This is a genomic window from Nostoc sp. CmiVER01 (assembly GCF_034531135.2).
Lineage (GTDB): Bacteria > Cyanobacteriota > Cyanobacteriia > Cyanobacteriales > Nostocaceae > Nostoc.
In genome coordinates this window covers 1-57,671 of record NZ_JAVRBU020000015.1, presented here as the reverse complement: position 1 = coordinate 57,671, position 57,671 = coordinate 1, and the positions used below count along the sequence as shown (strand labels likewise).

The following is a 57,671-nucleotide window of genomic DNA, read 5'->3' as shown; positions in this document are numbered from 1 at the left end:
TTAGCTTTGGAAGGTTCGCAGTTGGTGTTAGATCCATCAATTGATGTCAATGAAACGGCTGCGATCGCATATAATGCCCGTGAATCTGGAGGTAAAAGTGCAGCTGTAATTCTTGGTGGCGGTAGTCCCAAAAACTTTTTGCTCCAAACCCAACCGCAACTTCACGAGGTATTGGGGCTAGAAGAACGAGGACACGATTACTTTGTGCAGTTTACCGATGCGCGTCCCGATACAGGCGGTTTGTCTGGAGCAACTCCATCGGAAGCTGTCAGTTGGGGTAAGATTGACCCGGAAGAGTTACCTAACACAATTGTTTGTTATACCGATAGCACGATCGCTCTACCATTGGTGACAGCATACGTCTTGAACAAGTGCGAACCTCGTCCACTGAAGCGTGTATACGACAAGCGAGAAGCCATTTTGGATAAACTGCAAAAAGACTATCTAGCAGCCAAAACCCAATCATCGGATCAAATTCCAACAGCAGTGGCTGAAAGTGCCCAAAAGCAAACAGCAACTTATCCTTGTGGGCGGTTGATTCCGAATACGTAGGGAGTGGGGAGTAGGGGAGGCAGGGGGCAAGGGGGAGAATAAAAAATTACCTCTTTCAAATGCCCCTCATCCCTTGTGTGCAATCAACAAATAAGTGGTTATTTTCCCTTTGCCTTGAACTTCGATTTCGCCCCGCTTTTCAAATACAAATTCATTACGCAAAAATTTATAAGTATCTTCTGTAACTTGTATTTTACCAGCAATACCTTGGTATTCCATGTATTGGGCGATGTTTACTGTATCTCCCCAGAGATTATACGTAATTTCTTTGGATTCAATTACTCTTGTAGCTACGGAACCAGTATGGATGCCGATACGGATGTTAAAGTTTTGGTTATTCTCAGTATTAAATAGAGCGATCGCAGCTTGCATCTGGAGTGCCATTTGAGCGATCGCTTGAGCATGATCCTGGCGGCGTGTGGGCAAACCACCAACTACCATATAAGCATCACCAATGGTTTTAATTCTCTCTAAACCATATTGTTCGGTGAGGCGATCAAAAGTTGAGAAAATCGAGTTGAGTAAGTTTAGCAGTTGAATTGCACTCATAGAAGCAGCAATATCGCTAAAGCTGACAATATCTGCAAATAAAACTGTGACATCAGCAACGTCTTCGAGTATGTTAGTTACTTCTTTCGAGGGTTTGGAGATTGCTGCTGGCAAAATATTCCTCAACAAACGCTCGGTTTCTTCCTGCTGATGGCGTAGCGCTTCTTCTGTTGCTAATCGCTGGGTGATATTACGAAAAATGCCGCGAGTCGCAACTGGATAACCTTCAACAAATTTACAGTTAATATTACCTTCTATAAAGATTGTTTGACCGTCTTTAGTAACGAATGCAGCTTTAACTTGCCCGATCTTTTCTCCTGACAGCACCCGATAAAACTTTTGCAAACAGTCTTGTTTAAACTCTGGATGTATAATATCAAAAATATTCATATTCACAATTTCAGCTTCGCTATATCCCAAAGCTTCTTGCCATGCACGATTGACATACAAAAAACGACCATAGGCATTAACGCATTGAATCAAATCATTAGCATTTTCAAATAAATCTCGATATCGTTCTTCACTTTCTACAAGAGCATCTTCTGCTTGTTTGCGTTTGATAAACTGGGCGATTTGACTACCAATAGAACCCACCATTTGCAATAACTCTTTATCCTTTGGTTGTACATCCCGGCTAAAGAAAACCATCACTCCTAAGATTTCACTATCGTCTAAGATGGGGAAGCCAAAAGCTGCATGTAATCCAGCCTCAGCAGCAGGTTGCGATCGCCTTTGGTCTCCATCTTCTGTAATATCTTGAATCCACAAAGGCAAACGTCTGATCCAAATTCGGCCAGGTAAGCCAACACCGGGTGTATATGTAGTTTGCCAGGTGATTGCTTTAAACTCTCGCGCAGAAATTACTCGACTTGACCAAATTTCTACACACCTTAATACTGCATTAAGGCTATCTCCTTGTATAGAAGTACCAATATATTGACTTGGTGCCCAAAGTTCACCTAAATCCCATCCTAAGTTTTGACAAATCGACTGCAAAATTTTCGGAATTACCTGTTTTACAGTTTGTGATTCTGATAATACACGAGTGATAGCATACTGGGCACTTGTCCGTTGTTCCCGTTGCTGACGAGCGGTAATATCCCGACCAATGTAGACAATCTCCTCTAATCCTTTTATTTTTTTCGGAATTACTGAACAAGAAAAAGCAATCAACCGCTTTTCTCTAGTCTTGGTTCGGCAAACTACCTCTAAATTCTGAAGATTTTTCTGAAAAGAAGAATGCTGGTGAATGGCTTCTATTAAAACTTGCTCTTCATCAATTATTAATGATATTGGTTTATTAATTAATTCTTCTTCACTAAAACCAAATAATTGTTGAGCAGCACGATTTACTTTTTTTATTTTCCCTATATTATTAGTTATAAACAAAGCATCTGCCATTGCAGTAATTACTTGATCCATGTAGTTTTTGTATTAAATTCAAAAAGATAACTTTTAAATAATAGTAATATCAAAGTTAAATTTTTCGCCGATGAGGCAATCATCATATCGAAATTAATAACTTAGAAATTAGAAATAATAATTAATAATTTAGTATCATTGATGATTATTTTAGTTATTCTTTCAAATGTTTGAGCAATATACAAGCTTGTTTGGGTAAATTTTTTAGAAGTTACTAATACTCAATTGTCTTACTGAAATTGATATTAATTGATTAATTATGCTGTTTTTTCACATAACCCAGTGTAGTTGAGCGAAAATGACCATGAGCAACCTTTTAATTTGGTCGATCAAAATTAACCAAGTAAGCGTAAATAACATGTATTCTATCTTTTGGAGGATTGACAATTAAGTATAATTCTGAGTTAAGTTAGTAAATTATACTTAACAGTGCGGTTTATAAGCGATCGCTAGTTTAACAAAATCACTCTTGTGCAATCCAGTGCTGGGTAAAGCTGAAAGTTATATTTTTATGCGATTTGTTAAAGTATAATATACTACAAAGACTTGATAAATTAAAAAGTAAACTTTTATTAAATGTAAAGTCACACTGCGATCGCCTAAAATTTAATCTGGAGAAAGTCGCCTCTATAAAGTTAGTCAGAACCCAATGAATCAACAGCGTGCTAATACTCTCAAAGCTGCATTTCAAGTTTGTAATGTTGAACCGCTAGAGGGTGCAGATATGGAGCGGTACTATGTTGATTTATCAGCAGTCCGCAAAACTTCAGCAATAGACAGCGTTAGTACAATTTTAGACTTTCAAGAACCCGCAGATTTTAGCACTATTTTGTTTACCGGACATCGTGGCTGTGGCAAAAGTACAGAATTAAAACGTATTCAGAAGCAATGGGAAGAACAATACCACGTAATTTATTTAGAAGTTAACGAAGAAACAGATATTAATGATGCTAATTATACAGATTTATATTTAATCGTCATAAAACAAGTAGAATTTGAGTTGCGTAAATTAGATTTAAAATTTGATTCTCAACTTTTGCAAAACTTTGAATCTTGGTTTAAGGATATTACCAAAGAAACCGAAGAAAGTGTAGAAAAATCTGTCAGTATTCAGGGAGAAGCGACTCTGAAACCAGAAGCTCCATTTATTGCTAAATTGATGGTCAAATTACTGGCACAAATTAAAGGTTCTGATAAGCAAAAAACTACTATTCGCCAAACTTTAGAAAAAGACCTATCCCGTCTCAAAGCAGATATTAATCTTTTATTAGGAGATGCCTACGTTAAACTCCGAAAAAAATTCCCTGAATGTAAGGGTTTATTGATTATTTTTGACAATATGGATCGTGTACCACCGACGATCGCAGAACATTTATTTTTTGACTACGCGGCTCAGTTACAAGAATTATACTGCACGATAATTTATACAGTTCCAATTTCTGTGCTTTGTTCGCCTAAAAACCCACTCAATCAGTTTGATGGGAATCCTCATATTGTCCCAATGGTGAATATTTATGAATTTGAACGCGATCGCTACCATTTAAACTACAATCAAACGGGACTAGAAGCAGTTGCCAGCGTCATTGAAAAGCGGGTAGATATTGATGCTGTATTTGAATCTCGCCAAGAATTGCTAGATTTAGCTAAAGCCAGTGGAGGACATGTCCGCCAATTAATGCAGATGATGCGGACTGCTTGCTATACTGCTAGTACTCGCAAACATGCCAAAATTATTGCTGAAGATATTATCTATGCTGTGAAACAACAGCAATTTAGTTTTGAAAGGTTTATTCCTGAAGAACATTATGCGTTTTTAGCCCAAGTGTGTATAACCAAGAATGTCAGCAAAGATGATATTGGTCAGTTAATGCTGTTTAACACTTCAGTTTTGGAATACAACGGCGATAAACGATGGAATTACCCGAATCCAGTGGTGAAGCAAAATGAATTCTTCCAGAAAGCCATCGAATCTGCACTTGCAGCGCAACCTTAGTTCAGAAATAGGGCCGTTTATCGCGCTTAATCAACAGGTATTTGGTGAATTACTCACCTTTGTAGATTTTGCAGAAAAGTTTACCATTGGTTTTGTAGAAATTAATTTTACCCCAGATGCAGAAATATTAGTTGAGGCGCTAAAGACAAATCCTGATTGTCAGGAGATTCAGTTTGTGACTATGAATTTTTCTGATGCAAATTTGCGATTTATTAAAGATGAAATTCTTAAGATATTACCAACTATTGAGATAGAATCTAATAAAAAATTAGTCTTGATTGTACAAGGTTTAGAAAAGTCTATTGGCGTTTATGGAGACTATCCGCCAGTTTTACAAGACCTCAACTTTGTCCGAGATGCTTATAAGAGAACTGTTCCTCATCCGATTCTGTTTATTTTGCCAGATTATGCCCTGACTCGGTTAGCTAAATTTGCTCCTGATTTTTGGGCTTGGCAATCGGGGATGTTTCGGTTTCAAACACCTCAAGTTACTAAAGATTATGCGATTAATGAGACTCAAAACACTGAGAGAATCGTAAACAGATTAGAACCTCCAGAAAAGCAAGAGCGGATCGATTTATTACACCGCCTGCTAATGGAATATAAACCTACTGGACATCATCCGACAGGAGAAAACCTCCGCAACTGTAGTAATATTTTGCATCAGCTAGGAGTCGCTTATTTAAGTAAGAATGAACCTATCAAAGCTAGAGAATATTTAGAAGAAGCTAAAAAAATAGCTAATGAGTTTCAATATTCTACCTTCCATGCTGAAGTCCTTAACACATTAGGAGATTCTTATAGGCAGGAAAGGCAATTTGATACGGCAATTACTTATTATCAAAAATCTTTAAGTATTTCACAGCAACTTCAGAATCCTCGCGGCGAAATTGCTGCTTTGTTTAAACTGGGGAATGCTTACCGAGACTTGAGACAATTTACACAGGCGACAACTTTTTATCAACAGCGTCTAGAAATTGAACAACAAATAGGCGATCGCTATTCTTCTGCTAGCACTTATCACCAGTTGGGAACAGTTGCCCAAAATTTGCGAGAGTTTGAGGAGGCGCGGCACTGTTACCAACAAGCTTTGACTATCAGAATCGAATTTGGCGATCACTATTCTTCTGGTGGCACCTACTACCAGTTGGGAAGAGTTGCCCAAAATTTGCGTGAATTTGAGGAGGCGCGGCGCAATTACCAACAAGCTTTGGCTATCGATATCGAATTTGGTGATCGCCATTCTTCTGCTAGTACTTACCATTGGCTAGGAAATGTTGCCTTTGAATACCGAGAGTTTGAGGAAGCACGGCGTAACTATCAACAGGCTCTGGAAATATGGATTGAATACCAAGATAGATACAATCAGAATTATTCATACCACCAGTTGGGAATGGTTGCTGAAGAATTGAGGGAATTCGAGGAGGCGCGGCGCAACTATCAACAAGCTTTGGCTATCAAAATCGAATTTGGCGATCGCTATTCCCAAGCTAGTACCTACCACAACTTAGGAATAGTTGATCAAAAATTGGGGGAATTTGAACAGGCGCGGCGCAATTATCAACAAGCTTTGGTAATTAAAATCGAATTTGGCGATCGCTATTCTCAAGCACGCACTTACCACAATTTGGGATCTGTTGCCCAAGATTTGGGGGAATTTGAGGAGGCGCGACGCAATTACCAACAAGCTTTGGCTATCTACATCGAATTTAGCGATCGCTATTCCCAAGCAATCACTTACCACGCTTTAGGAACGCTTGCAGAAGCAGAAGAAAACTACGCAGAGGCGAGGGTTAATTTGCAGACAGCGTTGGAGATATATGTTGAGTATAAGGATGAATATTGGGGGGCGATCACACGGGAGGCGTTAGAGAGATTACCGGAGTGATGGCGAGGCGATCGCACCTTTAAAGCGCTTCCCATTCATCTCTACTAACTTGAGCCTGTTTTAAAATTTTTGCCAGTAAGCTTTTGCTGATATCTCCTTCGTGGGGGTTAGGAATGATTAATCTCAGTTCATCTTTAACCATAAATTGATGTTTTGTACCTGAGTAAGGGCCTTCAAAAGCAAGTTTTTTCAGGTAATAAATTAAATCCCTGCGATTAATCGGCCCAAAGTTTGGCATTAAGCCGCATCCTTTTTCAAAGCAAGAGAGATTCCGTCTAATTCAGGTAAATTATGCCCTAACTGTAGTCCTAAAACAATCCACTCTTCTAAAGATTGTTTTAACTCTTCTCTGCAAGCTTCTAGTGTAGACGCATTCGCATATAACCCTTGCAATTCAGGTACTTCTGCATAAAAAGTACCATCTTCTAAAATTTCATAGTTTGCTCTGTGCAAAGCTGCTTGAATATACTCTGTCAGCATTTAGAGATTTTGTACAAAACTGGCTATATTACTAAATTGTAAGCTAAAAATTAAAGTTTAGATTGGCGATCGCTATTCTCAAGCACTCACCTACCACGCTTTAGGAACGCTTGCAAAAGCACAAGAAAACTATGCAGAGGCGAGAGTTAATTTACAAACAGCGTTGGAGATATATGTTGAGTATAAGGATGAATATTGGGAGGCGATCGCACGAGAGGCGTTAGAGAGATTACCAAACTGATGGAGTGATGGCATTTAACAGGGGCGCGACCAGATCATACTCATTAGGCAGGCGTAGCAAGTTGATACAATCAAATTGCAAGAGGTTGCATTGACATAACACGGCAATGCAAATACTCAACGGCAAGACAGCACTTATTGGTAAGCAGCGCGATCGCATCAATATAATAGCGCTTCTGTGTTGAGTTATATACAGACCTAACAAGAACAGCCCCTTCCCTACTAGCGTTAGGCTAGGGAGTTAGATTCAAAGCCTCTCTCGTTTTAGGAGACAGGTCAAAGTATATGCCAAAACTACGTCAAAATTTAAATAAACGCGATCGCACTTACCGACAATGCAGATTACCCAAAGTCTCCATACAGCAATTCTCGTGACTGACTTAGAACGCTCTGAACACTTTTATGGCAAAGTATTAGGATTATCCAAAATAGATCGTTCCCTAAAATACGCTGGTGCATGGTATCAAGTCGGCAACTATCAAATTCACTTAATAGTTGCACCTACTGTACCCACCGAAAACCCAAACGAAAAATGGGGACGCAACCCTCACGTAGCTTTCTCAGTCGCTAACTTGGACGCTGCTAAACAAGAGTTGCTCAATCATAATTATCTCATTCAACCCAGTGCTTCTGGTCGCCCTGCTTTATTCATTCAAGATCCTGATGGAAATATTATCGAGTTGAGTCAGCAATAAAGGGGAGTAGGGAGTGGGGAGTAGGGGAGGCAGGGGGAGCAGAAGAGAATAATAATTACTGATAAGTGACTCATGACTAATGACTAATGAAAATAATTGCTTACTCTTACACCAATCCGCTACTAGAATCTGCTCCCGATCAGGGTGATTGGGGATGGGAAGTGGATCGGGTTTATGAAGATTTGGGTAAGCCAGAGTCTTCTGCACAGGCTACGCGAACGCAATTACAACAATTATTTACTGATTGCGAAACTGAACCAGCAGATTATCTGTTAATTCGTCGGTTGGAAGAATTAGGGGATACTGTAGAGGAAATTAGCGATCGCTTACATAAACTCGAAGTAATGGGAGTAGCAATAATTGCCACAGAACAACCCTACACTTCCGAAAATTACCCTCTGGGCGCTGACTTGCTGAATTTGCTACACGCAATCCAACGTCAGCAACGTAGCCGTCGCATCCGTCAAGGACATGCCCGTAATCGTCTTGAGGTTGCACCGCCACCGGGCAAAGTTCCCTACGGCTATCGCAGAGGTAAAGGAAAATATACTATTGATCGTAGTACTTCACCAGTAGTCAAAGATTTTTTTGAACACTTTTTACTCTATGGTTCCCTACGGGGTTCAGTTCGTTACTTGGCGAAAAAATACGGCAAAAAAATCTCTGTCACTACAGGAAGGCGCTGGCTAACTAATCCAGTTTATCGCGGCAATACAGCTTACCAAAATGGTGAAATTATCTCTAATACCCATATTCCGATAATTTCTAAGGAAGAAGCTGCCCAAGTTGACCGACTTTTACGCCGTAACAGCCGTTTACCACCCCGAACTGCTAGTGCTAGGCGTTCTTTAGCTGGGTTGGTTGTCTGTGCTGAGTGTCAGTCACATCTAACAGTTACTCGTGTTACCCAACGGAACCAAGATAAGGAGTATCTTTATTTACGTTCTCCTAGCTGTCCTCAACGCCCCAAGTGTAAGGCTATTCCCTACCAAGAGGTTTTAGAACATACAATTGAAACCGTTTGCTGTGACTTACCCTTAGCCGTCGCGGGGATGAATTTTCCTCAGTTGGATGCAGTCAAGAATAGTTTAGGACAAGCGATCGCTCGTCAGCAAGAAATACTTGCTCAGTTACCCGCTTTAATTGAAACTGGAATTTTAGATGTTGAAACAGCAAAGTTAAGGGCTTACAAACTCCGCACAGAAATTTCTGCACTTGAAGCAAAGTTAGCGACTCTCCCCCCAGTTAACTTGCGTTCTGTTGCTCAAGCTGTTTCTATACCACAATTTTGGTTAGATTTATCGGAAACAGAACGACGATTTTACTTTCGAGAGTTTATCAGGCAAATTAACATTACTGTTGAGAATAAAGAATTAAAACTCCAAGTTATTTTTATTTTTTAATTGAAATGTTATTTCTGAGATGGTCGATCCTTAGTATACGCAACAGGTTTTGGTCCTGCATTTCGCACATTGACAAGTTTATTCAGGATATCAAACCAAAAAGGCGCACCCATCGCAATAGCTAAACCACTCACAATCCAACCGCAAATTAATTTCCAACCCTGCCAAATTCTAATTAAGACAACCTTTTTGCTATTCGAGTCTTCAACATCTAATAACTCAAACTGCTTATTGATATTTTGCCATCCAATGGGAACAGAAGCATCTCCTAAAAGTTTCTCAATTTGCCTTCTGGCTTCTGGATCATTGATAAAATCGGCTCGTTGACTTGCACTTTGAGTAATAGCAGAGCGAATAGCCGAATCCTGCGACAATCTACTAACTAGGTGAAATGTATCAGTATTGGTGAATATGGCAACTGATATCCCAATTAAAATTGCAACTCCTTTTGCATTGCGCTTATAAACGCCACTAGCTCGATCCATAGAGCGATCAAACCATGTTTCCACTTCATTTTGAAACTGATTCATCTCTTCGGTGAGGTCGTTAATCTTTATTCTACTCCGTTGAGCAAGCACGCTAAGACTCTTAATTAAATTATCAGGTACATCATCCGGCAAATCTTTATTAACAAAATCTATAAACTTTTGATCAATATCTCCATAAATTGCTTTAATTTTTTTGTATTCTTCACTATCTTGATTATTAACACCTATTTTAAGTTCTTTGTATAATGCTAATATTATAGATAAATTAGTTTTATCATCTTCACTAGGATGTTTAACATGATTAAGTAGCTGGGGAATTTTTAAGGCATCTAATAAAGTAATTGCAAATGTTTCCGAAGGAAGATATGAAGGGCCGCTTTGTTTTTCTTCTAGTCCGTTTGTATCGATACTTTTGCTAATTACCCGAAGCTGCGTTTCTATTTTCCCCTTGGCTTGTTGATTCAAGGTATTAATTAAAGGATCATTATAAAGCTTATTTACCAAGTTTTCTGCTTTAGTAATATCTGAGTCTTCAGTTTCGCTACCACCTGCTAAAAGTAATTCAATTGATTTTTTTAAATGTTTAGCTCTCCATTGTAAACATGTAGAAATTAGCTCTTGAATTTCAGAAGCTATCAGGCTCAAAATCAAGTAAATCACAACTAAACCAATAGCAATATCCACAACTACAGGTAAATTCATTCACAGACTCCCATAATTTTATTGAAGTTTATTCTTTTAAAAAATATTTTGATAAGATTTTATAACATAGATAATTTAATTACATCATTACTTAACTAAATTTAAAATTATGAAAATTGTTTAATTAAAAACGCTTGTAGTTTTAACGTTAACTAAACTGAATTAAAATTTAATTAGATAAAATTTAGGTATATAAAAATTAAATCAAGTGTTACATTCAAATAAATACAAGTTAATTTACGGACTGTTAAAAAGGTAACAAATAATTTATTGGTTGTATTATTTTTATCATTTGTCAGCTAAAATGTTATTTAAGTAACCAATATAAATTTTTCAAAAAATAGGGCTAATTAGAGAAACTTGAGTTAATCTTGGAAACTAGCAATTGTTAATAAATACGTTGTTACTGGGTGACAACATTGGAGATTCGCTAGATGTCTCTATGTAATCAAACCAGAAAGTAAAATGATTAACATAGAATATGCAAGAAGGAAGCTTTATTTGGAGTCCTCTAGAAAAACAGCATCGCACGGTTGGCAAATGGATTGATTGGGTATGGCTAATAATATTGCTATTGGCAGCAGTGTTATTGTTTAGCATCAATCTGGGAGGATTGCCGTTGCGAGATTGGGATGAAGGGACTGTGGCACAGGTTGCTCGTGAAATTTGGCACGCTCCAGCAGGATCAATGCGTTGGCTTTACCCAACGTTAGGAGGTGAACCATATCATAACAAGCCGCCTTTGATGCATTTGCTAATTGCTTGGGCTTATTCTTTAGGAGGCGAAAATGAGTTGACAACGCGCCTGCCTGGAGCAATTTTAACAGCGACATCTGTACCTCTACTGTATTGCATTGCTCGTGAGATATTTCGCCAACGTTGGGCTGCTATTTATAGCGCGTTGATTTATTTAACAATGCTACCGGTGGTGCGTCATGGGCGGTTGGCAATGTTGGATGGGGCGATGGTAAGTTTTTTGATGGTGATGATGTTGTGCGTGTTACGATCGCGCCGAGATTTACGCTATTGCCTTGGTGTTGGGATTAGTTTTGGGCTAATTTGCCTTACTCAAGGATTATTAGGCGTATTACTAGGTGCGATCGCGATCGTATTTTTGTTTTGGGATACGCCACGACTGCTCACTTGTTACTATCTGTGGATAGCAATCGTAATTGGTATTCTGCCTGTAGCTACTTGGTATAGTGCCCAATTAATTCACTATGGTTACACTTTCGCCCAAGTTGGCCTTGTAAACCCATCACTAGGCCGAATTGGCTCATTTGTAGAAACTAATCCTGAACCACCTTGGTACTACGTTATTGAACTTCTCAAATACACATGGCCGTGGCTATTATTCTTACCGCAAACTATCCGCTTAACTTGGGAAAATCGCAACCTTAGTTGGGCAAAACTAGTAATGGCGTGGAGTGGTGTTTATCTGTTGGTAATTTCTTTCATGATTACCAAAGTTCCCTGGTATTTATTCCCAATTTATCCTAGTTTAGCTTTAGCTTTTGGTATCCAATTATCAGATACAGAAAATTCGCCTTTACTCTCATCTTATCCCCGTGCTTGGGTTGCTGGTTTGGCGATACTTGCTGTAGCCGCTTCTGCTGGTAGTATTTATTTCAGTTGGGGTACAACACCGAAAACAGACTTACAACTGATTTTTGCCGCAGTAGCTTTAACTATGACTTTAGCAGCTATTTTGGCCGAACGAGGTGATGGGCAATTTCTGAAGATTTTGTTTTGGGGAAGTTATATTTCGTTGCTACTGTTAATGAAATCTAACTATTGGGTTTGGGAATTATCTGAAGCTTATCCAGTTAAACCAGTCGCCGCGATGATCGTGCGGGCAAATCCAGCTACGAGGAAAATTTACACATCTTTTCCTTATCATCGTCCCTCGTTGGATTTTTATAGCGATCGCACCATCATTCCCGCTTCTGTTGGCGAACTTGAATATTATTGGCACTACAACGGGCAACCTTACTTTCTCCTTCATGCATCTGCTTTCAACAATCTCGAACTAGAGTCAATGAAGCTAGTTGACGAAGCTGAAGGCTGGAAGTTAGTTACAAAAGATACTAATCGTCTTTAAATTTTGGGCATTGGGAAGAGGCAGAGGGGCAAGGGGAAGGGTTCAGAGGAGAGGAATTTCCCCCTGCTTCACCACTCCCTAATTCCACATCTGGCGATCGCCTTTATTGTCCACATTTTGTACATTGTTTACCTAAACCCAAAGCATCTGCTGTACCATCCTAAAAACTAAGGAATCATTGCTACCTTAATTGCCTGACGCGCCTTCATCTTACAAAATACCTGTTCTAAATCTTTTAATGGCCGTTGCTCACTAATAAGTAACTCAAAGGGAATTTTGCGACTAGCGATCAGCGCCAGCGCCTCCTGCACATACTTTGGTGTATTATGAAACACGCCTTTAATAGTTAGTTCGCTGTAGTGTAGCTGTTCTGTGTTGACAGTAATGCTGGTATCCCGTGGACATCCACCGAATAAGTTGACTGTTGCACCAGGACGGGCACAGGCGATCGCAGTTTCCCAAACACTTGGTACACCTGTTGCTTCAATCACTACATCTGCGCCCCATCCTTGGGTAAGTTCTTTCACCACACTGGGAATTTCTGGAATTTGATGATAGTTAAAAGTCTGGGCTGCACCCAATTTTTGACCAATTTCTAGCCTGTGGTGATTACCTCCCCACAGCAACACCTCAGCTTTCTCACTCAACGCTGCCACAAACATCAACCCGATCGCTCCATCCCCTAAGACGACCACTTTATCTTTGGCTTTGACGTTAGAACGGGCGATACCATGCAATACACAAGCTAGGGGTTCCGTCATGGCTGCCAATTCCCACGGCAACTCATCGGGAATTTGCAATAAATTATGCTGCACTATCGGTGCAGGAATTTTCAAGTATTCCGCAAAAGTCCCATTATTCCATGTCAAATTCGGACATAATGAATACTCTTGACGTTGACAAAAAAAGCATTTCATGCATGGGGCTGAATTATTAGCGACGATGCGATCGCCTACTTGCCAATTTGTAACCCCTGCACCCAAGGCAACAATTTGCCCAGCCCCTTCATGACCAAACAGCGTTGGTGGTATCAGCATTTTGGCATGACCACCACGCCGCCAGACTTTTAAATCTGTACCACAAGTTGTTGCTGCCCCCACTTGAATTACAACTTCGCCAGCCGCCGGAGTGGGGTCAGGAACTTGCTCTAAGCGGAAATTTTCTTGCCCATAAAGTAATGCTGCTAACAAAGCTTTAAACCTATTAATTAGCTCCATCCGATTTTATCAGTTGAAGCTAATGGTCTGTCTCATTAATCTTAATGAGTTTATAGTAAGCACTTCAGTGCTTAAAAATCCAGGACTAAAGTCTTTACTACGAACTTGTTTACTCCTTGTAACTAATGAGAAAAACCACTAGTTGATAGGTTTAAAGTAAATTAGTTTTGATTTCTAGTAGGCTTTTATTAATCTAAAATGCCGTCAAACTAAGAATTTACCGCAGGCTGTGGAACTACTCCGGTATTCCGGGTTTCCACCACATTAGGCAAACGAGTAGCAGTTAATAGCGGTACTTCTTGTCGGCACGACAGGCAAAACCAATATAGTTCACCATGTCGTACATGGCGCAGGAGGGAACCACCGCAGCATGGGCAGGTGTTGGCTCTCGTACTCATACCAATGTCCTCCTAAAAAAAAATTATTGTTTAAGTTGGATAAAAAAAACAGTTGATTAAAACTGAATGTTACCTGCACAAATGCAGCCATTCGATTCTATGCGGTCTTTAATAATTTGTCTGTAAACAGCTTCATATCCGTTAACCATTTGGCTAACGCTAAAGTTGTTTTCTACGTGTTTTCTACAGGTTTGACGATTGAGTTCCAAAGCTAATGGAATCATTGCCGCCATTTCTGCATAGCTTTTGCAGATAAAACCTGTTTTACCCTGAACAATCACTTCAGGTACAGAGCCGAAATTCATGGCAATTACTGGTGTACCAGTTGCCATTGATTCAATCATTACTAACCCAAAAGGTTCTTGCCAACTAATGGGGAAAAGAGTTATGGCAGCATTGCCCAGAAGTTCAGTCTTTTCGACGTGGTTGATTTCGCCTAAATATTCAATTTGCTGACTATCTATGAGGGGGGCAATCTCTTGTTCAAAAAACTTAGAGTCTTGAACATCAACCTTTCCTGCCATCTTCAAGCGTAAACCACTCTGTTTAGCAATAGCGATCGCATGTTGTGGCCCTTTCTCTGGCGAAAAACGACCTAAAAATGCCAAATACGGCGGTTCTGAAGGTTGGGCTACAAATGGATAATCTGCTAGCTCAATTCCGTTATAAATCGTGTCAATATAATTGAGATCGATTTGACGCTGCGAGTTACTAATGCTGACATAAGGTTGCTTTTTATGGTGGTTGAATAGGTGGCGGTTATCCCTTGTAAAATGATTGTGCAGGGTATGCACTGTAGAAGTTGCTGTTATCAAACTCGCTAAAGGTAATGCCGAAATCCCTACATGGGAATGGATAATATCGAATTGGGCAGCACTCTGGTAAACTTGGCTTAGTTCTAGCATTTCGTACACTGCATACTCTTTGATATTTGGATCTAAGCGCAATGCCTGTGGATAAACTGCTTCTAAATAAGCCAAAGTTTGAGAATCGCCAGAGGCAAATAAGGTTACCTCATGACCGCGACGAACAAGTTCATCAGTCAAGCGACTCACTACCAGTTCTATTCCTCCATAATTAGGAGGGGGAACCCTTTCCCATAAGGGGGCAACTTGAGCGATTTTCATAAGTTTTTTTGGTTCAGTCTATCAAATTCTCCTCAATATAATGAGTTGCATCATTATTGTATGAGGAGAGAGTATTTGTACTTACTCTTTTGACATTTAAATTAACCTAACAAGCTACGAAAAGCGCAGTAATGGTTAATCGTACTGGAAATTTTTTACCGACAAATCTAATGGACTATCGGCTAAACTCAACTCTGAGCTATCTTTCTAACTTAGAGTAAATCAATCACTTGTTGCATCTGCCTTGGGGATCATAACGAGGTAGAATATTTTGTAGTAGAACTTACAAAAAGGAATATTTTGTAGCTAAAACTACTAAAATATCCAATGGGATCAAGCCATTAAAGCTTGGTTTAAATGTAATTGGTAAATGGAACAGAAATTATAAATATTAAGTAACTGTACAATAATTACATAATTTGTAATTATTAATTTACAAAAAATTCTGATAACTAATGAAAATCGCTACTTGGAATGTCAACTCAATTCGCACTCGTCTAGAACAGGTTATCGATTGGTTAACTGCCAATCCTGTTGATGTTCTCTGCTTACAAGAAACCAAAGTTGTGGATGCCGAGTTTCCGCGATCGCCTTTTGAGCAGTTAGGCTATAACCTTTATGTATCAGGACAAAAATCTTATAACGGCGTAGCCATAATTAGTCGCCAGCCACTCGTAGACGTAAGTAGAGGGTTTAGGGCGATTTTGCCAGATTTACACCACGAATGGGATGAGCAAAAGCGAGTGATTACAGGTGTAATTGATGGTATTCGGATTGTTAACTTATATGTTCCCAATGGTGCAGCAGTCGGAACTGAAAAATATGAATACAAAATGCGCTGGTTAACAGCACTACACGAGTATTTGCGATTGTTGGTGTTGTCAGAACCTGCAATTTGTGTGTGCGGTGATTTTAACATCGCCCTAGAAGATAAGGATATTCACGAGCAAGTGAGTACAGAAAATCACATTATGGCAACAGAAGCGGAGCGCCAAGCCTTACGGGATATCCTAAAATTGGGATTTGCTGATGCTTTTCGCAAATTCACTACAGAAGGCGGAAATTATAGCTGGTGGGATTATCGCGCCGCCGCCTTCCGTCGCAACTTAGGTTGGCGGATTGACCATCACTATCTCACACCTATTCTGTATGAGCGTGCTACAAGTTGCATTATCGATGTCGCGCCCAGGAAATTAGAGCAACCTAGCGACCATACGCCGGTAATTGTGGAATTTTGAATGGGGGTATTAGGTATTGGGCAATGGCATTGCCCATAAGTGTCAACTTAAGCTAAAAGTAGCTTAACTGTTAGCTGATTCACCCGCCTGGAACTAAAGTTCAAGGCTAATAGCTAAAGTCTACTGAAGTAGACTAAAGATTTTTGGGTACATGACAATATGGTTTTAATCCCTAATAGGGATTTTGATGAATTGCAATGTCAGCGCTCGGATACTTCCCAGATCCAAGAGATTATTTCAATCCCTAATAGGGATTTTGATGAATTGCAATTCATTGTGATTCTTTAGCTGTATATGATAAGAGTTTCAATCCCTAATAGGGATTTTGATGAATTGCAATCTTTAGTTTATCTGGTAGGGCCTTCGCACGTTATGTTTCAATCCCTAATAGGGATTTTGATGAATTGCAATAAATACAGTGGCAGGGTTAACAACGCTACCATTCGTTTCAATCCCTAATAGGGATTTTGATGAATTGCAATCGCTAGCCCTGCGATGAGGCACATAACGAATGCGGTTTCAATCCCTAATAGGGATTTTGATGAATTGCAATCAAAATCCAAAGTCAGCTAAACCCATTAGGGATTAACGTTTCAATCCCTAATAGGGATTTTGATGAATTGCAATGTGGTTGCTTAATACCTTCAGAAGCCCCATTAATGTTTCAATCCCTAATAGGGATTTTGATGAATTGCAATAACAATTTACTCGATTGGCTCGACGAACAATTCTAGTTTCAATCCCTAATAGGGATTTTGATGAATTGCAATGCATCTTTGATATTTGGTAAAATGGGAGCTAATAAGTTTCAATCCCTAATAGGGATTTTGATGAATTGCAATTCTTTATGCTACTAGCTTTGGTAAGCCAATTCTTGTTTCAATCCCTAATAGGGATTTTGATGAATTGCAATGAAATTTCCTTATGTCAAAGAAGTGATTGTTAAAAGTTTCAATCCCTAATAGGGATTTTGATGAATTGCAATTGATTGCTATAGCTTTAGGAATTGTTAATTTGATGTTTCAATCCCTAATAGGGATTTTGATGAATTGCAATAATTTCCTAGCCATGTCGTCATTTGGTCTGATTTGTTTCAATCCCTAATAGGGATTTTGATGAATTGCAATTCACTTAGATTGCCCCTGCTACTCTCTACACTTGTGTTTCAATCCCTAATAGGGATTTTGATGAATTGCAATTGAATCAGATTTTGATTTTGATAATTGGGCAGAAGGTTTCAATCCCTAATAGGGATTTTGATGAATTGCAATATTGCAAGCTATCGAATTGCTAGCATCAGACCTCCTTTGTTTCAATCCCTAATAGGGATTTTGATGAATTGCAATGAATTAAGCAACTCTACCCTTGTAAACCGCTTAAAGTTTCAATCCCTAATAGGGATTTTGATGAATTGCAATTGAAAGTCTTGGTATTGCATTTGCATCTGCTACTAAAGTTTCAATCCCTAATAGGGATTTTGATGAATTGCAATCAATTCAAGTCCGATGTCAATCAAAAGTATTTCCCAGTTTCAATCCCTAATAGGGATTTTGATGAATTGCAATCTATCTGCTCATTTTTTAATACTGCAAAAGGAAAAGTTTCAATCCCTAATAGGGATTTTGATGAATTGCAATCTCCGCCAACGCCAATAGGAGCGTTAGGATTTGTGTTTCAATCCCTAATAGGGATTTTGATGAATTGCAATCATGTTTATATAGACTTAATTCCTCGTACAAAAATGTTTCAATCCCTAATAGGGATTTTGATGAATTGCAATCTTTAGACCGGGGAGAAGTCAAAGTATACTCAATAGTTTCAATCCCTAATAGGGATTTTGATGAATTGCAATCATAAATTTCATCGTCCTCAAAATCATCATCAATGTTTCAATCCCTAATAGGGATTTTGATGAATTGCAATGTATAAATAAAAATTATCAAATATAGCTAAATTATGTTTCAATCCCTAATAGGGATTTTGATGAATTGCAATGCGAGTTTTTAGATCGGCTTAATGGTAAAAAGTATGAGTTTCAATCCCTAATAGGGATTTTGATGAATTGCAATATATATTTCTATTTCTCGTGCCAACTGTAATCGTTTCAATCCCTAATAGGGATTTTGATGAATTGCAATTTGGGTAAATTAGCTTGGTGATGCTCTCATTGCAAGTTTCAATCCCTAATAGGGATTTTGATGAATTGCAATGCTTCTGAAATGGGAGATGTCGCTTATAACTGCAAAGTTGTTTCAATCCCTAATAGGGATTTTGATGAATTGCAATTTGATAGAGGATGGGATACTCCCGTGCTATCTAAAAGTTTCAATCCCTAATAGGGATTTTGATGAATTGCAATGCTAGTACTAGCACTAGCAGTAATTTATTCAATTCGTTTCAATCCCTAATAGGGATTTTGATGAATTGCAATATTATACGGGGGGATGATGCCAATACTGGGTAATGTTTCAATCCCTAATAGGGATTTTGATGAATTGCAATTTCTAGTCGTGCGCGTAATTCGTTGGTTGTGTTTTGTTTCAATCCCTAATAGGGATTTTGATGAATTGCAATACAGCAGGAGGGTTACAAGTGGTTTCTCTTGTAAACGAAGTTTCAATCCCTAATAGGGATTTTGATGAATTGCAATTCATATACATTCTAGGCATCCCAAGTTTTTTATCGTACTTGGAGTTTCAATCCCTAATAGGGATTTTGATGAATTGCAATTTCGCGCTGAACATTACAAACAAGATAGAGGCTCTCCTAGTTTCAATCCCTAATAGGGATTTTGATGAATTGCAATAACTTCCGCCCCGGCGGGAGAATCTAAAGAAGAGTTTCAATCCCTAATAGGGATTTTGATGAATTGCAATGCAAGTAGATTAAATAGCTTGTTTACTGATAATGCAGTTGTTTCAATCCCTAATAGGGATTTTGATGAATTGCAATTTAGATAACTTTTAGTTATGATTAGTTCAAATTTAAGTTTCAATCCCTAATAGGGATTTTGATGAATTGCAATAAGCTTCTTCAGCAGCAGCAGCTTCAGGTGTTGAGTTTCAATCCCTAATAGGGATTTTGATGAATTGCAATAGCAGCGAGATGATGCATTTCCTGGGGAAGTCATCGGTTTCAATCCCTAATAGGGATTTTGATGAATTGCAATCGCCCCTTGCTGGGATGCTACAGGGGGATTTCCTGTTTCAATCCCTAATAGGGATTTTGATGAATTGCAATTATCTCGATTGGGCGGATAAATATCTATCATTTGAGTTTCAATCCCTAATAGGGATTTTGATGAATTGCAATCTTGCCCGTTGCCTTTAATTTTCAATTTAGTTTAAATAGTTTCAATCCCTAATAGGGATTTTGATGAATTGCAATTTTATCTACCATTACCCGAACTGGCGGGAGTGGCGTTTCAATCCCTAATAGGGATTTTGATGAATTGCAATTTGTAACTTAGCTAAATCACTGGAAGTAAGTATTTATGTTTCAATCCCTAATAGGGATTTTGATGAATTGCAATACAGTTTGCCTACAGTCCGTCTACAGGCTGTAGGCGTTTCAATCCCTAATAGGGATTTTGATGAATTGCAATAAACCTGGCGCGATCGCACCTCAGCCAATTACAAGTTTCAATCCCTAATAGGGATTTTGATGAATTGCAATCGCAAAATGTCATCTGATTTGTGGCAGAAAACTAGTTTCAATCCCTAATAGGGATTTTGATGAATTGCAATACTTGAGAGTTAGCGCGAGATTTGCCCTGTACCATGTTTCAATCCCTAATAGGGATTTTGATGAATTGCAATGCTTTTAAATCATCAGCCATTTGGGTTATTTCACTGTTTCAATCCCTAATAGGGATTTTGATGAATTGCAATTCAGCGTATAAAAATCTTCAATCGAGCGGGTGCTGTTTCAATCCCTAATAGGGATTTTGATGAATTGCAATTAAGCAATAGGCAGTCAATCTAACAGATTTATACGTTTCAATCCCTAATAGGGATTTTGATGAATTGCAATTTTTAGACTTTCAGATTTACAGGGAAAAAATAGCTGTTTCAATCCCTAATAGGGATTTTGATGAATTGCAATGTTATTAGGTGTTGAGGAATTGATCAAGGGTTAGTTTCAATCCCTAATAGGGATTTTGATGAATTGCAATCAAAAAGCTGAAGAATTGCGGCAAGCAGTGGCACGTTTCAATCCCTAATAGGGATTTTGATGAATTGCAATCGTCAACTGTTGGTATAGCCAGTACTTTGGGATTGTTTCAATCCCTAATAGGGATTTTGATGAATTGCAATCCACCCTACAATACCAGGCATACATTTATCAGCGTTTCAATCCCTAATAGGGATTTTGATGAATTGCAATACCTACACCCTCTTGAATTGCAAGTTCTTTCAAGTTTCAATCCCTAATAGGGATTTTGATGAATTGCAATGCTTTAATCTTGAATCTATACTGTGGCATGGAAACGTTTCAATCCCTAATAGGGATTTTGATGAATTGCAATAGCGGGAGCCTAAAACCTAAGCTATATTTAGTTTTCAAGGTGCGGTTGCGCGATTCAAGGGCAATCATAGCATTAGAGAATTTGTTTGGAAAGAGCGCCAGGAAAATTTAAAGGCTGAAATCGTATTTTGATAAGCATTTCAGAGATTGCGCGGATGAGGATTAGGCGACCAATAGGTTGAAAGCCTTACTGGAGTTGGGATAGAAGCATTTTTTGGTGCTGTGGAATTTGTACACCTACCCTTCCGCGCATTTGAGATGCAGAAAGCTAGCCAGAAGAAGACTCAGCAAAGAAAATTGTTTCGTCTCGTGGCTGTTCTCCGCCAATGCGTTCGACTTTTCGCTGACAACAGCCACAGAGAAAATAAAAGCGCACACTATCAGTGTCGGGTTTAATCAATTTAGATAAACGCGATCGCAGTTTAGCATACTGAGTGAGAGTGATATCGCACTCAAACACACTCAGTTGCATCCATTGTCCGTAAGATTTGAGAACAGAATGGATTTTAGTCCGACGTTTATCTTCTGGAATGTCGTAGCTGACAACAATATACATGGAGGGAATGGGGAGTGGGGAGATGGGAGAGAATGAATAATTACTTAAGAATTAAGGGGGGATATTTATCAATTTCGTTCATGAGATACTTACTTAATAACCTCGCCTGAATTTCAAAGGCTTCTTGGTAGGTGCATTTATTTCCCATAACTGGATGTTTGAAACTCGATAGTTTCTTTTGTTGGTAGGCGCGAAGGAATGTATGCAGTCCTTCTTTGGTTAAAGTCACAGCACCACTGAGCGGTTCGGTGGTAAAGTCAGTTAGGGTTAGCGATCGCTTGTTAATCAGCGACAAAACTACAGCATCCACTATTAAAGGACGAAATTCTTCCATCAAGTCCAAAGCTAGGGAAGGTCTACCATAACGCTCAATGTGTAAGTATCCTAAATAAGGATCGAAGCCGACAATATTTAAAGCACTTTGCACATCATGACGTAGCAATGAATACCCAAAACTCAATAACGCATTAACTGGATCGGTTGGTGGGCGGCGGCGTCTGGCTTCAAATTGAAATTCTGAGGTTTTGATTAGCTGTTGAAAGGAACCGAAATAGGCTGCACTACCAGCACCTTCTAAACCTCTGAGGGAATCAATACTGCTAGTTTTTTCGATTGGTGCGATCGCGTTTTCTAATCGAGTGATGTTATTATTCAGGTCAGTATCAGGATATTCTCGTTGAGTGCGAAGTAAGCTATGGCGGTAATTTTTTAATTTACCCCGGACAAATCCTCTGACTAAATGTATTGCTGGTTCTGATTCTCCCACAGCTTGCCATTGGGCTTTACGAACAAAGATATTTTTAGTAGCTTCTGGTTCTAAACGCCCTAAATATCGTCCGTTTTGTGTGAGAAATGTTAAACAAATGTGACGTTCTAAAAGTTCATTAACGACGGCGGGAGAAATAGTAGCCCGTCCTAGTACTACAATTCCCTCTATTTTAATTAAAGGGATATCCAAGATTGTTTTTTGTTCAGCTTTGACAGTGAGACGTTCGTCAACTTTACCGATAAAAGCATCGGCTTGTGTTACGTAAAGTGTTCCCATGATTTAATCCTTAATTAATTGAAAATTGTCAAACTCAAGTCGATGCAACAAAGATGCAGCTTGATACATCAAAGATGCAGGTCGATACAATAAAGGTGCAGCTTGATACATCAAAGGTGCAAGTCAATGCAATAAAGGTGAAAATCAATGCAACAAACATGCAGGTCGATACAACCAAGATGCAGGTCAATGCAACAAAGATGCAGGTTAAGGGACTTTAAATTTGTCATATAAATGAAAACTCATACACAAACAAAGTCCACCTATGCAAACTTTAAAGAAATTCGCATCAGTTAGGTATGTGGATGTAGTAGGAAATTTTATGAGCCAAGATAATTTTCAAAAATTAACTTCTTGATAATTTTTGACTTTATCAGTTGCTTTGGGCAAACATTGCGAATGAAGACTGCATCCTTGACAGCGTTTGCTGTAAACTGGTTTTGGCATTGCTCCTGTTTCTAGGAGATTTGTGACGGATTCAATAGTTGCGATCGCACTTTGCCGTAACTCTGCATTAATCTCTACTAATTGCCGTTGATGGGAGTGGGCATAATAGATATATCCAGTAGTTACAGGTTGTCCTGTCATCTCTTCTAAACATAAGGCTTGGGCACAAACTTGCAACTCATCGTTATCCCATTCGCCTTTGCGTCCTCGTTTGTATTCCACTGGGTAAACTTGACCAGATTCGGCTTCAATTAAATCAGATTTGCCGATGAGTTTGTATTGCTCAGACTTCAGCCAAATTGCTCTAATTTGCCAAGTTTCTCCTCGCTGGATATCGCTTGTGGTGTGGACGCGATCGTGCAAAGTTGTACCTTCAATTGTGTATTGATTATCGGTAAATTCCCCTGCACAAAACATCCTCCAACAGCGATGCGGGCAATAAGCATATTGATTCAATGCCGCAATGGAAATATATTCAGTTTGATTCATAAGTTAGATTGTTTTTAAATGATTATTGAAATTAGGGATAATACAGCCGTCGCGTCATTCCCATCCCCATAGTTGTTTTGCGACCAACTCCTGCATACAAAGCAAAATTAGCTAAAGCATTAAGTTGCTTAATTTGTATGGGTTTAATTTCTCCCAAAATCTTATAGGTAACTTCGCCAATAATGCCAATAAATTTGCTGCGGGAGTCAACTAATATTTCTGTGTGAATATTGACAAATGAGGGAAATATTGACTCGATCGCAATCTGAGAAAATTCTATGCCACTGTATTTATTCCACCGTGAAAGTAGGGAATTGAAAACAGATTCTCTGGTAGGAAGGGTAGTATCATACTGTCCTTGACGGAAGGCGGTAGGCGTGGAAAAGGTAAGGTTTATGGAAGAATTGCGTAGGCGTAGCCCGTCGCAGACATCGCTAGCTTCTTCGTATAATTGAGCATAAGTACTAGCATTTGCCCAAGGTTGACTAGATTGGGGTGTGCCTTGAATGCTGGTAATATACAAGTCAGCCGGGCCAAGATGCCAAGGGCGATTGGGATTAAGATTTAGCCAAAGTTGAGTAAGTTTGCCAAATAGAGTGTCATCTAATAAAGAGATGCGCCACCAACAAGGTGTTCCGGCGGGAATGGTTTGTTGATGTGAGTATTGCAATTTAGATCCCGCCTTAACCCCCTTCAAAAGGAAGGAATTAATTTGTAAGGGAGAGAGGGTAAAAGCTTTATCTGCGGTGGAATCGTGCAAGCGATCGCCTAATTCTTTATCTACAGAACTAACAAGGGTTAAAAATAGGGCGTGGAGATGTCTACCTGTGAGATACTGTGGTGGAATGGGCGATTGAGGTAGCAAATTCAACACTAAACTATGAGGCATACTTTCTTTTTTTGGTTGTAGACTGAGTGATTCTTGACTCTACAGTAAACTCAGGAATTTCCTGGAGTTCAGCATCACTCAAACTATACTGTTCGCAAACGAGACTTAAGCGATTTCCTGGGGTTTTGACAGCGTTAACCGAATGAGTTAAATCACCTTGAAAATAAACCAAAGTATTGAATTGGGGCTTAATTTGCCCAAGTTGGCGTTTGTGCGATCGCAATACCAGTTCTCCTCCTTCCATATCCGCAGGTACGCGCACATAGAGAACGCTCACAACCGCAGGCGGTTCAATGGTTTTGGAGTATGAACGCAAGGAGCGATCAATATGCGGATCGACGCGGGAGCCTTCTTTGAGTTGTAAAGGATTGAGGTAAAAAGCATTACAACTTGGTTGGAGAGCCAAATCTAGGTAAGGCTTGAAGTAGGGAAACTGCTGTTCTACTTTTGCTAATCCAGAACGCTGAAATACTACAGAAAATCCTTTGGTGGCGACAAAATCGCGGTTGAGGTTGTTGATAGCAAAGTAAGGACAAGCTTGGATTTCTCCCCACAAGTTGTTTAGGTAATCGCTGGGGAAGGCGTTGGTTTGTTGTTGATAGTGTTTCACGAGGGATAGAGGAGCGATCGCTGAATGTGGTATCTAAAATTTTAAAGACTGTCGAGTGATGATAGTAGTATTCTTTTAAGTAAGAAAAACTACATAGCAAGAAAGACCAATGAGAATTGATGATTACAATGCAGCCAAGGCGCTAACTGAAAAACTCAAAGAGAACTTACCCATTAAAGCACGAGCCGGCAAACAGTTTTTGAAGACATTAAAGCAAAAAGGGGTAAACGCCGATCCAAACAGAGAATTTGAAATTGATTTCGTTGGCTATTCAGGAGATGAAGGCGGGATTATGTGCGGACTAAAAGAGCCAAATAATCCCGAAAGTGAAGAAAAATATGTTTCTTCTATTACTCATCTAAAGATTGATCATAATCATCTTCTAGCTGCTGAAGTGCAGATTTACCAACGCCAGCGAATACGTAAGTTAATGTTGCAAAATTATAGAGGTTTTAAAGCCGAGTTAATGACGATAGAGCCTCGAAAAAATAAAAGCCGTAGTAAAGGCTTTGGAAAGTAGTTAACTCCGAAAGCGATATTCTATTTGAACTGGAATTTTTAAGTTTTGAATGCCATCAAATTGATAGTATTGCCCTCGCATTTGGACATTCTGAATTAAGCTAACTGGAGGCATATTCACAACATCATAGCTAATCACTTGATTAGTGAACATAACATCTAAAGGATTTAATGGATGTGTACAAGTGAATATACCTTCATAAATTTTATGTTTCGGTAATGGTTCAACCGTAACTTCAGCCTTGCTCATCCATTTACCCAAGCGAATCCACTTTGGTAGTTTGAGTTCTTTTTGCGAAATGACAAAAAACTCAAATCGGCTTTCTGGTGCTATTTCTTTTGCTCTGCCAAAACTAGGGATATTTTTCTGTGTTTTCTCCATTTCAACGTGGTAGTTATTGTTAGCATACTTCCAGGTGTTGAGGATGGAAGAATGATTGAGCGATCGCGCCGGAGTTACATAAATTTGCTGTTGATTGAGTGGCGTTAAATGCTCCTCATATTTTGGCACTTGTTCAGGGCAAAAATAGCGATAAGAATGTTCTTCAGCAACGGTAGTAGAGTAGATTGGGCTATCAACTAAACCCAGTGCATAACAAACAGCGTAATTGTGAATTACTGGCTCTGTTTCATACAATCGCCCGATTTCACGAGTTGCGTAATAGAGGCTGTCATGTAGTTCTATTTGACAACGATAAATAAACACCATCTTGCTTACTCCGTGACAGCAGCAGCTTTTTTATTAACCTTGGTATCTTTCTTAGCGTCTTTCTTCCCTGATTTAAGAACCCATGTTTGAGCATAAACAGATGATTCAGAATTTGCTTGACTCAACATTTCTTGCAACCGAGTTTCATCACTGGTAATAGACTTAACTTCACTCAAAAGTTGTGTGAAGGATGCACCAATAAAATCAGTATGAGAAATACACTCTTGAGACATTAGAGCAGTAATTGCTTGTGTAGCCGCCTCTAAAACCTCGTCTTCATTGAGCGGATCGGGAGGATTAATTTGCTTTGGAGTTGCATTATTCATTACGTCATATATCTTTTGAGTCCAGAGAAGATTACTAACAATCTCACCATCAGCGAAAATGACTCCAACTAACTCATTACGCACTCTACCAGTGCGGGTAGTCTGCGCTCCGTAATGGCGTGTCCTGAGAATATTGTTAAAGACGTAGAGAAATCCAGCTTCAGTAGGATCTTTCAGCGTAACAATGCTGGGGAAAAAGACTTGAGGTAAGATATGATCTTGACTATTAATACGGCTGGTTACTTCCCCTTGACGGCTCATTGTCCCATTTTCAAAAGGTGCATTGAGGGTAAAGTTAAGGTGAGAATCGTCAAATGGTGTAATTGAGTACGCTGTGTCTACAACTACTTTCGACTTTTCAGAACCGGAATCACCAATAGCAAAACCGTAGAGAATACAGTCAGGAGTAGTTTTGCTGAAATCTACGTTGTAGTCGCATTTTTCAGCATCACCAATTTTGTAGTTACGTAGTAATTCTCTACCCGTTAAACGTTCTGGTGTAGACTGCTTGCGCTTAAACATTGCCAAGCGACTAATAGGTTCTTTGTTTTCAATTCCAGCACGTACTCTGGCTTTATTTAGTTCACCATCTGTCTGGAATAAAGGATAAGATTCTGTAACCCGAATAGTAATGAAATGAGCATATTTGCCCATTGGTTTAGCAGGAATTACATCGTGAAAAAATTTAGAATCGAGTGTTTTCAAGAATTTCATGATTTGATTGCTCCGATTTAGTTAGTTGGAAAAGAAAAAATAAATTAGACTGATGCTTCAAGTTCTAATTCAGGAATATCATCAGGTTCATCTTGGGGACGTGCTTTACGTTCTTCATCATCTGCTAGGCGATAAAGGTACTCACAGGTATCTCTTATTAGATTGAGTTGAGTACCAGCTAGACGTGCGCGATCGCTTTTAAAGCTTCCTTCAAATATTTGTTTTACAAAATACTTAGAAAACTCATAGACTGCTTGACGTTCTTCTTCGGAAGTTAATGCAGGCTTCCACTTTCCATCAACTAAAGTTAATGTTGGTTTTCCTTCAGCCGCTTTACGCCTCACATTATTCATCAGCTTGGCTAGACGAGCAGCTACCACATCTATTAAAGATTCAGTGTCACTAGCCATAGATTTATCAATTTTCAAAATTACATCAGCAGCCTCATCAATCGGTTTGAGAATTGCATTAGCTTTGGCATATTGACTTTTAGAACGATAAAAACGACGATAGAGTTCTGTTAATTTACGCAGTTGATTCACAGCTTTTCCTTCTGGTTCAAAGTAGTGATAAAAATCCAAGTATAGGCGAACTTTCGCCATAGGTACAGAATCAATTTTGTCTTGCTTTCGCAACCATTTATTAAGGTAATAGAAGACATAGAGAGGACTAGTTTCTAAATCCCGTGCTAAATCTGCTAATTTTCCCCAATCTGGATCACCATCCTTTTTACGGTTGACTTCTAAATGAATTGAGTAAGCCGCAGTCAGAGCATTGAGTGGAGAAAATTTACGCTTTTCTGAACTATGAGGTAGAATGCTATCTAAGCGATAGTTATCTTTTTGAATCAAAGAACGAATCGCTTGATGTTCTCCATCAATTAAAACAGTTTCTTCAAAATCAGCACCACTAATGAAAGGTGGTACAGGTGATTCTGATGCAACGACTTTTACATCGAGAACAAGCGGTAAAGCAAATGCTAACCAAGCTGGCATTATCCACGATTCTGTATCTGTTGGTTCTCTTCCTGGCGGTAAACCAATGAAGAAGAAAGTTAATGTTTCATCATCGGGATAGCTAATTTTAAATGTTTTATCATCTTCTGGTGGAATATCCTGCTTAATCAACAAATCATCGACTTGTTGATAGTTGTTAATTGTTAAATTTGCAACTTGTTCTTTGGAAACAAAATGTTTGCGAAGTTCAGCATCAAATCGAGTTTGAGATATAGCGTTATAAGCTTTTTGCAAAAACTTATTTGTTTCTGGAGTAAAGAAATAAGCAGGATAAAGATAAAGATAGCGATATTTACGACCTTCAAAGTCTGCACCAGTCGCATTAGTCTTACTCATCAAAATTTGCCTCAACATGATTTCAATTGACCAGATTGAGCAAATTTGCCGCTTTGCAGCTTGAGCATTAAATAAAATTTGGCGATTGCTGTAAACTTGTGGTGCAAATAACGTTGCTGACTCCATTTGCTCCGTTACAGTGTAGGGAGAACTAGATATAGCACAAACATTTTCTCTACCTCTTCCTGTAACTTTTGCAGCGTTATACCTACTTATCTCTATTAAAAATTGGTCTGGCTTAGGTTCAATAACCGCACCTGTTGGTAAAGAAATAACTCGACTTACATAAGTGCGTAAATCACTCCAGCCATCAGGAATTGTAAAATCTTCTAAAATAGGTTTAATAAGGTTGGAAGTATAGTTAACCATACCTTCCATCAACTCAATATTTTGCGCTAAATTTTTACCTAAATTTTTCTGGTAATATTTAGCCGATAAATAATACCAATCTAAAGGAACTCCTCCTGTTTTCTTAAGAGATTGAATTCGTCTTAAAGCTGGTATTTCCTCTAGCAAACCCAAGTATTCAGCTAGTTTTTCAGTCAGGTTTAAATCAGGAATGTTTTTACGTTCAGCTTTAGAAAATTGTTTTTGGTATTCATTCGCGCGTTCTTGCCACTTACCCCAAATACCTCGACATATAATATCTCCAAATTCAGCTAATCTATCAATCTGAATTTCATTACCAAATACAACATCTATATTTTGTGGTAATTCTCCTTGTGTTTGAAAAGTTTGTAAACTTTCACTCCGCTTACCAGATGAGGCTAATTTAGTATCAGGCAGTATACTGATAGCTGCATTAATACTGACTTCCATTAACTCATTAGCGCGGAAAAATAACCAGTAGTAATCAGCGAACTTGAAACCTTTACCATCTCGACTAAAACCTGTTTGTCGTTTTGTTAACTGCTTACTGCATAATGTTTTAATTTTATCTACAACCTGATTGGGAATATCAGCAGTATGAATTGCAGGTGCATCTTTACTGGCAAGGTACACTACACCATCTGGCAAATACAATAACTGTGTGTAGTATTGCTTAGGATGTACATCCATCAAGGCATTATTAATAATATTCGTCAGAACACCACGATTGTCTGATAATGCATGATAGCTAAATGTTAACTGACCATTACTTAAGTCGTTTAATAACTCAGGTAATTTTTCATTTCTGCCATCACTTTCAACATCACGAGGATGCTTTAATAATGAAGCAAATAAATCCGACATTTTTAACAATCTGTGCAGAATATTCCGCGTTCGACCATCTAAATTAGGACGCAAACCACGAATTTCTAAACCTCGATCAGCATCACTTCCATCACCAGCATTACTACTCAGCCATACAATATCATCGATAGATTTTTCCCAATCTTCACCCAAAAAATTATCTAAACTAAAATCCTGAATTTTTTGTTTTACATACCCGCGTCTTAAATTTGGTGCATCTGATTTCTTTGCAGGGTCTTTCCGCCAATCACGATTTTTAAATACATTATCTGTGTCATTTTCTTCCAACCAAATTGGATAGTCGGGGAATTTTTCAAAGTCATGTAGAATATACGCAGCTACAAATAGACGAGTTTCCTTTTCTTCACATTGACGCTTAACAGGATTAGTTTCCAGTTTTGATGACTTTAATTTCTGAATAATCCGGTAGGTAGGGAACAGACCATTAAGCAGATGAGATAATAAAGATTGGTCATGTTTACTACGTTCAACATTTTTACCTTCGGATCTACGGTCTTCTGTGAATTGGCCTCCCTTAGCTGTTGCTCCCACTAATTGATGAATTAGTTTAGGCAACACATTCTCTGCAAAACTAATAATTATGGAATCCCCCTTGTTCTCTGGTACTTCTTTAATTGCTTTTTTAAAGAGGCCAATAGTTAAAAGTTCGCGCTCAATAGGAGTATCATTTTCGTCTTCCTCATAGTTATCTAGATCGGGAATTTCAGGATATTCATCAACGTTACTCATACTCATTTCTATTCTCCATCTTCACTATATAAATCTTGAATTGTCTTAGCAGCAAATGCAATACACGCTAAAATATCTTCTCGTTCTATACCTATATACGCCTCTAAAATGCTCTCAATACTTTCTCCACCAGCTAATAAATCTAAAATTAAAGAAACCCAAATACGATGTCCGCGAATGCAGGGTTTGCCAAAACAGATGTTTGGGTCAATCGAAATTCGAGTAAGCAAATCATCTTCAAGCATTAGTATTCCCAAAATTTGATGTTATATAACTTTCTAACAAATCCAGCCATCATCCTTTTTCGGCTTCCGAAACCAAAGTAAGGTTTCCAGCATTAGTGCAGATTTACCAAATGCTATGGTGTACGGTGGTGACTTCTTATCGTCGCTACTATATTTATCTGCTAAGGAGTATGCTTGAAAGTGGATAGGTAAACCTAACTTAGCTCTGAGATAAGTGCGATCGCAATCTGAAAGAAAGCATACTAAACCCCTACCCGATACAGCATCACTTATTTTATTAATTCCGCTACCGTGGGGTTGGCGAATTTCTAAACCTTTTAGAACCTGTACTTTACCAGATTTCGCAATTTCGCTGATATCTTCTGGATAGTAAAATTTCCAGTCTTCTCTTACTTCTCGGTAGCCAGTCAGTTTCAAACAGCATAAAGCTTCTTGAAAACGAGTGGTTGTAACTCTAGATTTCTCAGCTTGTTGTATAAATTCCTTGCTATCCATCCATTCAAACTTAAAGTTGCTAAGAATACCCGGTAAGTTATAAATTTTAAAACGTTCATTTTCTGGTTCTTCTGGATTTGTTGAATCATAAATTGCACAATCTAACTGACTACTTCCCCGAAAACTTCGTGCTTCATCAATGACTTTCTTTTTCTTTTCTTGTAGACATTGATTAATTTGTCCATATTTTGTCCAAATATTTACATCAAGTGCTTTTTCAATAGTCTCTTTAAAGTTTTTCTCTGCATCGGGATATTGATGAGTCAGCCGTCTTAATTCTTGATGAACACAAGCTGATTGAATAGCACCCCAGCGTTTAGGGTATTGCTTAAATTCATTCACAAATGGGTAACTTGAACGAATAACTTTTGTAAAGGTTACTCGGTCGTAAGTTTTGCCATCTTGCAAACAGTCTGAATCAGGTTTGAATAATATTTGAACAATAAATTTGGGAATCAAAGCATAAGCATGATAAGGATGAGGGTGAAAATCTTTGTGTCTGCCTATCCGGCCAAAGCGTTGAATAAAATTACCTGCATCAGCACCTTCAAATACCAAAAAATTAATTCTAAAATCTACACCTACATCAATAGTTGATGTTCCTACAAGTAAATCGGCTTTCGCAACTGATTCAGCTTTTTCTGTCTCACCAGTTAAACCTGTATTTTCTCTAACCTCTAAGTCTAAAGGTTTAAAAATATTTTTAAAATGCTTAACTAGTTTCTTAACCGCAGCAATCGAGTTGAGAATAATTGCACCTTTACTGCCTGGATAATCTTGAAAAAAATTTAAAATTACTGATTCAGAATTTTCTATCAGCCAATCATAACTAGATGAAAAATTAGGTTCTAGTGTTTGCGGAAAAAATAAAGTTATTGGTTGACTAATTTGCCGCCATTGAGTGCCATTTTCTGAAAAACAATATTTTTCTTTTTTGGCTGGATCAATTTCTTTATAATTAATGCCAGATTTATCACAAAAGTCTAGCAATAAATCATCTGGTGTTGCCGATAAAAACAAAAATTTCTTACCGGGGACGGTATGCTTAATTAACAATATTGCATTGAAGATACTTGCAACTTGAGCGGAGGAAAATATATGAAACTCGTCAAATATAAACAAATTGTAGTTATCATCTATTTTACTGAATAGCTTATTGGCGTTTTCTCCCTTGGTTTTACCATCTTTTTTAAAACGCCTAAGATAGCGAAAATCGTGAATATAGTAAAAAATATCGGGATTAGTCAGCAAAATTTCTGCTTGATTAGAAAGATTAGTTAATCCAGACTGTTTAGTTGGTAATTTATTCGTTTCGATAAAATCTTCCAGAATAGCTGCATTCAGACGATAAATCTGTGGGTTTTTCTTTGGTTGAAATTCGTCCTTATATTTCTGTACTTGCTTTTCCTGATCTCTCGCTAACTCGTTAGTCGGGTAAGTTGCCATTGTAGATACACCATCTGTCATAGCCAGAAGAAAAGCAGCTAAGCTTTTACCATCCCCAGTTATGGCAGTGTTGAACACTATATCAATATTTGGATCGCGCAATGTCTCCAAAGTTTCCACTTGATGCCAAGAAAGCGACCAATCTTTAGGTAATTTCACCCCATCAGATGTAGGGATGGTTTGAGAATAAACAGGTTTGAGATTTATGCTGTAATTTTCGGACATATCCTTGATAATTCCCTACAAATGCTTGGTTTCTCGTAATTTTTATGCAAAAAGAATGACAAACTTAGTAAATCTAATCAATTTCTGCCACCAATCCAATGGTGGCAGTTTTTATATATGTGCTAAGAAATACTACTCATAAATTTCTGCAACCATTGGTTGCAGTTTTTCAGATGGGTATAAAACATCTTCAGGCTATTTCTCGCACCAATGGTGCGAGTTTTTCAATTTACTTAAAAACTGTCCGTAACTCGTTGTTATTCCCTATAATGCCATGCAAAATAGAAGTTGCCAAGATATATCCGTATAAAAGTGTCCGTATAAAATATGAGTCGAAAAGGTCAATCTATTACACTGTCGATATCAGAACGCGATAAAGCCGAGCTAGAAGCGATCGCTCGTGAATTCGGTATGATGTGGGGAGAGGAGCAGCCTAACATCTCGAAGTTAATTAAAGCGATCGCTCAACGTAAGTTACTCATCGGTAACAATAACGATTGGAAAGAACCACGCATCAGGGCATTACACAGATGTATCAATGCGTTGACAGATATCGGGCAAATTGAACAAGCCCAAATCATTGCAAACTTACTTCTTGAACGCAGCGAACTATCATTACCGTTGCGAAGCGAAATCGAACGTTTCTTAGAGAATTTGCCCCCACCTTGGCGTTTAGAAATAGACCGCTATATCTTGCGCGAACAGCCCTTTCAGCTTTCTTATCAAGATGCAGCAGAGCGTGTGTTTAATTTTACCGTTCGCTACGCCAAAATTACACCCCACGAAAAGCGGCAATATCTTGATTGCTGGTGCGAAGAGACAGAAGGAAACTTTGATGTACTAGAACTAGTTCACAACTGGAGTTTACGATTAGACAGGATTACTGAAGCTGCTGTCATGCCAATTTCTGGTGAATGGCGAAGTTTGGCTGAGATAGAAGTGGAAATGCACCTATTTGCTGGCTTGGCTTTTGCCTATCAAGCAAAACCAGAAGACAATACTAATGAGTGGATACCAGATAAACCGCGAGTCCGGCGAGTTGTTAGGCGAGTATCTAGTACATTTTGGTTTAGCCGCGAAGTCATGCAATATGCGCCAGATTGTGTAGTTATATTACCAGAGAATGTGCGCGATCGCCTCAAACAAAAACTACTTACCCTCTGCCAGTTATACGATATCGAAACCAGGTCTTAACTCTTTCCCTCTCCGACTCGGAGAGGGACGGTTTTACTATGTAAAACCTTCTTAGAGGTCTTATCATCCTTGACAAAAGTACACTTCCATAAGATGTACTCATGTAACCGTTATCTGCGATCGCCTATAGTCATCTACAATACGTAAGTAAGACAAATGACGCAACAACAAGCCTTACAGACATCAATTTTGAAAATTAAAGAAAAAAATAATTACTAATTGCTTAAAAATTCCGGTTTATTTGGGTTTGGGGTGATAAATAAAAATAATAGTGTTGAATGTCATGCTTCTTATCACGAAGGATTACTGAAATTCTTCGCTGCTTTCAGAATGACTACTCAGCATCAAACAACATCTGCCGCCAATCAGTTTTTTACTGGCGATGCTTCTGCGCTATCAAGCCTTTTGATGCAGCTACATCAATGGGCTTCTACCACAAAACTTGCTTTAGATGTATCTAAGTAACTATGCTGATAAAGCCTAAAGATGCCACGCTATCTTGGAGCGAATTCTAAAGCAATTGTAAAAGACTTGGTGCCATTTTGGCAGGTTTTTATCCCAAATATGGGATATTAGTAGATTGTACAAATCTCTATTGTTATTCACTATCTACCGACAACTGCTAAGTACAAGTTTAAGTAATTTAATGAAGTAGGAAATAATACATGGTATTATCACTGTCTTCTCATAACGTTATCCAGTATCTGCTAGAAGCGGGGCTGTGTAGCTCAGAAGATGACGCATCAGATAAATCTGAGTTGCCAGGAAGTAGTAAGAACAGTTTCGATTTACTCGTGACTCTAGCAGATAATCGTAAACTGCTCATTAAACAAGAACGTAACGTTAAAAGTAATGACGGCGCTCCTCATGAATTGTTTCAGGAGTGGCTATTTCATCAGTTGCTCCAGCAGTTTCCAGTTCTCGGCAATATTTCTGCCATTGCACCATTGGTAGTCCATTTTGACGAAGAAAATTCTATCCTTGTCCGCAACTACTTAGGTGATTATCTAGAGCTTGCGACATTCTACCACAACAATGATATTTTTCCACAAGAAATTGCCACTGCGATCGGCACTACTTTAGCGGGACTCCATCGCGCAACCTACAACAGCCGAGAATATAAGGATTTCATGGCAACTGCTCCCCAAGGAGAGTTTCGCTATGGCTTTTACAATCCGGCGCAAGGGGTAGAGTCAATTGGGCCAGATATTTTTGGAACGGTTCCCACGGATGCGCTGAAATTCTATTTACTATACCAGCAGTCTGAGAGTTTGGAATCAGCGATCGCTGATTTGGCATACGACTGGAATCCTTGCTGCTTGACTCACAACGACCTGAAATTGAACAACATTTTGGTTCATTCTAGGTGGGAGAAACTAGATAATTGTCTAGTACGACTAATTGATTGGGAAGCTTGTTCTTGGGGAGATCCAGCTTTTGATTTAGGTACTTTACTAGCAAGCTATTTAGGAATTTGGCTCAAGAGTCTTGTAGTAGACCCCACCATTGAGTTACAAGAATCTCTACATTTGGCGTTGACACCGTTGGAGAGTTTACAACCTTCAATCATTGCCCTAATTAGGGCTTATCTAAATGCTTTTCCCATGATTTTAGAATACCGCAGTGACTTCATTGTGCGAGTTATTCAGTTTGCGGGGCTAGCACTGATTCATGAAATTCAGGATATGATTACGTGGCGAAAATCCTTTAATAATGCTGACATCTGTATGCTCCAAGTAGCTAAAAGTTTACTGACGATGCCGCAGCAAGGTGTACTGACTATTTTTGGGATATCAGAGTCAGAGATTCTGAATCCTGTGGGAAAAATTCATAAACTTCCTCAGCCTGTAAAAGAGCCACAGCTACTTCGTCTTTATTACGAAAAAACTCGGCTTCGCGGTTGTTAATGGCAGGGATTAGAACAATTCTGAGTTCTGGCTCCTGACTCCTGAATTTTTTTTTAAAAGTTTAAGTTCTAAATGGATTAATGCTAAATTACTCTATCAATCAACCGCTAACTTCTCTATTCGACATTGCTAAAAATATCCAGATTGAGTCAAATTTTTGTATTTATCATCCCAATTATCAACCCTTTGCTCTGCCGACTAAAGTAGCCGACAGGTTTCAGCAAAACCCGGCAGATTTGCAGCAGAAGTATCTTATCCTATTACTGCGAAACTTTCTCTATGGGATCTATTACAATGGCTCTCTACAAAGTACTTTAGCAGTCAATACTGATACGCCAAAGCATAATTTAACGGATAATTCCATTTTAGAAATTGATTGGAACTTTTACGAGCAATTGCACGCCAGTAATCACGGCATAGGTTACTTTGACCCTCGATGGCAGGTGTTACGTAAAGAACCTGATGGTACTATGGCGGTGACTAAAGGCGGTTTAACACTTTATGTTGAGCCAGACTGCCATCTAAAATCCAGTAAAAAATCTACCAAAGTGGGTGACATGGTAGCAATCTGGATGCCCAAAAATAGAATGCAAAATGGCTCTTACTTGGCAGTTAGTAATGTTGGACAGGAACAGCTAAGTAACCCTGATGCTGATTTGGGAGCAGGGCGAATTTACTTTAACTTTACGCCATCTGGTGCGATCGCTCTCATGGAAAGTCTGACACTGCAATTGAATGCAGCCTCAATTCCTTTTAGCTTTCAGGTTCTCCACAATCCCAGTGCATACGGACGCTACGATTCGGGATTGCTCTACTTTGAACTCCCCGACTATCCAGCGATTCGCACAATCCTTGAGGCTGTTTATCTAGAAAATCAATGCTATTTCCAGCCGGAAATTCCCTTGTTTACAAAATTTTTAGCACCAGGGTTAGGTTTAGCTGAAGAACCAATCCAAAAATTTGCAGCACAAGAAAGTTTTGGGATGAACCGTTGCCAAATTGTTGCTAATGCTTTGTTTGAAGCTTGGCAAAAGGGTAAGAATGCGATGGAAGAACGAATGAAGACGATTGACGAACACTTTGCGCGACATTTAATAGATTTACAGCGTCCTTATCTTAATCCCAGTTCTGAAGATATATATAAACCAATACATTTGGGTTAAGGGGAAAACTATTTGCCAAAGTCAATTATTTTAACGTAGACGCGGAGCGGCTTGCCGCAGGCTACCGCAAAGGACGCAAAGGACGCAAAGAGAAGAAATGCTTAACTCAAGCATACTGTAATATATATAACAAGACTTTGAGAGATATTTTGCGTAAGTCAACATCTACTAAATGTAGAATAGCTTAGATAAGAAAAGAGTGGGCAAGCTTGCCCACCCTAAACCATTATTTAATTGATACTACTTTACGGGTGCTTGATTAGCAGTCTTACCAACTAGCATTGCAGTATTTTCATCGCTTTCGAGAATACCGAACTCAATCAACAATTCTTCTAACTCTTCCATTTCAATTGGGGTAGGAACGGCGAGTTTGTCGTTGTCGATGATCTTTTTAGCAAGTATGCGATATTCGTTACTTTGATTGCTATCAGGTGCATACTCGTTAACAGTCATCCGGCGCAATTCTGCGTGTTGTACAATGTTGTCACGAGGTACGTAGTGAATCATTTGGGTGTTCAAACGTTTTGCCAAGGTTTCGATAAGATCGATTTCCCGGTCAACGTTACGGCTGTTACAAATCAAACCACCCAAACGCACACCGCCAGTATGAGCATATTTGAGAACACCACGAGCGATGTTGTTAGCTGCATACATCGCCATCATTTCACCAGAGGTAACGATGTAGATTTCTTGTGCCTTGCCTTCACGGATAGGCATTGCGAAACCACCGCACACAACGTCTCCTAAAACGTCGTAACTTACAAAATCAACGTCTTTGTAAGCACCGTTTTCTTCTAAGAAGTTGATGGCGGTGATAATACCACGACCAGCGCAACCCACACCAGGCTCAGGGCCACCAGATTCTACGCAACGTACATCGCGGAAACCGGTTAGCATTACTTCGTCGAGTTCAATATCTTCTACAGCGCCGCGTTCAGCAGCTAATTGCAGAACGCTTGTTTGAGCTTTACTGTGTAGCATCAAACGGGTAGAGTCAGCTTTAGGATCGCAACCAACAATTAAAATGCGTTGACCCATTTCAGCCATAGCTGCTAGGGTATTTTGAGAGGTGGTAGATTTACCAATACCGCCTTTACCATAGAAAGCTATTTGTCTAATTTTTTCGTCAGTCATGGTTGTGTTTCCTACAATGATTTAATTGATGGGTGGTAAGCTTGATGTAGTTGTTTACCCTTGGTGTCATAGGGAAGCAGAGCCTGTTGTCGTTAGACATTGCATCCTGACAAAAGCATCAAAATCAGAACATATTTACCTACGAAGCGATAGCTTAAGGGATAGAGAAATCTCTATTTCTTAATAACGAAGCCTTTAAAAATTTGACTTCAGCATTGTCAGTTGTTGTAACGGAATCCCAAATGGTTGCTCAAGCCTGAAGAGTGGTTGCAGCAGAAATTCAAATAAACGCAGATTTATTCCCTCAACCACACAACCAACCAAATTGCAATCCACTCTAAATGGTCACTGTAATTTCTCTGATTTTGCTAATGTCAAGTCGCTAAGAACTTCTATAGCGCTTCTCGTTTCGTGATTGATGCAGCAGGATGAATTTCAGCCCAAAAGTTACAGCTACAGGTGCAATACTATGATGCTTGCACAGGCAACCTCTAACACTCTGGCTAAGATAATATCTTAGTGAGTTTTGACAGTATGGTTAAATTTCTAAAAGTGAAACAACACCATATTGCTTGAAGTTTTCCTTCCAAAATCAGCAACTGCTTTAACTTAGTTCGCGGTTTAAATTGTTTGCCCCCGCAAGAATAAGTTCGTAAATATTCTGTATTTCTATTGATTTGTCAGGCTGTACTAAGAGTCTTTCTTCCCAGACTCCAAGAGTAATCGCCTTTGGTGGGTAATGCTCTAGCTAGGTTAGCCAACTCTAATTGGCTTATACCCAGATAAATTTCGATTGACTTCAAGCTCTTACAAAGGCTACTATCCTACTCAATCTAGTTTTAGATTTTAGTGAAAAAAAGATGTAGCGAAGTAAAGTGGACTTACCAGAGCAAAAAAACTTTCTTGAGCTTGCCTCAAAGTTTCTTGAAGTCTTTTGTGCTTTTCTTTTTTGATTCCTATAAAAACCATAACATACATCTCACTAATTTATTTGTCGAATCTCAAATTATTTATCTATTTGTCAGAGCAATATCCTTATGAGCTTTAGTAGCTATAAGTTAGGCGTTAATAGGTTGCTAGTTAGTGAAATTATTTATCATAGCTAATTTGTGCAGTTAGATACTTTTGGATATTTTATAAAAGTAATTAAAGCTAATGTTTGACAAAGAAAACAATCTTTCTTATTTTTGCGATTAAAAATTTTGTCATAGAAGTAGATTAAATAAATTTTGCGATCGCACCATACACCCAACCCAAGCGATCGCAATCATAGGAAAGTTAAACAAGGTGAATTATCACAAATAATCATAATACATCAGGACTTACGCAGAAATTGCCGAAAAGCTTAATTTATCGAACCGCCAAGACGCCAAGAACGCCAAGAATTCGTAGAGTGTGCGTAAGTCCTATACATAAAAAACTCCCTTTTAAATAAAGAGAGTCAAGAGTTACTGATTAAAAATTAACTTCTGCTTTAACGTTTCGGTGTTTCGCGCAGTCTGTAGCAGCTTCCGCTTTCCCTGTAGGAACTTCTGCTTTAACGTTTCGGTGTTTCGGGCAGTCTGTAACAGCTTCCGCTTTCCCTGTAGGAACTTCTGCTTTAACGTTTCGGTGTTTCGCGCAGTCTGTAGCAACTTCCGCTTTGAGGATAGCTACGAGTATCAAATGGCTGAAGGGATTCGTAAAAGCGATGTCTACGACGGGCTACGCCTACGCAAACACAGGTTTCAATGTTCAGCCGGGGGAGTTTCAAATTGGCTGTTTGCGCCAATTGCGTTTTTTAAGCTTTGTTTGCCAAGACTCCATGTAAGTGTAGAAAACGGGCGTTAAATAAAGTGTGAGAAACTGCGAGAACACTAACCCCCCAACTACTGCTAAACCAAGAGGGCGGCGTGTATCTGCTCCGGCTCCTAAACCGAGGGCGATGGGTAGCGTACCCATAAGTGCTGCCATTGTCGTCATCATAATTGGACGGAATCTCACTAAGCAGGCTTCATAGATTGCCTCATAAGGGGTTTTGCCATTTTGACGGGCAATAATTGCAAAGTCAACCATCATGATCCCGTTTTTCTTTACAATACCAACCAGCAGGATAATACCCACGAAAGCGTAAATATTCAAGTCAACTTGAAACACCAACAGCGTCAGCAGTGCCCCAAATCCAGCAGAGGGTAAGCTAGAAAGAATTGTCAAGGGGTGAATGAAGTTTTCGTAGAGAATCCCCAACACAATATAAATCACGAAGATGGCAACCAGTAGTAGCAATCCTAAGCCCTGAATCGATGACTGGAACGCCTGCGCTGAACCTTGGAAGCCTGTACTGATAGTAGGTGGCAGTGTTTGACGGGCGAGTTGCTCAATTTTCCCAGTGACGTTACCGAGTGATACTCCTGGCTTTAGGTTAAAGGAAAATGTGACAGATGCCAGTTGTCCTTTGTGGTTAATAGTCAAGGGGCCCACATCTTTGCTCAAGGTTGCTACAGCGTTGAGAGGTACAAGTTGTCCACTGGGGGCGCGAACTGAGAGTAAATCTAGGGCGTTGGCATTTTGCTGATATTTTGGTTCTACGCCCATAATTACTTGATACTGGCTATCGGGAGCGTAGATGGTGGAAACTTGGCGAGTACCATAAGCATTACTCAGAGCAGTTTCGATTTGATTAACCGTCAAACCTAAAGCTGAAGCTTGATCGCGGTTAATGTCTACTTTTACTTGCGGATTCTTGATTTGCAAATCGCTGTTGACATCTTGTAAATCTGAGAGCGATCGCAATTTCTCTTCTAAAGCTGGAGCGTACTGGTAAAGTTCCTGAATGTTGGGACTTTGCAGAGTAAATTGATATTGCGCTTTTGTTTGTTGTCCACCCACATTAATCGCTGGGGGATTTTGTAAGAATACCTTAAGTCCAGGCACAGCTGACAACTTTGGTCGGAGTTCCTGTACAACTTCATCAGCACTGAGATGGCGCTCATGGCGGGGCTTGAGTTCGATTAAAATTCTGCCAGCGTTGGCGGAAGCATTTGGCCCGCCAGCCCCGACGCTGGAGTTAATAGAATCGACATTCGGATCGCGGTAAGCGATCGCAGCTACAGCCTGTTGATGTTTTACCATCTCATCAAAGGATATATCTTCTGATGCCTGAGTAGTTGCAGTAATTTGTCCAACATCTGCGTTGGGAACGAAGCCTTTCGGCACAACTATAAATAGATACACTGTCGCTACAAGAATCGCTCCGGAAATCACCATTGTTGTACGGTGATACTTGAGTGATTTCTTCAAACTCCAATCGTATCCGCCCAATATCACATTAAAAATGTTTTCCGAAAAATTGTAGAGACGACGGTTGAAGTTTTGGATTTTAGATTTTGGATTTTGAATTTTGGATTGGGAATTAAGAATTTCTCCCTCATCCCCCCCTGCTTCCTCTGCTTCCCTTGCTCCCTCATCTCCCTCATGATGAGGTGGACTTAAGAATCTCGAACACAGCATTGGCGTTAAGCTGAGGGAAATTACGCCAGAAACTAAGATGGCAACGCTGATAGTGACGGCAAACTCACGGAATAATCGCCCTAGAATGCCTTCCATGAACAGTATCGGGATAAATACTGCTACCAGAGAGATGGTCATTGATAAAATGGTGAAACCAATCTCTTTAGAACCATTTAGGGCTGCTTCCATGCGGCTTTCGCCCATTTCCATATGGCGAACAATATTCTCCAGCATGACTACGGCATCATCTACCACGAAACCGACTGAAAGGGTTAACGCCATCAGTGATAGGTTATCGAGGGAGAAGCCCAGTAGCACCATGACCCCAAAGGTCGCTACTATCGAAAGCGGTACTGCCAAACTAGGGATGACTGTAGCAGAGATATTGCGAAGGAATAGAAAAATTACTAGCACCACCAGGGCGATGGTGAGTAACAGCGTGAATTGTACATCATCCACTGACTCCCGAATTGACTGAGAGCGATCATAAAGAATATCCATGTTCACAGCCGCCGGAATCTGTGTGCGGAAGGTGGGTAGGATTTTCTTGATTGCATCCACTACTTGAACCGTATTAGTTCCCGGTTGGCGCTGAATTGCTAAAACGATCGCCCGCACACCAGAATTTTGGACTTTGGATTGGGACTTCTCCCCTGCTCCTCTGCTCCTCTGCTCCTCTGCTCCTCTGCTCCCCTGCTCCCCTGCTCCTTTACTCTCTTTCTTGACAGGAAAATACCAACTCGCAATCTTATCATTTTCCACGCTGTCCAGAACTTGACCTAGTTCACCTAGCTGCACTGGTGCGCCGTTTTGATAAGCCACATTTAGGGAACGATAGCTGGCGGCATCGTTGAGTTGACCGTTTGCTTGGATGGTAGAATTCTGCTGTTGACCGTAAAGTGTACCAGTAGGGAGATTGACGTTTCCGTTAGCGATCGCATCAGCTACTTCATCAATTCCTATTCCTTTGACACTCAGCGATTCCGGGTCAACCTGAATTCGTACCGCATACTTTTGGGAGCCGTACACCTGCACTTGCGCCACTCCATCTACCATTGATAGACGTTGTGCCAGCAATGTCTCAGCATACTTGTCTACAGTTGACAGGGGCAGAATAGACGAATTCAGGGATATATAGAGAACTGGCTGATCCGCCGGATTTACCTTTCGGTAAGATGGCGGATTAGGCATATTAGTAGGTAACTGCTTTGCTGCCTTAGAAATAGCAGATTGCACATCTTGGGCTGCTCCGTCGATATCCCGATTTAGGTCAAATTGCAGCGTAATCTGTGCGCTACCCAAAGAGCTGGTGGAGTTCATCGAACTCACTCCCGCAATGCTAGAAAACTGCTGCTCTAAAGGAGTTGCTACAGAGGAAGCCATCGTTTCTGGACTAGCTCCGGGCAGGTTCGCTGTTACCTGGAGTGTTGGATAATCCACATTAGGCAGGTCGCTAACGGGTAGCTGTTGGTAACTGATCAGCCCAAATATTAAAATGCCAATCATAACTAAGGTTGTCATGATTGGACGCCGGATAAATAACTCAGAAATGTTCATCGCGTTCCCTTCAATAAGTGAGGAGTTAGAAGTTAAAAGTTAGGAGTTAGGAGTTAGGAGTTTACCTTTCTCCCCCTGCTCCCCTGCTCCCCTGCTTCCCCTGCTTCCCCTGCCCCCCCTACTCCCCCTGCCCCTCTACTTCCTACTTCCGGTTTCACTTGGACTGTGGCACCAGGTACTAAGTTGAATTGTCCATCAGTGACTACTTGCTCGCCTGGTTTCAATCCTTGCTTAATTACCGTTTCGTTCCCAACGGTGTCACCTACCGTAATTGGACGCATTTCTGCTGTTTTATCAGGTTTTACTACATAAACAAACTGCCCCTTTTGTCCGCTCTGTATCGCTTGGGAAGGAACAGTAATGGCATTCGGTTCTTCACTCAGTTTGAGTACTACATTGACAAACTGCCCCGGAAACAGGCGCTCCTCAGCGTTGGCAAAAGTACCCTTAAGTTGAATTGTGCCTGTTTGGGTATTGACTCCACTATCAACAAAGGTGAGTTCGCCTCGTACCGGATGCCCTGCATCTTTAGCAGGTAAAGCATCAACTGCTAATTTGCCGTTATTAGCACTGTATTTTTTGATGTCTGGCAGCAGTCGTTGAGGAATGGAAAAGTTGACGTAAATGGGGCGAATTTGGCTGATTGTAATTAGCGGATCGGTGGCATTCGCCTGTACTAAGTTGCCTTGATTTAGCTTTAGGCTACCTGTGCGCCCGGCAATTGGCGAGTAGATAGAACTGTAAGAAAGCTGAACTTTAGCATTAGCGATCGCAGCTTCATCTGCCACTACCACCGCCTGAGCATTTTGGACATCTGCTTGGGCTGCTGCCACAGCAGCAGTCGCATTTGCCACTCCACCTTGATCTGCTTTCACTGTCGCCTGTTGAGCATTAGCAGTAGTCTGATACTGTTCGGCCTGTTCTTTACTGATTGCCCCTTGCTTGAGCAAAGTAGCATAACGTCGAGCCTGCACATTTGCATTTGTTGCCTGAGACTTATCCTTTACAACGTTCGCTTTTGCTTGGTTCACCTGGGCGATCGCTTGTAGCACATTTGCCTGTGCCTGTTTCACCTGAGCTAAATCTTTGGCTTTGGCAGCATTCGCTTGCATCAATGCAGCTTGTAGAGGGCGGGAATCAATTTTAAATAACAAGTCTCCTTTCTTAACGTTCTGTCCTTGCTGAAAATAGACTCCCGTAAGTTGTCCACCCACCTGAGACTTGACAGATACTGTAGAATATGCTTCTACTGTTCCCGTAGCCGATAGCTGTATTGGAATCGTTTTTTGAGCCGCAGTAGCAACCACCACTGGCACGGCTCGTTTTTTTCCTGCTTCTTTTCCACTTGATTCGGCTTCAGAAGCATTACAGGCGCTACACAAGTAGGCCAGGCTTAAGATAAGTAGTGATAATCGCGCTTTTTGAATAAGGCTCTGAAAACGAGGAAAAATTTGATCAGGCAAAGACGAAGGCTTTATCGTCTGAACAGGGGCTAAACAGCGCATATCAACAATTCTGGGGGAAAGGGGGAAAGTACAGACAGGTACTAGCTTGTCATTAGACATCGCATTTTCCGCAAAATGATTGGTTGCGATTAATTCTAATTAGGAAAGCATAATATTAGTTAAACTAAACATTAGCGTACTAATATTATGCTTTTTCCGCCTACCCCCTTAGGAGAGAAATTGTTATTAAACTCTTGTGACTTTTGTACTAAGTTATTGTGACTTTATTCATATATGGGGCTGTGTCGCAAAAATTGTTTAAGAATAAATAGAATAGCCTAAGCACCTTTATTTTACGAAGGCGATTGCTGTTTGTCTTTAAGCCAAAAGAAATCTTTGGATTGAGATATACAAGCGCTCGCCCTCAACTGAAATTTAAGCAGCACAAAAAATCGGGGCAGGTTCCAAACCCGCCCCGATCGCTTCTGATATACTGCGCCCAACGGCTGTAGCTACAGGTTTTAAACTATCAACTAGATGCACCATATCTTCTAAAGAAAGAGCTTGACGGGCATCAGAAACAGATTTTTCTGGTTCTGGATGACATTCAATAATTAATCCATCAGCACCACAAGCGATCGCAGCCCTAGCCACAGGTGCTACCAACTCTCGCTTCCCAACAGCATGGGAAGGATCTACAATCACAGGCAGGTGAGTTATTTGCTTGAGTGCTGCCACTGCCCCTAAATCTAGAACGTTGCGGGTGTAATCATCGAAACTGCGGATACCTCTTTCGCACAACACCACATCAGGATTTCCGTGGCTGAGAATATATTCAGCAGCCATAACGAATTCTTCAATTGTTGCTGCTAACCCACGTTTGAGCAGTATTGGTTTACCAGCTTGTCCCAAAGCTTTGAGCAAGTCGAAGTTTTGCATATTGCGGCTACCAATCTGAAGCATATCAGCATGGGCAGCAACTACTTCAATTTGAGAAATTGACATAACTTCTGTGACAACTGGCATATTGTAATGCGATCGCACCCTTGCCAAAATTTCCAATCCTTCTTCTCCCATACCCTGAAAAGCATAGGGAGATGTGCGGGGTTTGTAGACACCGCCACGCAACCCTTGCACCGATGCACCAGATAGCTTTTGGGCGACTATTTCCATTTGTTCTAAACTTTCAACAGTGCAGGGACCACCAATAATTACCAGTTCTTCGCCCCCGAAAGCGACTTTTTTTGAGATTTTAACGATTGTTTGGTGGTTTGGATGAGATTGTGCGGCAAGTTTGGCGTTAATCATGGTTTCGTTCTCCTAAAAATTGAGTATTGGGCACTATTTACGGATAATAAAAAAGCCCGAAACCTTTGAAGAGTTCCGGGCGCGTTCTGAATCATCGACATGACGCTATTTACCCGGAACTTAGTCTGGGCCAATAAAAGCCATAAAACCAGCTATTCAAATAAGTCATGACGATGAAATTCTCCTTAAAACAACAAAAACCGCAGAGTTCGCTCTGCGGTTCACCGGGCAGTTTCCCTTAGGAAACTCAATTCACTCCCGGTGAACCACCCTAAACCAAAAATAAAAGTAGGAATTTGTGTGAAGCATTTGTGAGGTTTTTGCTGGAAACTTAATAAATATACTTATTTAAAGTAACATTAACAGGAACATCAGGCGGTGTCAATACCCCCACAAACCATAAAAAAGCGATAGACTCAGTACAAATGTGGGAGTAAATACTAGTAACGCTTGGCAAAATTCAAAATCACGCCCTGTTCTGATTGTGTAGTGAAGTGAAGTGCTAATTGCTTGTTTGCGTAGACAAAGAAAGCTGCTTGTTATTAGATATCACTTTAGTTAATAAGTTTACAAATTATCGTTGTGTAATGACTAATGGGTAGTGTAGATGATCAAAAATCAATGGTGAAAAATCTAAAAATTCAGAATCTAGCGATTCCCTAAAAGAATATAATACAGCCAAATCAAGGTTATCAGAGAGAACTCTAAACGGTGACTTCCGTCTTGGAGAAGTTTAAAAAGCCAGGATTGAGAAGTTAAAATATATAATTCTCCTGACTTGTTACCTCACCTTGGGAAAACTTATTACAGACAATTGACGATCGCCATACATTTTTCTTAACCCAAGTCCTCATTGACTAGATCAACTTTTTAGGATCATTCACTTTGATTATGCCCAGTTCCAAAATCTTAGCCCAATCTTTCGACTATTATGGAGTTTACCCCTGCCCAGTCTGTCGGATAGGTAAGATTTCTCACATGCCAATGATGGAAGCTATGGCTTGTGACTTTTGCCAAGAGATTTTTACAGTCAACTTAGAACTAGAGCAAATCAAGATGCCTTCTAGACAACCACCCTTAATTTGGGGTTGGAATGGGTTTAGTTGGACAGAAGGTCAGTTGGAAGGCGTGGAATTAGGTTGGGGTTATGGACTAGCAGCAGCAATTTTTGTAATTCTTCCCACTACTCTAATTGGCATAGTAGCTTACTATTTCCCTGCTAATCTCAAAGAACCCATAACCTGGACGCCATATATTTGGACGATATTAACTTTCTTATCACATTTATCAATTATTGTTTGGATTGTGATTGAAATTTATCAGATTCCAGTTGCAGCATATTTGAGAGCGATCGCTCGATGGAGAAATGGGGAGATGGGAAGATGAGGGAGCAGAGGGAGCAGGGGAGACAAGGGGACAAAGAGACAAGGTTACTTAAATCAGAACTTGCAACAAGTGTTTCCCCTTGTCCCCAATTCTCCTTGTCCCCAAGTCCTCTTTCCCATGCCCAATGCCCAATCCCCTATGCCCAATGACATAATGATGCAGCGAATAAATGGCTCCATCACTCATAATTAAGTTGATTGTCCACCAAAATATCGTATGAGCGATCTGGAGCACTACTATAGAATTTTGGAATTAGAGCCTGGAGCAACACTTGAAGAAGTGAACCAGGCTTACAAAGATTTAGTCTTTGTTTGGCATCCCGATCGCATTCCTAAAGACAATCTCCGTTTACAGCAGAAAGCACAAGACAAGCTGAAAGCCATAAATGAAGCTCGTGAAAAGTTGCGCTCTCTAAAAACCAAACATCAAACCACACATCACTCACCGCCACCTCAACGGGAAAAACCATCTCAAACAACCCAGAAACCATACTCACCGCCAGCTCAACAGGAAAAACCAGCTCAAACGACCCAAAAACCACCAAAGCAAAACTCAGACTTGAGTGGTAAAGACTACAGTCGGGCAAATTTGAGCAATAAAGACTTATCTGGCAGAAATTTGAGTTATGCCAATTTGAGCGGCGCTAATCTTAGCGATACTTTTATGCACAAAGTCAACCTCAGAGGAGCGAATTTATCTGAAGCAAATTTATTTCGGGCAAACCTACTTTTAGCGGATCTCAGGGAGGCAAATTTACGCGCTGCTAATTTAATTGGAGCGGATCTCAGTGGGGCCGACTTGCGAGGAGCCGACTTAACAGGAGCGCGGATTCGTTCTGGTGAGCGCCTTTTAGTTAAACTAGTTGGTACTAACTTAGCAGGGGCGATTATGCCTGATGGTTCAATTTATCAGTAGCTGAGGCTGCGCTATGATACAGAAAATATGAATTATTCAAATGAACAAGCATTAAAGCATATTGAAAAAGCAATATGCTTTAATGCTTGTCCAAAACACCAAAATAAATGAGTATAAAAGTTAAGCAACAGATTTACAACTGCTGCAAAATATCGCCTTGACCATTTGCATTAAGCCCATTAAGTGTATCCAATGGTGTGCAAATGGCTTTTGCCTGTCCCTGGAATTTTATTGGATTTTAATATAAGTCTAAAATAATTAATCTAAGTATACATTTACTGCTTAGTTTGGATTTTAATATAAAGTCTAAAATAAATAAACTGAGATTTGCTTGCTGAATCTACTGAAATGAGAAAGCAGTTTGTAATTTTAATGATCAGCAGTATCCTTCAAAAAGTTAGAAATCTAACCTAGCTTGATCCATCCCTACAACCTGCCTGTAAAATTGAATATGATACATCAAGGCTTTTAGGCACTGTGAACTTTTTTATTGGTTGTGCTGTTTGGGCATATAAAGGTTGGGTGGGCGAACTCTATCCCCAAGGCACTCGCACTGCCGATTTTCTCCATCTCTACAGTCGTCGCTTCACCACTGTAGAAGGTAACACCACCTTTTATGCCGTGCCTAACCAAGAAACTGTAACCCGTTGGGCTGCCGAAACACCAGCAGGTTTTGAATTTTGCCTGAAATTACCACGAGATATTACCCATCAAGGATTGCTGAAACCTTATATTCCAGCTGCATTAAAATTTCTGGAAGGGATGCGTCCTTTAGGTAAGCGTCTTGGCCCGATATTTGCCCAGTTGCCACCCAGTTACGCACCTACATTGCTTGACGATTTGACTAACTTTCTGGAAGCTTGGCCACGTATAGAAGCACCCCTAGCGTTAGAAGTTCGGCATCCCGACTGGTTTAGAGAACCCCATGCAAGTAATTTGACGACACTTTTAGAAAGACTCGGTGTAGGACGGGTATTGTTAGACTCGCGCCCCATTTATACTGGAGATGATGACCCCCAGTTACAATCAGAACGACGTAAACCAAAATTACCTTTGCAATTGAGTGTGACAGCACCTTTTACTCTGATTCGATTTATTTCGCATCCAAATTTATCAGTGAATCAGCCGTTTATGGAAGAGTGGGTGAGACAGATTCAGCAATGGTTGCAAATGGGAGTGCGAATTTATTTCTTTGTTCATTGTCCAATAGAAGCGCGATCGCCCAGCACAGCCCGTCACTTCCAACAGCTATTAGAACAGAGTCACACACCAATTCCACCCCTACCTTGGAATAACCTTGAGCATTCCCCCAATCAACTCAGTTTATGGTCTTGAAAAGCAGGATGCAAGAAGTAGAGGAACTAAGCCCACAGAAGGAGATTTCTAATTTTTTAACTTTTACAAAATATCTCACGTTTAGTAATTAAAAAAAGAGCGATAATTAGTGTTACGATACTTTCTTGTTAAAGTTTGATATTCCTTTCTGCTTGACAAAAGGTATAATAGCCCTATTTGTTAAATGGCAATGAGGTTTTAGGTGATACATAAGTAGATTTAACAGAAAAGTATTGAATTTTAATGTAAATGTGATCTTAGCGAATTTTTTGAGGCAGTTACACCAAAGGAGGTTGAAATGAGTCGTCTTCTTTATGAAAATTCAGTCTCTTACAAAGGATATCTCATCATTCCATTTGTTTTTGGAAAGCTTGATAATTACGAGATTTATTCGTATAAATTGCTATCAGACGTTGGACACACAAGCCAATTTCATAAAGCAGAAAATCCAGCAGAAATTTATGGAATTAACGTTAGTAATATCATTGATATTGCTAAAGAACATATTGATAAAAATTCAGAGTTTGTTAGCCAGAAGGATAATTTTAAGTCTCGCTACATTTACCGAAACAATTTGATAATTATTTCCCAAGAAGGTGACAAATATTTTTATGATCATTATCCACCAGAGTTATTGAATAATATCGCAGCTCCAAAATTATTCCAATCCGAATATGAATGCCTGAGTTGGATTAAGCAAGGACTTAATGGGGAACATGTGCGGCAAAGAGCCATTTAAATAAGGCAGGAGTTAGCCCTTAAAACAAACTTAATTCTGGTTTTAAAAACTAACTTCTGTACTTAACTAAGTTAAAATATGCTATGTATTGTGCATTTGTGCCAGAAGCAGCACGAGCCGAAGTCATTCGCCCCAGACGTTGACAATTAAGTATTTATACTGCTGCGATGGACTCCGGCTCGATAAAAGCTTGCTTTCCGCGTCCTTTCTTCCCAGGTGAACCAAATCAAGTAAAGAAGGCAACAGGCATTGTAAATGTTAGATGGATGGGAGGGGAAGGCGGATAAGCTGCAACGCCGATTACAGTTAGAGATGGAAGAATGGAAGCTTACCAACTCAGATGGAACCTTTAACGAAAGCAGGTATCATGAAATTTTAGTTGACCAGAAGCTTAAACCAGACTTAAAAGTAGTGAATAGTACTACAGTTTCGAGTGGTCAACTACCGCCTAAGCCTGAACTATCTTTAATGGAAGTCTGGAATATCTATTGTGAATACAGGAAACATGATCTAAGAGAAAGTACTTTTATAAGCACTTATCAAGGACAGTATAAAAACTTTCTTAAATCAGCGATAGAAGCCACTAAATCAGAAGATGCATTAAAAATTAGAAATTGGTTAGTTGAGAATAGAAATCCAAAACACGTAAGACAGCTACTTTCTAATCTCTCGAAAGCTTACCGAATGGGAATAAAAAATAAATTATTAACTTATAATCCTTTTGAAGGTATGGCGGAGGAGATAACCACTAAAGGAACTAAAGGTAAAACTCAGAATGAAGTAGAAACGGAAAACGATGATGATGTATTGGATAGAGCAAAAGCCTATACTTGGGACGAGAGAGAAATAATTCTTGATTATATAAAAAACAATTGTCCTCACTGGTATTTTTTCACTAGTTTTAAATTCCTTACTGGATGCCGAACAGGTGAAGCAATAGCTTTTATGTGGTGCGATATTGAATGGGAAAAAGAACGAATTTTAATTAGAAGAACGTATGATGTAACAACCAAAAAATTCTAGGGAGCATCCAGTTTTGGCAGAAAGACTCAAATTGCAAGCAACCCATTGAGATAAGCGTAAGCGTTCAGAAAGAATTTGGTTAACACTTTCAACATTCCACTGTGCGCCGGAGATTTTAATCCTTGCTCCAATCTGTTTAATAGCAGATTCGACAGATCCAGAACCAATAGAACACAGTTGTTCAGCTTGGTAATAGCTGTAGTTAATAATGCGAGTGCGATGTTTTTCGAGATAAGCCATAAACTTCTTAGCTTGTTTGCCTCGGCAATTGTTAAATAAAACCTGAACTGGCTCTATCCGACCTTGCCACAATAAGCTCTCAGCAGCTTTTAGACGCTTTAAAGAACCACCAATTTTATAAAGATTCTCCTTGAGGTGATACCAATCTAGAATTTCTAAACGTTCAAATTTTTCAGTTCCAAACTCTTTGACTAAATTCCACACGCCATCATGACCATCTCCTAAGCAGACAAGTGGGTTAACCAAATGTTGGCTATTGACATAATCAACTAACGATTGGTTTTCTCTTGGTTCATAGGAGCGCGATCGCACAGGGTTATTTCCCTTTACATTTTCCCATAAATGGTAAATCTTCCAAAACTGGATGCTCCCGTATGGTAGTTACTATCAGCGTTGCTTGGATGCCGGAAAAATACCAAAATCCAACACTGAATTCTCGCGCCACCTAGTAGATTTGTGCAATAACATTCTAAGTTGGAAAGAAGTCACCAAAAGCAAGACTAGTCAGAATAATCAAATAGTAGGACTAAAGCTTCGTCGAAAGGAAGCAGACGACCACATCCCCACACTCGAAGAAAAATACGCAGAGGAATTAGACGACTTGCCCTCCATACCCTCCACTATCGAGTCGCAGCAAGCTTTTCAACCCTCCACAATACCCTCCACAACAGCTAGTGGAGATGAGCTAATTAGTAATCCAGCAACATTTACTAAAAGTGGAGGGCAAATGGAGGATGGTATGGAGGGTACAGTGGAGGGTTTAAACCCTTACCAGGGAAGGATAGTGGAGGGTATGGAGGGTAAAGGAGATATTTTAAATGAAATTTTCAATCAAGATGAGTATTTCAAGATTGGGGATGTCGTCTCTTATGTAGGCAAACGTTACGCCACTACATTAGGTGAACTGAAAATGGTAGTAGCCAGTATTAATGAACAGCAGTATTCTTGTAAAAAGCCTGACGGCTACTTTACTCCTTGGGTAGATGCTGAGGAGTTGGCGATCCACAGTGGCTAGACTAACTTCTCACTCCCATTACCCTGCCTAAAACGGTTTTTCAATTTTTTGAGTATTTTCCTTAAAAAATCGAGTGCAATTTTCAAAACGACTAGTATTCACACTAACTTTTCACCCGTCACCTGCATAGCTTGTTTCAAGTCTCTAATCAATTGGTCAACGTATTTGTAGCGTTCGCTAGGTTGACCGTTAGCTGATTTACCTTTTGATTCATCTACCTTTGATTGCCAGCTATCTAAGATGTGACCTACCATTTCTAACTCTCCTACTACTTCCTCAGCTTTCTCACCAAAGGCAGGAGGTAAGCGATATGTTTGGGTCTTCACTCCATCACCCCACTTACTTACTCTGCCAGCGCCGCTACGCTTGCCACCATGTGTATGCTTCAGCTTTACCACTTCACAACCTGGGTTAGCTTCTATTGCTTATTCTCTAACCTCATCTACTGAACCAGCGTGTAGCTGCATTAGTACCATATCATCTGTAGTAGAATCTTTTAGCTCTACCAAGTATTTAGTCATATCGCTTGCTCTGTCTAACTTATATCATCTTAACTTGAAAACGTAACATAATTAAAACTTGATTACGTAACAGCTAGAAACATGAGAGACAGGGCAATGGCAAGTGTTATTTATCTCATTCAAAGACCCTTTAACCCTTACCAAACAAGGAATAGAAGAATATACTATCAACTGTCTATAAGTGGCTTATAGGTCAAAATAGGCTGTAATGCTTGTACACTAAGAGGTCATTAGTTGCTTAGTAAATTGCTTAATAAGTTCAGGTATAAGGTAGGGTAAGACAGATAGGTTTAAAAAATGAGCATTCATTGAGCATCTATTTGGAGCATTAATTTATACCAAAAATAGTGATTATATTACTTATAATAAGGCTTTTGAACATCTTTTGAGCATTTTAATACAAAGAACGCCTAGAAAGGCTTATCTTACGTTGTTTGCTTCATTCCATGAAGAATGATTAAGAAAAACGAGTATAGACAAATATGATAAAAATGCTAGCTGAAAACTTGATTGGAATTGAGACAAAATTACAAATTAATTGGGTTTGGCTAAATGCCAGCTTGCAGTTTGTTATTTGGGGACTTTTTTCACTTTTACTCGCTGAGGTGTTGAGAGACAGCTACCATGCTTTGTGTCACCAAGTCAATTGGCTTGCTAAATGGCACAACAAGCACCACATGGCTTATCGTCGTGATTTATCAATAGTTTCTCAGAAAGTTTACCAAGAATCCCAGCTCTATCACGACATTTTAGAGTCGAGTCTACTACTAGTGGTATTGGTAGTCATTGCCTTAATTGTCCAGCAAATGGGGTTATGGCTGGGAGTAGCTTATAGTTGCACGTTCTTGTATGGCGCGTCTGTAAGATATTTCCAGGGAAAAATTGATACAGACTACAACCACCTACCCGGCCCTTTAGAGACAATACCATCCATTTGGTGGGTGAATCGGTCTTACCATTGGCGGCATCATTTTGATGATGTCAACGCTTACTACAGTGGTGTCTTCCCCCTAGTGGATAAAATTATTGGTACAGGACTGTCTCTTAAAGGTAAAACCATCGCTTTAACCGGAGCATCAGGAGCGTTGGGACAAGCATTAGCAGCTGAACTTGTAAAGAATAATGCTAAAGTCGTGGCATTAACCACTAATCCAAAAAAATTAGTAGAGCAATTTGGGGTGAAGGTGGTTCCTTGGCAGTTGGGTAATGAAGCCAATTTGAAAGATAGTTTAGAGAAAGTAGATATTTTAATTATCAACCACGGAATCAATGTCTACGCCAGCCGCACATCGGAGGCTATCAATACCTCCTATGAAGTAAATACCTTTTCAGCCTTCCGGTTGATGGATATATTTTTGACAACTGTAACAGGCCCACAAGCAAAAGCAACCAAAGAAATCTGGGTAAACACTTCTGAGGCTGAGGTTTCCCCAGCACTAAGTCCGCTTTATGAACTCAGCAAGCGATCGCTAGGAGATATTGTTACCCTGAAACGTTTGGACGGGGATTGTGTAATTCGCAAGTTAATTCTTGGCCCATTTAAAAGTCAACTGAATCCTTATGGAGTCATGTCTGCACAACAAGTTGCTCGTGCTATTTTATTTTTGGCTCGACGAGACTTCCGAAATATTATTGTGGCAATAAATCCTCTTACCTATCTCCTGTTTCCCTTAAAGGAAATTAGTACGTCGCTATACTATCGAGTCTTCAGCCGAACAGCGAAAAGTAAACAGGACTTACCCAAACAATAGCAGAAACTCTTATTTTTAGGCAGAGATAACTTATAAATCCCACATTCTGCAGGTGCGATCGTAAATGCTGTATTTTTAGAAATGACCTAAATGCTGCATTTTAGAAGCATGACAGCATCACCATTAGATATAAGAGTACAGGATATTGACCAAGTAAGGGATAGTCGCAGGCATATGTGACGAAATGGAACTAGTAGAGCAAATCAATCGGCTACTAGGAAGCCATCCGCAAGAAATAATTAGTGTAGGTCAAGTAGTAAAAGCTAGGACCAGCCCTTTCAAGGTGTCTGTTTTTAGGTATTATTTTTGGGATAGAATTTTAGCTGTAGAAACATGGGGTCGTTTGGAAGGACGAGTACGTTTTAGTATCCTTCTTGTCTTTTTTGGTGCGCGAGGGTGGGATGCAAAAAGAACTAAATTAACGCGAGCTGCCAAATCTCGAAGTATGTTGGTCAGTTCAATTAGATTCATTTGTGCAAAAACCTTCCATTCCTTTGGAGGAATTGCAATCATCATGCCACGATAAGTTCCACGAATTTCATCAACGAGATAATAGCTTGAAACTTCTTGTTGCCTTTACATCAGCTAGTTGATATCAAAGTAGTTGAGATTTTGCAGCACAAGGGACGTGGTAGACCGCGAAAGAATGCTGTTATATAAAAGTACTATCAACTTTGTGCAACACTTGCACCCAAACAAACTGCTATAGATGTTGAAGTCCAAAGAGCCAGTAGGTTCCTCCTAGCAACCAATGTTCTTGATGCTTCTGAGTTAAGTGATGATGATGTGTTAATTGAGTATAAGACACAGCAATCTACTGAACGCGGTTTTCGCTTTCTCAAAGACCCGCTATTCTTTACTTCCAGTGTCTTCCTCAACTCACCCAAACGGGTTGCTGCATCAGCCATGATTATGGGCTTGTGTTTGCTTGTTTATAGCTTGGGTCAAAGGGCATTGCGTCAAGCACTCGATAGAGCTAAAAAGACTATCGACGATCAGTTGGGTAAACCTACTGCTGCTCCGACTCTACGCTGGATCTTTCAATGTTTTATGTCGATTCACTTAGTTACTGTTGCCCAAAGCAAGCAAATTACTAATTTGACTTCCGAAAGACGCTGGATTCTCAACTTTTTTGGTGCCCCCTGTCGAAAATATTATCTGCTTTACTAACTAACCTGCGGAATGTGGGATAAATTGCCGATGAGGCGGCGATATTTACGTTCATAACAAAGCAAAGCCTTGATGCAACAAAGCTATAACGGATTGAAAATTCACACTTCCCCCTTAATAATCGACACAGTGCATAAACCATTGTTGCCTAGAAGCCTGTACTGTGGGGAGTTAGAGGGGACAAAGAAGCGCTCCAAAAGATTTTTGGAAAAAGAGTTGACACAAAGAGTTGGGTTCGCTATATTGAATAAGTGCCTGAAGCGGAGCGACGAAAGAGCGACGCAATTCAGGAGACAGAACCTTGAAAATATTATAGTTTGAAAGCGAAAAGACAGCAAGTAGTTTGCGTCAAGAAAATAAAGATAACTAAGCTGAAGTTAAAAAAGAGCAGCTAAAAGTATAGAGCTTACAAACACTTCAAAACGGAGAGTTTGATCCTGGCTCAGGATGAACGCTGGCGGTATGCTTAACACATGCAAGTCGAACGGTGCTTTCGGGCACAGTGGCGGACGGGTGAGTAACGCGTGAGAATCTGGCTCTAGGTCTGGGACAACCACTGGAAACGGTGGCTAATACTGGATGTGCCGAAAGGTGAAAGGTTAACTGCCTGGAGATGAGCTCGCGTCTGATTAGCTAGTAGGTGTGGTAAAGGCGCACCTAGGCGACGATCAGTAGCTGGTCTGAGAGGACGATCAGCCACACTGGGACTGAGACACGGCCCAGACTCCTACGGGAGGCAGCAGTGGGGAATTTTCCGCAATGGGCGAAAGCCTGACGGAGCAATACCGCGTGAGGGAGGAAGGCTCTTGGGTCGTAAACCTCTTTTCTCAGGGAAGAAGAAAGTGACGGTACCTGAGGAATAAGCATCGGCTAACTCCGTGCCAGCAGCCGCGGTAATACGGAGGATGCAAGCGTTATCCGGAATGATTGGGCGTAAAGCGTCCGCAGGTGGCTGTGTAAGTCTGCTGTTAAAGAGTCTAGCTCAACTAGATAAAAGCAGTGGAAACTACACGGCTAGAGTACGTTCGGGGCAGAGGGAATTCCTGGTGTAGCGGTGAAATGCGTAGAGATCAGGAAGAACACCGGTGGCGAAGGCGCTCTGCTAGGCCGTAACTGACACTGAGGGACGAAAGCTAGGGGAGCGAATGGGATTAGATACCCCAGTAGTCCTAGCCGTAAACGATGGATACTAGGCGTGGCTTGTATCGACCCGAGCCGTGCCGTAGCTAACGCGTTAAGTATCCCGCCTGGGGAGTACGCCGGCAACGGTGAAACTCAAAGGAATTGACGGGGTAAGCATCTGCTGCAC

The 57,671-nt window shown here is 39.9% G+C and carries 43 protein-coding genes, 1 rRNA gene, 2 pseudogenes and 1 CRISPR repeat array (1 of these 47 running past the window's edge); of the genes and pseudogenes, 23 read left to right on the top strand and 23 right to left on the bottom strand.

All coding sequences use genetic code 11. The annotated features are described in order from the left end of the window. A protein-coding gene (locus RMZ43_RS24985; RefSeq protein ID WP_322649877.1) for a homospermidine biosynthesis protein crosses the window boundary here: on the top strand, positions 1–552 show its final stretch. Its footprint begins 621 nt before the window's first position; the window shows 552 of its 1,173 coding nt (coding positions 622–1,173); its start codon lies beyond the left edge, outside the window; its stop codon occupies positions 550–552. 66 nt (positions 553–618) lie between these two features. Here RMZ43_RS24985 and RMZ43_RS24980 read toward each other — a convergent pair whose 3' ends face one another. Further along, positions 619–2,523, bottom strand: a complete 1,905-nt coding sequence (locus RMZ43_RS24980) for an adenylate/guanylate cyclase domain-containing protein (protein WP_322652829.1) — start codon at positions 2,521–2,523, stop codon at positions 619–621. A gap of 649 nt (positions 2,524–3,172) precedes the next feature. Here RMZ43_RS24980 and RMZ43_RS24975 point away from each other — a divergent pair. Continuing rightward, positions 3,173–4,516: a P-loop NTPase fold protein gene (locus RMZ43_RS24975; RefSeq protein WP_322652828.1), complete on the top strand. Its 1,344-nt coding sequence runs from the start codon at positions 3,173–3,175 to the stop codon at positions 4,514–4,516. Beyond that, a complete protein-coding gene (locus tag RMZ43_RS24970; RefSeq protein ID WP_322652827.1) occupies positions 4,467–6,404 on the top strand; it encodes a tetratricopeptide repeat protein in 1,938 nt (645 codons plus the stop codon). Before RMZ43_RS24975 ends, RMZ43_RS24970 begins: the two co-directional genes overlap by 50 nt. Positions 6,405–6,423: 19 nt before the next feature. Here the strand turns inward: RMZ43_RS24970 and RMZ43_RS24965 are convergent, their stop codons facing one another. Next, positions 6,424–6,642: a type II toxin-antitoxin system HicA family toxin gene (locus RMZ43_RS24965; protein ID WP_300423126.1), complete on the bottom strand. Its 219-nt coding sequence runs from the start codon at positions 6,640–6,642 to the stop codon at positions 6,424–6,426. Next, the gene (locus RMZ43_RS24960) at positions 6,642–6,884 is read right to left on the bottom strand and encodes a type II toxin-antitoxin system HicB family antitoxin (protein WP_229464523.1); all 243 of its coding nucleotides are present in this window, start codon (positions 6,882–6,884) and stop codon (positions 6,642–6,644) included. Before RMZ43_RS24960 ends, RMZ43_RS24965 begins: the two co-directional genes overlap by 1 nt. 575 nt (positions 6,885–7,459) lie before the next feature. Between RMZ43_RS24960 and RMZ43_RS24955 the strand changes: the two genes are divergently transcribed. Further along, positions 7,460–7,819: a VOC family protein gene (locus tag RMZ43_RS24955; RefSeq protein ID WP_322652826.1), complete on the top strand. Its 360-nt coding sequence runs from the start codon at positions 7,460–7,462 to the stop codon at positions 7,817–7,819. A gap of 86 nt (positions 7,820–7,905) precedes the next feature. Then, positions 7,906–9,222 carry a recombinase family protein gene (locus RMZ43_RS24950; RefSeq protein WP_322652825.1) on the top strand — a complete coding sequence of 439 codons (1,317 nt, stop codon included), beginning with the start codon at positions 7,906–7,908 and terminating at the stop codon, positions 9,220–9,222. 8 nt (positions 9,223–9,230) lie between these two features. Here the strand turns inward: RMZ43_RS24950 and RMZ43_RS24945 are convergent, their stop codons facing one another. Then, positions 9,231–10,412, bottom strand: a complete 1,182-nt coding sequence (locus tag RMZ43_RS24945; protein ID WP_322652824.1) for a hypothetical protein — start codon at positions 10,410–10,412, stop codon at positions 9,231–9,233. Between the two features lie 481 nt (positions 10,413–10,893). Here RMZ43_RS24945 and RMZ43_RS24940 point away from each other — a divergent pair, with 481 nt between their 5' ends. After that, complete coding sequence (locus RMZ43_RS24940; protein WP_322652823.1) at positions 10,894–12,513, top strand: ArnT family glycosyltransferase; 1,620 nt, start codon at positions 10,894–10,896, stop codon at positions 12,511–12,513. 167 nt (positions 12,514–12,680) lie between these two features. Here the strand turns inward: RMZ43_RS24940 and RMZ43_RS24935 are convergent, their stop codons facing one another. The 3 genes from RMZ43_RS24935 to RMZ43_RS24925 all read right to left on the bottom strand — a co-directional run bounded on the left by RMZ43_RS24935 (position 12,681) and on the right by RMZ43_RS24925 (position 15,255). Next, positions 12,681–13,703 (bottom strand): zinc-dependent alcohol dehydrogenase, encoded by a 1,023-nt coding sequence (locus tag RMZ43_RS24935; protein ID WP_322652912.1) that lies wholly within the window; start codon positions 13,701–13,703, stop codon positions 12,681–12,683. A gap of 236 nt (positions 13,704–13,939) precedes the next feature. Next, positions 13,940–14,128 (bottom strand): hypothetical protein, encoded by a 189-nt coding sequence (locus RMZ43_RS24930; protein WP_322652822.1) that lies wholly within the window; start codon positions 14,126–14,128, stop codon positions 13,940–13,942. Between the two features lie 56 nt (positions 14,129–14,184). Then, positions 14,185–15,255 (bottom strand): glycosyltransferase family 4 protein, encoded by a 1,071-nt coding sequence (locus RMZ43_RS24925; RefSeq protein ID WP_322652821.1) that lies wholly within the window; start codon positions 15,253–15,255, stop codon positions 14,185–14,187. A gap of 455 nt (positions 15,256–15,710) precedes the next feature. On the opposite strand from RMZ43_RS24925, the gene xth reads away from it, so the two are divergent. Continuing rightward, complete coding sequence (gene xth / locus RMZ43_RS24920; protein WP_322652820.1) at positions 15,711–16,493, top strand: exodeoxyribonuclease III; 783 nt, start codon at positions 15,711–15,713, stop codon at positions 16,491–16,493. A gap of 162 nt (positions 16,494–16,655) precedes the next feature. Further along, a CRISPR array of direct repeats spans positions 16,656–21,021; the repeat unit is 37 nt; unit sequence GTTTCAATCCCTAATAGGGATTTTGATGAATTGCAAT. Between the two features lie 267 nt (positions 21,022–21,288). Here the strand turns inward: xth and cas2 are convergent. Beyond that, a complete protein-coding gene (gene cas2, locus RMZ43_RS24915) occupies positions 21,289–21,576 on the bottom strand; it encodes a CRISPR-associated endonuclease Cas2 (protein WP_322653847.1) in 288 nt (95 codons plus the stop codon). A gap of 40 nt (positions 21,577–21,616) precedes the next feature. Then, positions 21,617–22,621 (bottom strand): type I-D CRISPR-associated endonuclease Cas1d, encoded by a 1,005-nt coding sequence (gene cas1d / locus RMZ43_RS24910; RefSeq protein WP_322653848.1) that lies wholly within the window; start codon positions 22,619–22,621, stop codon positions 21,617–21,619. Positions 22,622–22,674: 53 nt separating this feature from the next. On the opposite strand from cas1d, the gene RMZ43_RS24905 reads away from it, so the two are divergent. After that, a complete protein-coding gene (locus RMZ43_RS24905) occupies positions 22,675–22,842 on the top strand; it encodes a hypothetical protein (RefSeq protein WP_322653849.1) in 168 nt (55 codons plus the stop codon). Positions 22,843–22,960: 118 nt separating this feature from the next. Here RMZ43_RS24905 and cas4 read toward each other — a convergent pair whose 3' ends face one another. From cas4 to RMZ43_RS24890, 3 genes are read right to left on the bottom strand one after another with little or no spacing between them, the layout of a single operon-like run. After that, positions 22,961–23,557, bottom strand: a complete 597-nt coding sequence (cas4, locus tag RMZ43_RS24900) for a CRISPR-associated protein Cas4 (protein ID WP_322653850.1) — start codon at positions 23,555–23,557, stop codon at positions 22,961–22,963. A 31-nt stretch (positions 23,558–23,588) separates the two neighbouring features. Next, the gene (cas6, locus tag RMZ43_RS24895) at positions 23,589–24,446 is read right to left on the bottom strand and encodes a CRISPR-associated endoribonuclease Cas6 (RefSeq protein WP_322653851.1); all 858 of its coding nucleotides are present in this window, start codon (positions 24,444–24,446) and stop codon (positions 23,589–23,591) included. Then, positions 24,436–25,056 (bottom strand): 2OG-Fe(II) oxygenase, encoded by a 621-nt coding sequence (locus RMZ43_RS24890; protein ID WP_174712088.1) that lies wholly within the window; start codon positions 25,054–25,056, stop codon positions 24,436–24,438. Before RMZ43_RS24890 ends, cas6 begins: the two co-directional genes overlap by 11 nt. Before the next feature lie 109 nt (positions 25,057–25,165). Between RMZ43_RS24890 and RMZ43_RS24885 the strand changes: the two genes are divergently transcribed. Beyond that, positions 25,166–25,576 (top strand): hypothetical protein, encoded by a 411-nt coding sequence (locus tag RMZ43_RS24885; protein WP_322653852.1) that lies wholly within the window; start codon positions 25,166–25,168, stop codon positions 25,574–25,576. Here RMZ43_RS24885 and cas5d read toward each other — a convergent pair whose 3' ends face one another. From cas5d to cas3, 5 genes are read right to left on the bottom strand one after another with little or no spacing between them, the layout of a single operon-like run. Next, positions 25,577–26,284, bottom strand: coding sequence for a type I-D CRISPR-associated protein Cas5/Csc1 (cas5d, locus tag RMZ43_RS24880; protein ID WP_322653853.1), 708 nt, complete (start codon positions 26,282–26,284; stop codon positions 25,577–25,579). A gap of 5 nt (positions 26,285–26,289) precedes the next feature. After that, positions 26,290–27,324, bottom strand: coding sequence for a type I-D CRISPR-associated protein Cas7/Csc2 (gene cas7d, locus RMZ43_RS24875; protein ID WP_322653854.1), 1,035 nt, complete (start codon positions 27,322–27,324; stop codon positions 26,290–26,292). 44 nt (positions 27,325–27,368) lie between these two features. Continuing rightward, positions 27,369–30,665 (bottom strand): type I-D CRISPR-associated protein Cas10d/Csc3, encoded by a 3,297-nt coding sequence (cas10d, locus tag RMZ43_RS24870; protein WP_416212442.1) that lies wholly within the window; start codon positions 30,663–30,665, stop codon positions 27,369–27,371. 2 nt (positions 30,666–30,667) lie between these two features. Continuing rightward, positions 30,668–30,904, bottom strand: coding sequence for a DUF433 domain-containing protein (locus RMZ43_RS24865; protein WP_322653855.1), 237 nt, complete (start codon positions 30,902–30,904; stop codon positions 30,668–30,670). Between the two features lie 33 nt (positions 30,905–30,937). Further along, on the bottom strand, positions 30,938–33,070 hold the full coding sequence (cas3, locus tag RMZ43_RS24860; protein WP_322653856.1) for a type I-D CRISPR-associated helicase Cas3': 2,133 nt from the start codon (positions 33,068–33,070) through the stop codon (positions 30,938–30,940). A 327-nt stretch (positions 33,071–33,397) separates the two neighbouring features. Between cas3 and RMZ43_RS24855 the strand changes: the two genes are divergently transcribed. The 4 genes from RMZ43_RS24855 (at position 33,398) to RMZ43_RS24840 (ending at position 37,334) form a co-directional block, all read left to right on the top strand. Continuing rightward, a complete protein-coding gene (locus RMZ43_RS24855) occupies positions 33,398–34,264 on the top strand; it encodes a WYL domain-containing protein (RefSeq protein WP_322653857.1) in 867 nt (288 codons plus the stop codon). 330 nt (positions 34,265–34,594) lie between these two features. Continuing rightward, the gene (locus tag RMZ43_RS24850) at positions 34,595–34,729 is read left to right on the top strand and encodes a hypothetical protein (protein ID WP_322653858.1); all 135 of its coding nucleotides are present in this window, start codon (positions 34,595–34,597) and stop codon (positions 34,727–34,729) included. Between the two features lie 200 nt (positions 34,730–34,929). Further along, on the top strand, positions 34,930–36,171 hold the full coding sequence (locus RMZ43_RS24845) for a phosphotransferase family protein (protein WP_322653859.1): 1,242 nt from the start codon (positions 34,930–34,932) through the stop codon (positions 36,169–36,171). Positions 36,172–36,251: 80 nt separating this feature from the next. Further along, positions 36,252–37,334 carry a T3SS effector HopA1 family protein gene (locus RMZ43_RS24840; RefSeq protein WP_322653860.1) on the top strand — a complete coding sequence of 361 codons (1,083 nt, stop codon included), beginning with the start codon at positions 36,252–36,254 and terminating at the stop codon, positions 37,332–37,334. A 240-nt stretch (positions 37,335–37,574) separates the two neighbouring features. Here RMZ43_RS24840 and nifH read toward each other — a convergent pair whose 3' ends face one another. The 4 genes from nifH to aroF form a co-directional block, all read right to left on the bottom strand. Next, positions 37,575–38,468 (bottom strand): nitrogenase iron protein, encoded by an 894-nt coding sequence (nifH, locus tag RMZ43_RS24835; RefSeq protein ID WP_322649850.1) that lies wholly within the window; start codon positions 38,466–38,468, stop codon positions 37,575–37,577. 1,749 nt (positions 38,469–40,217) lie between these two features. Then, a complete protein-coding gene (locus tag RMZ43_RS24830; protein ID WP_322653861.1) occupies positions 40,218–43,514 on the bottom strand; it encodes an efflux RND transporter permease subunit in 3,297 nt (1,098 codons plus the stop codon). A 53-nt stretch (positions 43,515–43,567) separates the two neighbouring features. Continuing rightward, entirely contained in the window at positions 43,568–45,079 is a 1,512-nt protein-coding gene (locus tag RMZ43_RS24825) for an efflux RND transporter periplasmic adaptor subunit (RefSeq protein WP_322653862.1), read from the bottom strand. Positions 45,080–45,394: 315 nt separating this feature from the next. Further along, positions 45,395–46,267: a 3-deoxy-7-phosphoheptulonate synthase gene (gene aroF / locus RMZ43_RS24820; protein WP_322653863.1), complete on the bottom strand. Its 873-nt coding sequence runs from the start codon at positions 46,265–46,267 to the stop codon at positions 45,395–45,397. A gap of 891 nt (positions 46,268–47,158) precedes the next feature. Between aroF and RMZ43_RS24815 the strand changes: the two genes are divergently transcribed. The 5 genes from RMZ43_RS24815 to RMZ43_RS24795 all read left to right on the top strand — a co-directional run bounded on the left by RMZ43_RS24815 (position 47,159) and on the right by RMZ43_RS24795 (position 51,665). Next, entirely contained in the window at positions 47,159–47,653 is a 495-nt protein-coding gene (locus RMZ43_RS24815) for a hypothetical protein (protein ID WP_322653864.1), read from the top strand. 216 nt (positions 47,654–47,869) lie between these two features. Next, the gene (locus RMZ43_RS24810) at positions 47,870–48,568 is read left to right on the top strand and encodes a pentapeptide repeat-containing protein (RefSeq protein WP_322653865.1); all 699 of its coding nucleotides are present in this window, start codon (positions 47,870–47,872) and stop codon (positions 48,566–48,568) included. 477 nt (positions 48,569–49,045) lie between these two features. Next, on the top strand, positions 49,046–49,903 hold the full coding sequence (locus tag RMZ43_RS24805; protein ID WP_322653866.1) for a DUF72 domain-containing protein: 858 nt from the start codon (positions 49,046–49,048) through the stop codon (positions 49,901–49,903). 298 nt (positions 49,904–50,201) lie between these two features. Next, positions 50,202–50,642, top strand: coding sequence for a hypothetical protein (locus RMZ43_RS24800; protein WP_322649842.1), 441 nt, complete (start codon positions 50,202–50,204; stop codon positions 50,640–50,642). Positions 50,643–50,897: 255 nt separating this feature from the next. Beyond that, a complete protein-coding gene (locus tag RMZ43_RS24795) occupies positions 50,898–51,665 on the top strand; it encodes a hypothetical protein (RefSeq protein ID WP_322653867.1) in 768 nt (255 codons plus the stop codon). Between the two features lie 26 nt (positions 51,666–51,691). On the opposite strand, the pseudogene RMZ43_RS24790 reads toward RMZ43_RS24795, so the two are convergent. After that, positions 51,692–52,190, bottom strand: a pseudogene (locus tag RMZ43_RS24790) (ISKra4 family transposase); the annotation flags it as partial. 79 nt (positions 52,191–52,269) lie between these two features. Between RMZ43_RS24790 and RMZ43_RS24785 the strand changes: the two are divergent. After that, positions 52,270–52,920, top strand: coding sequence for a hypothetical protein (locus RMZ43_RS24785; RefSeq protein ID WP_322649840.1), 651 nt, complete (start codon positions 52,270–52,272; stop codon positions 52,918–52,920). A 98-nt stretch (positions 52,921–53,018) separates the two neighbouring features. On the opposite strand, the gene RMZ43_RS24780 is transcribed toward RMZ43_RS24785, so the two are convergent. Continuing rightward, positions 53,019–53,318, bottom strand: a complete 300-nt coding sequence (locus RMZ43_RS24780) for a hypothetical protein (protein ID WP_322649839.1) — start codon at positions 53,316–53,318, stop codon at positions 53,019–53,021. Between the two features lie 605 nt (positions 53,319–53,923). On the opposite strand from RMZ43_RS24780, the gene RMZ43_RS24775 reads away from it, so the two are divergent. The 4 genes and pseudogenes from RMZ43_RS24775 to RMZ43_RS24760 all read left to right on the top strand — a co-directional run. Next, positions 53,924–55,192: a bifunctional sterol desaturase/short chain dehydrogenase gene (locus RMZ43_RS24775; protein WP_322653868.1), complete on the top strand. Its 1,269-nt coding sequence runs from the start codon at positions 53,924–53,926 to the stop codon at positions 55,190–55,192. 160 nt (positions 55,193–55,352) lie between these two features. Beyond that, positions 55,353–55,718, top strand: coding sequence for a DUF4277 domain-containing protein (locus RMZ43_RS24770; protein WP_416212095.1), 366 nt, complete (start codon positions 55,353–55,355; stop codon positions 55,716–55,718). A gap of 53 nt (positions 55,719–55,771) precedes the next feature. After that, positions 55,772–56,362, top strand: a pseudogene (locus tag RMZ43_RS24765) (IS1634 family transposase); the annotation flags it as partial. Positions 56,363–56,781: 419 nt separating this feature from the next. After that, positions 56,782–57,671: ribosomal RNA gene (locus RMZ43_RS24760) — 16S ribosomal RNA — on the top strand; the annotation flags it as partial.

What these genes read in the sequence shown, in the direction of transcription:
- RMZ43_RS24980 (WP_322652829.1), bottom strand. Translation starts at nt 2,523, where the DNA reads ATGGATCAAGTAATTACTGCAATGGCAGATGCTTTGTTTATAACTAAT.
- RMZ43_RS24975 (WP_322652828.1), top strand. Translation starts at nt 3,173, where the DNA reads ATGAATCAACAGCGTGCTAATACTCTCAAAGCTGCATTTCAAGTTTGT.
- RMZ43_RS24970 (WP_322652827.1), top strand. Translation starts at nt 4,467, where the DNA reads ATGAATTCTTCCAGAAAGCCATCGAATCTGCACTTGCAGCGCAACCTT.
- RMZ43_RS24965 (WP_300423126.1), bottom strand. Translation starts at nt 6,642, where the DNA reads ATGCCAAACTTTGGGCCGATTAATCGCAGGGATTTAATTTATTACCTG.
- RMZ43_RS24960 (WP_229464523.1), bottom strand. Translation starts at nt 6,884, where the DNA reads ATGCTGACAGAGTATATTCAAGCAGCTTTGCACAGAGCAAACTATGAA.
- RMZ43_RS24955 (WP_322652826.1), top strand. Translation starts at nt 7,460, where the DNA reads ATGCAGATTACCCAAAGTCTCCATACAGCAATTCTCGTGACTGACTTA.
- RMZ43_RS24950 (WP_322652825.1), top strand. Translation starts at nt 7,906, where the DNA reads ATGAAAATAATTGCTTACTCTTACACCAATCCGCTACTAGAATCTGCT.
- RMZ43_RS24945 (WP_322652824.1), bottom strand. Translation starts at nt 10,412, where the DNA reads ATGAATTTACCTGTAGTTGTGGATATTGCTATTGGTTTAGTTGTGATT.
- RMZ43_RS24940 (WP_322652823.1), top strand. Translation starts at nt 10,894, where the DNA reads ATGCAAGAAGGAAGCTTTATTTGGAGTCCTCTAGAAAAACAGCATCGC.
- RMZ43_RS24930 (WP_322652822.1), bottom strand. Translation starts at nt 14,128, where the DNA reads ATGAGTACGAGAGCCAACACCTGCCCATGCTGCGGTGGTTCCCTCCTG.
- RMZ43_RS24925 (WP_322652821.1), bottom strand. Translation starts at nt 15,255, where the DNA reads ATGAAAATCGCTCAAGTTGCCCCCTTATGGGAAAGGGTTCCCCCTCCT.
- xth (WP_322652820.1), top strand. Translation starts at nt 15,711, where the DNA reads ATGAAAATCGCTACTTGGAATGTCAACTCAATTCGCACTCGTCTAGAA.
- cas2 (WP_322653847.1), bottom strand. Translation starts at nt 21,576, where the DNA reads ATGTATATTGTTGTCAGCTACGACATTCCAGAAGATAAACGTCGGACT.
- cas1d (WP_322653848.1), bottom strand. Translation starts at nt 22,621, where the DNA reads ATGGGAACACTTTACGTAACACAAGCCGATGCTTTTATCGGTAAAGTT.
- RMZ43_RS24905 (WP_322653849.1), top strand. Translation starts at nt 22,675, where the DNA reads ATGCAGCTTGATACATCAAAGATGCAGGTCGATACAATAAAGGTGCAG.
- cas4 (WP_322653850.1), bottom strand. Translation starts at nt 23,557, where the DNA reads ATGAATCAAACTGAATATATTTCCATTGCGGCATTGAATCAATATGCT.
- cas6 (WP_322653851.1), bottom strand. Translation starts at nt 24,446, where the DNA reads ATGCCTCATAGTTTAGTGTTGAATTTGCTACCTCAATCGCCCATTCCA.
- RMZ43_RS24885 (WP_322653852.1), top strand. Translation starts at nt 25,166, where the DNA reads ATGAGAATTGATGATTACAATGCAGCCAAGGCGCTAACTGAAAAACTC.
- cas5d (WP_322653853.1), bottom strand. Translation starts at nt 26,284, where the DNA reads ATGGTGTTTATTTATCGTTGTCAAATAGAACTACATGACAGCCTCTAT.
- cas7d (WP_322653854.1), bottom strand. Translation starts at nt 27,324, where the DNA reads ATGAAATTCTTGAAAACACTCGATTCTAAATTTTTTCACGATGTAATT.
- cas10d (WP_416212442.1), bottom strand. Translation starts at nt 30,665, where the DNA reads ATGAGTATGAGTAACGTTGATGAATATCCTGAAATTCCCGATCTAGAT.
- RMZ43_RS24865 (WP_322653855.1), bottom strand. Translation starts at nt 30,904, where the DNA reads ATGCTTGAAGATGATTTGCTTACTCGAATTTCGATTGACCCAAACATC.
- cas3 (WP_322653856.1), bottom strand. Translation starts at nt 33,070, where the DNA reads ATGTCCGAAAATTACAGCATAAATCTCAAACCTGTTTATTCTCAAACC.
- RMZ43_RS24855 (WP_322653857.1), top strand. Translation starts at nt 33,398, where the DNA reads ATGAGTCGAAAAGGTCAATCTATTACACTGTCGATATCAGAACGCGAT.
- RMZ43_RS24850 (WP_322653858.1), top strand. Translation starts at nt 34,595, where the DNA reads ATGACTACTCAGCATCAAACAACATCTGCCGCCAATCAGTTTTTTACT.
- RMZ43_RS24845 (WP_322653859.1), top strand. Translation starts at nt 34,930, where the DNA reads ATGGTATTATCACTGTCTTCTCATAACGTTATCCAGTATCTGCTAGAA.
- RMZ43_RS24840 (WP_322653860.1), top strand. Translation starts at nt 36,252, where the DNA reads ATGCTAAATTACTCTATCAATCAACCGCTAACTTCTCTATTCGACATT.
- nifH (WP_322649850.1), bottom strand. Translation starts at nt 38,468, where the DNA reads ATGACTGACGAAAAAATTAGACAAATAGCTTTCTATGGTAAAGGCGGT.
- RMZ43_RS24830 (WP_322653861.1), bottom strand. Translation starts at nt 43,514, where the DNA reads ATGAACATTTCTGAGTTATTTATCCGGCGTCCAATCATGACAACCTTA.
- RMZ43_RS24825 (WP_322653862.1), bottom strand. Translation starts at nt 45,079, where the DNA reads ATGTCTAATGACAAGCTAGTACCTGTCTGTACTTTCCCCCTTTCCCCC.
- aroF (WP_322653863.1), bottom strand. Translation starts at nt 46,267, where the DNA reads ATGATTAACGCCAAACTTGCCGCACAATCTCATCCAAACCACCAAACA.
- RMZ43_RS24815 (WP_322653864.1), top strand. Translation starts at nt 47,159, where the DNA reads ATGCCCAGTTCCAAAATCTTAGCCCAATCTTTCGACTATTATGGAGTT.
- RMZ43_RS24810 (WP_322653865.1), top strand. Translation starts at nt 47,870, where the DNA reads ATGAGCGATCTGGAGCACTACTATAGAATTTTGGAATTAGAGCCTGGA.
- RMZ43_RS24800 (WP_322649842.1), top strand. Translation starts at nt 50,202, where the DNA reads ATGAGTCGTCTTCTTTATGAAAATTCAGTCTCTTACAAAGGATATCTC.
- RMZ43_RS24795 (WP_322653867.1), top strand. Translation starts at nt 50,898, where the DNA reads ATGTTAGATGGATGGGAGGGGAAGGCGGATAAGCTGCAACGCCGATTA.
- RMZ43_RS24785 (WP_322649840.1), top strand. Translation starts at nt 52,270, where the DNA reads ATGCTCCCGTATGGTAGTTACTATCAGCGTTGCTTGGATGCCGGAAAA.
- RMZ43_RS24775 (WP_322653868.1), top strand. Translation starts at nt 53,924, where the DNA reads ATGATAAAAATGCTAGCTGAAAACTTGATTGGAATTGAGACAAAATTA.